The organism is Mesorhizobium sp. M7A.F.Ca.MR.148.00.0.0, from assembly GCF_003997735.1.
Taxonomy (GTDB): domain Bacteria; phylum Pseudomonadota; class Alphaproteobacteria; order Rhizobiales; family Rhizobiaceae; genus Mesorhizobium.
On the sequence record NZ_RZTB01000039.1, the window covers coordinates 1 to 47,435 of the forward strand.

Consider the following 47,435-nt stretch of genomic DNA (forward strand, 5'->3'; position numbering starts at 1 on the left):
GGCGACACCTTCTCCCACAAGGGGAGAAGGGAAGAAGCGCCCAGCCTCAATAAATATCGAAGTCGAAATACTTGGCCTGGATCTTCTTGTAGGTGCCGTCGGCAACGATCGCATCGATGGCCGCGTTGAGCTTGTCGCGCAGGGCCGTGTCTTCCAGGCGCACGGCAATGCCGGCTTGCGTTTCGGTGCCCTTGACGTCGCCGACCAGCTTGCAGCAGCCGTCGCTTGCCTTCTTCAGCCAATCCATCAGGACGAACTTGTCCGAGATCACAGCGTCAAGACGACCGTTGGTCAGGTCGGTGATCGCCTCTTCCTGGGTCGGATAGAGCTTTGCCTCCGCGCCTGCCTTGCCATACTCATTCTGGGCGTAGTCGGCCTGCGTGGTCGAAGCCTGGGCGCCGACCGTCTTGCCGGCAAGGGCCGCCGGTTCGGTCGAGGTGAGATCGCTGTCCTTCGGCGCCACCAAAGCCAGCGGTGTCGTATAATATTTGTTGGTGAAGGCGACCTGCTTCTTGCGCTCCTCGGTGATGCTCATCGAGGCGATGATGGCGTCGAATTTCTTCGCCTGCAAAGCGGGAATGATGCCGTCCCAGTCCTGGGTGACGATCTCGCACTCGACCTTCATCTGCGCGCATAGTGCATTGGCGATGTCGATGTCGAAGCCTTCGACCTTGCCGTCAGCCGTAATGGTGTTGAACGGCGGATAGGCGCCCTCCGTGCCGATCTTGATTTTCTCCTGCGCCTGCGAAAGCGAGCCGGCCGCCACCACCAGCATGGCAGCGCCTGCTGCCGATATGATCCATTTTGAAATCTGCATTTTCTTGGTTCCCCTTGAACGCCGGCATCTTGACGACCAGCAAGGCAGCCAAGCATGGCGAGCCAGCGCAGGCAAGTATTTTGCCTGACGGCGGCGCTCAGCGCGCGGCGCGGAAATGCTTGGACAGCTTCAGGCCCTGCGCCTGGTAGTTGGAGCCGAGATCGGTGCCATAGAGGGCCTGCGGCCGCTTCAGCATATGCTCGTAGACCAGCCGGCCGACGATCTGGCCATGGTCGAGAATGAACGGCACTTCATGGCTGCGCACTTCCAGCACCGCCCGGCTGCCCGTGCCGCCAGACGCGGAGTGGCCGAAGCCCGGATCGAAGAAGCCGGCATAATGGACGCGGAATTCGCCGACCAGCGGATCGAAGGGCGTCATCTCGGCGGCGTAGAGCGGCGGCACGTGCACCGCCTCCTGGCTGACGAGGATGTAGAACTCGTCGGGATCGAGCACCAGTTCGCCGGCGCCGCTCTTGTGGATCGGCTCCCAGAAGTCGACGACTTCCTGCGCGGCGCGCTTGTCGACATCGACGAGGCCGGTGTGATGCTTGCCGCGGTAGCCGACCAGGCCGTTTTGGTCGCCGTTGAGGTCAATCGACAGCGCGATGCCGCCGCCGGAAATGTTCGGCGGCTCGGTAGCGACCAGCATCTCGGCGCGATGCAGGGCGTGCAGCTCGGCTTCCGAGAGCAGCGCATTGCCGGTGCGGAAGCGGATCTGCGACAGGCGCGAGCCGGTGCGCACGACGATCGGGAAGGTGCGGGGGCTGACTTCCAGAAAGAGCGGGCCATGATAGCCGGCAGCGATCTTGTCGAACTCGTGGCCGCGATCGGTCATGACGCGGGTGAAGATGTCGAGCCGCCCGGTCGAGCTCTTCGGATTGGCCGAGGCCGAAATGTCCGCCGGCAGCGCCAGGCTTTCAAGCAAGGGCACGATGTAGACGCAGCCGGTCTCGAGCACCGCGCCCTCGGCAAGATTGATCTCGTGCAGCTGCAGCCGGTCGAGCTTTTCCGAGACCTTGTGGTTGGGGCCGGGCAGGAAGGAGGCCCGCACCCGCCAGGCCTTGTCGCCGAGCCTGAGATCGAGACTGGCCGGCTGGATCTGGTCGGCGTCGAGCGCACGCGCCGACTTCAGCGCGCCGGACTGGAACAGCGCCGATATGTCCTGATCGGGAAGAATGCCTGTCTGCCGCAAGGCTCCACTCCTAGGTCAGACGTTTTTCTTGTCGCAGGTTCTGGTCGCAAAACCGTGGAACACTTTTGCGGAACCTGCTTGGTACAAACCTCTTAATGAAGCCGGCAATTGACGCAAGCGCGGTGCGGGTCTAAAGGGTCGTTATCCCGTGGTGATTTGGCCGGTCGGCTTGCAGCCACGTTAAACAAGTCGCTAAAGGACCGTCGGGCCGCAAGGCCGTATGGACCGGTTGCGACTTTCGCGGCCGGTTTTTTTGTGTCTGGAAGAAAAGCGATGAGCACCAAGAAGCACAACTGGAAGCCTCAGACGGCACTCGTGCACAGCGGAACGCTGCGTTCCGGTTTCGGCGAAACGTCGGAAGCGATCTACCTCACCCAGGGCTATGTCTACGAAACGGCGCAGGCCGCCGAAGCCCGTTTCAAGGGTGAGGAACCGGGCTTCATCTATTCGCGCTACGCCAATCCGACCGTCGACATGTTCGAAAAACGCATGTGCGCCCTGGAAGGCGCCGAAGACGCGCGCGCCACCGCGTCGGGCATGGCGGCGGTGACGGCCGCCCTTCTGTGCAGCGCCAAGGCCGGCGACCATATCGTGGCGGCACGTGCGCTGTTCGGCTCCTGCCGCTGGGTGGTCGAGACGCTGGCGCCGAGATACGGCATCGAGGCGACGCTGGTCGACGGCACCGACATCGCCAACTGGGAAAAGGCGGTCAAGCCGAACACCAAGCTGTTCTTCCTGGAAAGCCCGACCAATCCGACGCTGGAAGTGGTCGATATCGCCGCTGTCGCTTCGCTTGCCAATTCGATCGGCGCAAGGCTGATCGTCGACAATGTCTTCGCCACGCCCCTGCAGCAGAAGCCCTTGCAGCTCGGCGCCCATATCGTCGTCTATTCGGCGACCAAGCACATAGACGGCCAGGGGCGCTGTCTCGGCGGCGTGATCCTGTCGGACAAGAAGTGGATCGACGAGAACCTGCACGACTATTTCCGCCATACCGGCCCAAGCCTTTCGCCGTTCAACGCCTGGACGTTGCTGAAGGGCCTGGAGACGCTGCCGCTGCGTGTGCGCCAGCAGACGGAAAGCGCGGGCAGGATCGCGGATTTCCTGGCCGAGCGGCCGGAGATCGCCCGCGTCATCTATCCCGGGCGCGCCGACCATCCGCAGGCCGATATCGTCAAGAAGCAGATGGCGGGCGGCTCGACGCTGATCTGCCTCGACGTCAAGGGCGGCAAGCAGGCGGCCTTCGCCTTGCAGAACGCGCTCGACATCGTCTTGATCTCCAACAATCTCGGCGACGCCAAGAGCCTGATCACCCACCCGGCGACGACGACGCACAAGAATTTGAGCGATGAGGCGCGCGCCGAGCTCGGCATCGGGCCGGGCACGCTCAGACTTTCGGTTGGGCTGGAGGACACCGACGATCTGCTCGAGGACATCGCGCAGGCGCTGAAGGCCAGGTAGGAGGCTTCAGGCGCCGGACGGCGTCTCTTCCAGCTCGGCCGTCTTGGTGCCGATGGTCATCGCATTGCCGCGCCAGTCGACGGCGCCGCCGAGCCAGCCGCGTCCCCACATCGCCGGCAGGATCAGGTCGCGCGCCATGATCGCGGCGACCATGCGTGGCGACAGGTACCAGCCCTTGGACCAGGCCAGGGCGCACTCCGGAAGGTAGAAGGCCGCCAGTACGGCAATGGCGGTTGCCCAGAGGCTGAAACCGGCACTGGCTGCGGCAATCAGCGCAAGCACCAGCGGCACCACGGCGCCGGTCAGGATTTCGGGTGCGAAGAACAGCGGGAAAGTGACGCGGCGCAGGCGCGCCCAGCGGGCCTGACGCGACCAGATCTCGTCAAACGAGCGCCGGCCAAGCGGCTGCTCGAAGGGGGCGGCGACGAGATTGACGCGCAAGCCGAGGCTGTTCACCAGCTTGGTCGCGGCGGCGTCCTCGGCGATCTCGGCGGCCAGCGCGCGGATGCCGCCATTGGCGTCGAGCATCGGCTTGTTCCAGAGCATGCTCTTGCCCTGGGCAAAGCCAAGGCCGAGCGCCTCGCCGGCATATTGCCAGCGCGCCTGCAGCGTGTTGAGGAAAGCGCATTCGACCTCGGCCCAGAAGCCGGCAGGCCGGGAGCCGATCGGCGTCGAGCAGACAAGGCCGGTGCCGGGCCGCCAGGCAGCCATCAGGTGCTGGACGTAGTCTCTCGGCATCAGCACGTTGGAATCGGCCAGGACGACCCAGTCGTGCCGCGCCGCTTCCCAGCCCTTGACGCAATTGTTGAGTTTCGGATTGGCGCTGATGCGGTCGTCGCCGATAAGCAGCCGGGCTGGCACTTTCGGAAACCGGACGATCGTCCTGTTTATCAATTTGACCACCGGATCGTCGGCATGGGCAACGCAGAAAATCAACTCGTAGCGCGGCCAATCGAGCGAGAAGGCGCGTTCCAGCGTCTCCTGCGTGAACGGCTCGACGCCGCGCGACGGCACGACGATCGACACCGGCCGCGGCTTGGCGGCCGGCGGCCCAATGGTGTGGCGCCGTTTCAGACGCGAAGCGGCGAGCACGATGCTGGCGAGATTCGAGAGGATGAGGACAGTTGAAAGCGTGGCGGCTATGAGAGTGAGTTCCATCGAAATCCGGTCACTCCAGGAAAACCGGTCCGCAAGATGGCCGGTTTCAACAGTTCAGCAGAGCGCCCGAGTCGCGCATCACCAGTCCGCGCACACCATCATTGTCATATGTCACTTAAATGACATTCTTTGTCGGCACCTGCCCGCGAGGTCGGCCAGAGGAGGCTTCGGTCGGTTGACCTAACCGCACAGAGCGCCGAAAGTTCCGCTGGAACCGTTTTTTGGAGCCGCTTATGTATAGCGCCGTCACGCGCAACATCGAAGTGCAGGTCAGGCCATTCTATCTGGAGGACCGTTCGGATCCCTCGGAGAACCGCTATGTCTGGGGCTATCAAATAACGATCGACAATCAGTCGGACGACTTCGTGCAGCTTCTGTCGCGCTATTGGCATATCACCGACGGCACTGGCCGGGTCGAGGAAGTGCGCGGCCCCGGCGTCGTCGGCGACCAGCCCGAACTCAATCCCGGCGACAGCTACCAATACACGTCCGGTTGCCCGCTCTCGACACCATCCGGCATCATGGTCGGGCACTACACGATGCGCAACAAGCGGGGCGAGACATTCGACATCGCCATTCCGGCGTTTTCGCTGGACCTGCCGGGGACGCGGCGGACGGTGAATTGATTTCGCCTCACCGGCCGCTCCGCGGCCGGTGAGGCGTGGTTTTCTCTCTACTGCGCCGCGAATTCCGCCGGGTCGAAGTCATATTGCTTCGAGCAGAATTCGCAGGCGACGTGGATGCCGCCGTCCTCTGTACTGTCCTTGATCTCCTGCGCGGAAAAACCCTCGAGGATGCCGTGGATCTTGTCCCTGGAGCACGAGCACTGGTCGGCGACCGGGACGCCGCCGAAGACGCGCACGCCATGCTCGTGGAACAGCCTGTAAAGCAGCCGCTCGGCACCGATTGTCGGGTCGATCAGTTCGGTCGGCTCGATCGTGCCGAGCAGCGCCAGCAACTCCTGCCAGGAATTGTCCACCGGGTCGTGGATCTCCTCGCGCGGATCGCCATCGCCACCCGGCAGGTCCGGGACGCGCATGCGCTCGGGCGACTGCGGCAGGAACTGCGCCAGGATACCACCGGCGCGCCACTGCTCGCGGGCGCCGCCGGGACCGGGCGTCAAAAGCTTGGCCACCGACAGCCTGAGATCGGTCGGGATCTGCTCCGACTGGCGGAAATAGGTGCGTGCCGCATCTTCCAGCGTCTCGCCATCGAGCTGGACGATGCCTTGATAGCGCTGCGTATGAGCGCCCTGGTCGATGGTCAGCGCCAGCACGCCGCTGCCGAGCAGGGTCTGCTGCGAGGTTTCGCCGGCCGCGACCAGCGCTTCCAGCCGGTCGGCATCGAAACGCGCATAGGCGCGCAATGCCGAGGGCGTGGAAAAATCCGCGACCAGCATGTCGACAGGCCCGTCGGTGCGGGTTTGCAGGATGAATTTGCCCTCGAACTTCAGCGAAGTGCCGAGCAGCACGGTCAGCACACAGGCCTCCGCCAGCAGGCGGGCGACCGGTTCGGGATAATCGTGGCGGCTGAGGATGGCGTCCAGCATCGGCCCGAGTTGGACCGTGCGGCCTCGCACATCGAGAGGGCCGACCTCGAACGGCACGACGTGATCGTCGCCGGCATAGCCGAATTCGCCGAGTTTGGGGTGATGTTCAGTCACTTGATAGGTTTCCAACATGACAAAGCTCCAGGGCGCGGCCATGCCGCCCTCCGGGGCGCATGCGTCGAAACGCGCTTGATTTGCGTGATGCGGCGCAAATAGGCATCACACCCCCGCAGATCAAGCTCCCGGGGATCAAGCGCCGAGACACTTCAAGCGCCGAGACACCAGGCAAGCACGGCCTTCTGGGCATGGAGCCGGTTCTCGGCCTCGTCGAAGACCACCGAATGCGGCCCGTCGATGACCTCGTCCGTCACTTCCTCGCCACGATGCGCCGGCAGGCAATGCATGAACAGCGCGTCCGGCTTGGCCTTGGCCATCAGCTTGGCGTTGACCTGATAGGGCGAGAACACGTTGTGGCCGCGGGCGCGATGCTCCTGACCCATCGAGACCCAACAATCCGTGACGATGCAGTCGGCCTGATCGACGGCTTCCTCGGGCGAGCGGGTGAAGTGCAGCTTGCCGCCATGTGCCCGCGACCAGTCGATATGCTTCTGCGCCGGTTCGCTGCCCTCGGGCACGGCGACGTTGAGGTTGAAGCGGAACCGGGCCGAGGCCTCAAGCAAGGAATGCAGCACATTGTTGCCGTCGCCGGTCCAGGCGATGGTCTTGCCGGCGACCGGACCGCGATGTTCCTCGAAGGTCATGATATCGGCCATCAGCTGGCAGGGATGGGTGTCGTCGGTCAATCCGTTGATCACCGGCACGGTGGCGTTCTCGGTCAATTCCAGCAGGCGCTCATGCGAGGTGGTGCGGATCATGATCGCATCGACATAGCGCGACAGCACCTTGGCGGTGTCGGCAATGGTCTCGGAGCGGCCGAGCTGCATCTCGGTGCCGGTCAGCATGATGGTCTCGCCGCCGAGCTGCCGCATGCCGACGTCGAAGGAGACGCGCGTGCGCGTCGACGGCTTGTCGAAGATCATTGCCAGCACCTTGCCTTCGAGCGGTTTGGTGCGTTCGCCGGCCTTGAGGCGCGCCTTTCGCACCACCGCATCGTCCAGCATCAAGCGCAGATCGCCTTCGGAAACGGTGGAAAGATCGGTGAAATGGCGAACTGACATCTGCAATGGTTCCGGGATTACTTCGCCGCGGCGGAAGCGATCGCCTCCGCCAGGCCCTTGGCGCCGGCGCGGATGCGGTTGAGCGCCTCATGGATCTCGGCGTCGGTGACGGTGAGCGGCGGCAACAGGCGAATGACGTTGTCGCCGGCCGGAACCGCCAGCAGGTGCTGGTCGCGCAAGGCCATGTTCACCTTGGTGTTGGGCATGGCGCATTTGAGGCCGAGCATCAGCCCGGCACCCCTGATGTCCTCGATGATTTCGGGAAATTCGTCGGCGACCGACGCCAGCCCCTGCTTCATTAGCAGCGCCTTGCGCTGGACATCTTCGAGGAAACCGTCTTCCAGCACGACATCGAGCACGGCGTTGCCGACGGCCATGGCAAGCGGATTGCCGCCGAACGTGGTGCCGTGCACGCCAGCGGTCATGCCGACGGCCGCTTCATCCGTGGCAAGGCAGGCGCCCATCGGGAAGCCGCCGCCAATACCCTTGGCGATCGCCATGATGTCTGGCGTAACACCTGACCATTCATGCGCGAACAGCTTGCCGGTGCGGCCGATGCCGCACTGGACCTCGTCGTAGATCAAGAGCAGGCCGTGCTGTTCGCACAATTGCCTGAGCCGCTTCAGCGACTGCGTCGGCACCGGGCGGATACCGCCCTCGCCCTGCACCGGCTCGATCAGGATCGCGGCCGTCTCCGGCGTGATCGCCTTTTCGGCGGCCTCGATATCGTCGAAGCCAACCTGATCGAAACCTTCGACCTTGGGGCCGAAGCCTTCGAGATATTTGTACTGGCCGCCAGCCGCGATGGTCGCCAGCGTGCGGCCATGGAAGGCGCCCTCAAAGGTGATGACGCGGAAGCGCTCGGGATGTCCTTTGACGAAATGGTAGCGCCGCGCCGTCTTGATCGCGCATTCCAGCGCCTCGGCGCCGGAATTGGTGAAGAACACCTTGTCGGCGAAGGTGGCGTCGGCCAGCCGCTCGCCAAGCCGGCTCTGCCCCGGAATCTCATAGAGGTTGGAAACATGCCAGAGCTTGGCGGCCTGCTCGGTGAGTGCGGCGACCAGATGCGGATGGCTGTGGCCCAGCGAATTGACGGCGATGCCGCCGGCGAAATCGAGATATCGCTCGCCCTTGTCGGTAATCAGCCATGTGCCTTCCCCGTGGTCGAAGGCCAGGGGTGCGCGAGCAAAGGTCTCGTAAAGCGCCGAACCGCTCATTATATGCGTCTCCGGTACCGGAAAATCAAAAAAGCCGCCAAAGCGGCGGCCTGTGCGGCTTATCCCGTTTTTCGGCCATGAAGTCAACGAAAACGTCGCGTAGTGGCGCGCGGCAAGCCCTCCGACGGGACGCCGGCTCATCAGCGACCGGGCAAGTTGGGGAAAACCGAAAAAACCGATTCGTGTTGCACTTGGGACTCTTGTCACCGAGTCAGCGCATAGAGTAGTTGTAGTTGAGAAATAACTAGATTTCGTGCGGCGGACCTAATCACCAGATATATGTGGTGTCTGCCCCGGCAAATGTTGCCGGGTCGGGAGAAGGATTCCGATTGCCGCACGCTTAGAGGAGCGCGGTCTCATGAACTGGACTGACGAGCGGGTAGAACTCTTGAGAAAACTGTGGTCGGAGGGTCTGAGCGCAAGCCAGATTGCTGCGCAGCTTGGAGGGGTCAGCCGCAACGCGGTCATCGGGAAGGTGCATCGGCTGAAACTGTCGGGCCGCGGACGCTCGACCGCCACACCGGCACGCCAGAAGAAGGCAGCGCAAGGATCGACCGTCCAGAAATCGGTATCACGCGCTGCAACCACGGCACGCCATGTCACGACATCGATCGGCGCGACCGCCTTGCAGACGCAGTTCGACGCCGAACCCGTGGCACGCCATTACATCCGTCCGGTTGAGAATGTCGTGCTGCCGATCTCGCGGCATCTGCAACTGGTCGAGCTGACCGAGCGAACCTGCAAATGGCCGAACGGTGACCCGCTTTCAGAGGACTTCCATTTCTGCGGCAACGAAGCCGCCGAAACCGGACCCTACTGCAAATATCACGCCCGCGTGGCGTTCCAGCCGGCATCGGAGCGGCGGCGGAGTCGCTGAGCGAATAGCGAATAGCGAATAGCGAATAGCGAATAGCGAATAGCGAATAGAAACGGCTTGCCTTCCGTCACAGGAAGCAAGCCGTTTTTGTGTTCGCTATTCGCTACTCCCTATTCGCTCTCTTCTCACAGCCAACCGTTCTTCCTGAACCGCCAGTAGAGAAACGTGCAGATCAGCGCGATCGCGGTCAGCACCACCGGGTAGCCGTACTCCATCTTCAGTTCCGGCATACTGTCGAAGTTCATGCCGTAGATGCCGGCGAGCGCCGTCGGCACCGCCAGGATGGCGGCCCATGAGGCGAGTTTCTTGGTGTTGGCCGTTTCCTGACTCTGGCCGACCAGGAGGCTGGCCTCGAAAGCGAACGCCAGCACTTCGCGCAGGCTGTCGATCTTCTCCTGGACGGTGCGGATGTGGTCGGTCACGTCGCGGAACAGCGGGTGCATGGCGGTATGTATCTGCGGCAGCTCGGCGCTGGTCAGCCGTCGGCAGACTTCGACCAGCGGAAGCGCGGCATTGCGCAGGCGCAGGAGATCGCGGCGCAGCATATAGAGCCGTTCGATGTCGGGAGCGGTCATCGGCTTCAGCAGAACCTTGTCCTCGATCGCCTCGACTTCGTCCTCGATCTGCTCGAGCACCGGCATGTAATTGTCGACGATGAAATCGAGAATGGCATAGAGGACGAAATCCTCACCCTTGGCCAGCGAGTGCGGGCAGCTTTCCCAGTGCTGACGAACGGCGGCATAGGACGTCGAGGGACCGTGCCTGACGCTGACGATGTAGCCTGAGCCGACAAACAAATGGGTCTCGCCGAAGGTGACCCGACCGTCGATCAACTGCGCGGTGCGGGCGACGATGAACAAGGCGTCGCCATATTGCTCGATCTTCGGCCGCTGGTGCGGGTGCTCGGCATCCTCGATCGCCAGCTCATGCAGGTGAAACTGCGCCTGGACGCGCAGCAACAGGTTACGGTCGGGCTCCAACAGGCCGATCCACACGACATGACCGGATTTCTTTGCCCATTCGCCGGCTTCCTCGATGGGAATGTCGGCGATGCGGCGCCCCGCCGTGTAGACGCCGCAAGCGATAATGCCGGATATCGGCCCAGGCGCCGGGGTCAGGTTCCGAACATTTTCCATCACGACCTCCCGGAGCAAATCCACGGACGAGGATAGAAGCAAAGCCCGGAAAGCTTAGCGTAAATCGGGTGACGGTTCGAGAGGCGCGTTCACTTCACCGGCTGCGTCTCGGAAAGACTGATTTTGTCGGTCTTGTCACCCTTGGGCCGCTCAGCCGGCAACTGATCGCCGGTGACGATGTAATAGATGGTCTCGGCGATGTTGGTGGCGTGATCACCGATACGCTCGATGTTCTTGGCACAAAACAGCAGATGCGTGCAGGGCGTGATGTTGCGCGGATCTTCCATCATGTAGGTCAGCAATTCGCGAAACAGCGATGTGTACATGGCGTCGATCTGGTCGTCACGATCGCGCACGAAGCCGATTTTCTCCACCGCGCGAGACGCGTAGACGTCGAGCACTTCCTTCAGCTGGGTCAACGCCAGGGTGGACAGAGCCTCGAGGCCGCGGAACAGGCTGGTCGGCTGGCGTCCATCGGTGACGGCGACCACCCGCTTGGCAACGTTCTTGGCGAGATCGCCAACCCGCTCGAGGTCGGCGGAGATGCGAATGGTCCCGACGATCTCGCGCAAATCCGCCGCCATCGGCTGACGCTTGGCAATGATGATGATGGCCTTGTCGTCGATTTCGCGCTGGCCCTCGTCCAGTACGGTATCGTCGCGGATGACCTTCTGGGCAAGGCCTGGGTCGGCATTGACGAGAGCGGTAACCGCCTGCTCGACCATGCGCTCGGCATGGCCTCCCATCGCGGCGATGCGCTTCGACAGATATTTCAACTCCTCGTCATAAGCGCTGACGATGTGCACGGACTGCATGGCAAAATGCCTTCCCACGGGGTGTTTTGATTTTGAGTCGTTTCCTCGAATCCCCGCTGATACGCTAGCCGGATGACAGAAAAAAGAAACAGTCCCTTTGAATTAGGGCGATATCAGTGAGTCGGCAAATGAACCGAGAATGCCGCGCCGTTGCCGACTTCGGACTTGATCGAAAGCCGGGCGTTGTGGCGCGTCAGTATATGCTTGACGATCGACAGGCCGAGGCCGGTACCCTTCTGGGTCCGGCTGGTCTCGACGTCGACGCGGTAGAAGCGCTCGGTAATGCGCGGAATGTGCTCCTCGGGAATGCCAGGGCCAAAGTCCCTGATCGTTACGTCGATGCCCGGCTCTGATCCGGCATCGCTATGCACTATGGATACAACCACGCGCCCACCCGACTGCCCGTATTTGCAGGCGTTTTCCAGGAGGTTCTCGAAAACCTGGAAAAGCTCATCGCGATCGCCAGGCACATGAAGCGGCCCATCGGCGTAGTGCCGCTCGATGGCAACGGCGTTTTCGCTGGCCAGCGGTCCGAGCGAGTCGATGACGCTGTCGACTGTCTGCCGCAGATCCACCTCGGTTCCCGGCTTCAGATAGGGTTTCATCTCGAGCCGCGACAGCGACAACAAATCGTCGATCAGACGCGCCATGCGACCGGTCTGGCTCTGCATGATCTGCAGAAACTGGTCGCGCGCCGCCGCGTCGTTGCGGGCTGGCCCGCGCAGCGTTTCGATAAAGCCGGCGATTGAGGCGAGCGGCGTGCGCAGTTCATGGCTGGCATTGGCAATGAAATCGGCGCGCATGCGGTCGATCCGGCGTGCTTCGCTCTGGTCCTTGAACACCAGCACATAGAGATCGGTGGCGTGACCGACCGAGGACACACTCACCCGGTAGGCCCGTTCGACCGGCAGCTTCTCCATGTAGTCGACGACATCGGAGGCGATATCGCCCGACAGTACGCCATCCAGCAGGGTCTGCATCTCCGGCGCCCGGAATTTCAGCGACAGCGACATGCCTGGCGCGATGCCACCGAAGGCGGCGAAGGCGGCGGCGTTGGCATGGACGATGGTGGCGGTCCGGTCGAAGATGATCAGCGGATCGGCGACGGCGGCGGCCAGATATTCACCAGAGAGCCGCTGCAGGCCGATGGCCTCGATGGCAACGCCGCTGCCGGTGGATTGGCGCGCGCCGGTGGCCGGCAGTATTGCCGCTGCAAGCAGCAACAGCAGCGCCGCGAGGACGACATAGGCTGAAATCCCGGCCAAGGCATAGACGGCGACGACTGCGGTGACGCCGGCCGCAAGCTGCCAGCGGCTATGCCACAGCCGTGCCGCCATGGTTTGCGTGATGCCTCTCTGCTCTGTATCCAGGTCAGCCATTCGCTCGTGGACCTGCCCCCATGTCTTCGCACCCGGTCGCACGGTGGCGGAAAACTTCCACTAGACCGCTTGCCGCATGACCCCGAAAATCGGGAATCGATTTTCGGAAAGGATCATGCGCAAATTAAAAGTGCTACAGCGTCCTTTGCGCATCCAAACGGACGCGCGGCGCTGTAGTGGCTCCCCATAGCATGAGTCCGGAAGCTGGAAAGGGTTCGTCTCGATGAAAAAAGCCAAGGAAAGTCCCGCCGCGCCAACTTCGGGGCCGCTGAAGATCAGGATCGGCGGCAAGGAGAGGGAGTTCGACATCGAAAATCCCGTGCTTCCCGACTGGGTCGAGGACAACAAGCTGATCGCTGGCGGCTATCCCTACGACAAGAAGATGAAAAGCGACGAGTATGACGAGATGCTCGAGAAGCTGAAGATCGAGCTGGTCAAGGCGCAGGCCTGGCTGCAGTCGACCGGCAAACGGGTGATGGCGCTGTTCGAGGGTCGCGATGCTGCAGGCAAGGGCGGCACGATCTTCGTGGTGCGCCAGTACCTCAATCCGCGCACGGCACGCAACGTGGCGCTGACCAAGCCGACCCCGACCGAGCTTGGGCAATGGTACTACCAGCGCTATGTCGACCACTTCCCGACTTCAGGCGAATTCGTCACCTTCGACCGCTCCTGGTACAACCGCGCCGGTGTCGAGCCGGTGATGGGTTTCTGCACCCCGCAGCAGCACGAGCAGTTTCTTGAGGAGACGCCGCATTTCGAGCGGATGATCTCCAACGAGGGCATCCACTTCTTCAAATTCTGGCTGAACATCGGCCGGGAAACGCAGCTCGAGCGCTTCCATGACCGTCGCTACAGCCCGCTGAAGAGCTGGAAGTTTTCGCCCATCGACGTTGCAGGCATCACCAAGTGGGACGACTACACCAAGGTGCGCGACACCATGTTCGAGCGCACCCACAAGGAATTCGCGCCGTGGATCATCGTACGGGCCAATGACAAGCGGCGCGCGCGGCTGGCGATCATGCGGCGCATCCTGTCGTCTCTGCCCTATGAGGGGCGCGATCTCGAAATCATCGGCAAGGAAGACAAGAAGATCATCGGCGAAGGGCCGTCATTCCTCGGCAAGCAGGATTGACGCTTCCGCGCCGCGCGGCCTTGGCCGCGCGGCGCGTTCCTTGAGGCTTTCGCTCAGGCCGCGAGCCGGGCGATGCGTTGCAATCGCCGCAGCGTGGTGTCGTCCTGCAGCGCCTGCTGGAAAAGCGAAATCTCCTGATCGATGCGGTCGCAGAGGGCCTCGGTGTTCCCTTTCAGCAGGCCGCGCGTCTGCAGCAGGGCTGCGACCGGCTTCTTGACAAGCTGTCTCGCCCGGCCGAGCGCCGCTTCCTCGACGGTGCCGCCCGGCACGATCTCGGCGACGAGGCCGAGCGCCCTGGCGTCCTCGGCGCGAAGCGTGTCGCCGAGGCAGAAGAAGCGGAAGGCACCGGCATAGCCGAGCTTCTGCGGCGCCAGGATGCTGGTCGCCGCGTCCGGCACCAGGCCGAAATCGACGAACGGCACCCTGAACGTGCTCTCATCGGACGCGATCACCATGTCGCAATGGAACAGGATGGTGCAGCCGACACCGACAGCATCGCCGTCAACGCAGGCAAGGATGGGCTTGGGAAACGTCGCCAGCGTGCGGAACAGGTCGGTGACGGCGGCAATCAGTTTCTGGTGCTTGGTGGCGTCGAGGAATTCGGAGAAGTCGCCGCCCAGACAGAAACAGCCTGCCAGGCCGCGCAGCACGACGACGCGAACCTCCTCATTGTCGGCGGCTTCATGGAAGGTCCTTGCCAGGCTTTCGTAGGCTCTCCTGTCCAGCACCGGCCGGCCGTCGCTCGACGACACGGTGACGACCAGCGTGTGGTTGCGAAGTTCAGGTTGCGGGTGTGTGCTCATGGCTGTCTCCGATCTCATGACGCACGCCTTTGCCCGAGCATGTCGGGATATCCCCTGGCCAGCACGGGAGCAAAATGATTGCGGCGCGACCGCACCACATCGAGGGTGTGTTCGTTGAAGGTCAGCAAGGTGGCGACGACCTGCTGGTTGCCATAGGTGCGCTGATAGCCCAGCGGGGTCGCCAGGAAATGCAGTTGCAAGGCGCGCAGCACCCACATCGGCTCGAACTCGATGATCACCTTGTCGACGCCGCGCTTCAGCCCCCACTCGACGAAACCGGCAATCAGTTCGGTGCCGACGGTCGAAACGCCACGACGGCCATCACGAAAACCGGGAGCCACCGCGTAGCGGGTCAATTCCCAGATGTTTGGACCCGATGGCGGCGTTCCTTCGGAAAGATCGGTCAAGACCTCGGTCAGCAGATGTGGCCGCGTCGTCGGCAACATCCTCTGATAACCCGCCACTTCACCGCCCCTGATGACGATCTGATGGACCGCCTCGTCGTGATCGAACTGGTCAAGTTCGAGCCCGTCGGGACGCCTGAGGTCATCCCACCCCATCTCTTCGACGAATATCTTGTAGCGCAACCGATGGACGGCCTCCCAAAGGTCGGGACGTTCCATCAATTCCTGGGTTGTAAGGGAAAAAAGCATTCCGCCGTCTCCTGCGTTCAGAGGAAGATACGGCCGTGCTTTGATGAGAAAATTGCGTGATCGCGTAGGCAAAAATTCCAGGTCGGCACGGCCGACCTAACTAATGTAGCCGCGCCGTATCGCTTCCGCGACGGCCTGCACCCTGTTGACGGCACCTAGTTTGCTTTTGGCGTTAAGAAGATGTTTCTCCGAGGTGTGTTCGGAAATGCCGAGGATTTGCGAAATCTCCCATTCGGACTTGCCGACGGCGGCCCATTGCAGGCATTCGCGCTCGCGCGGCGTCAGCACGATATGATCGATGGTGTTGCTCGCCATGGTGTGGAGTTGCATGGCGCGGCCAACCGCATAGGTCGAGACCAGCGACACCTGGCCAAATTCGGCGGCGGACAATTCCACAGCCTCGCCGCCGAGCGACACCATGACGATCTGGCCGTCAAGCGTGATCAACGGAAAGGCCAATCCATCACGCAGTTTGAAGGCGCCGGCATCGCCCATCACCTCGCCGCTGCTCTTGTCTATGCGGATGCCCTGCGACGCCTCGTGCCACTGGAAGGGCGCCTGCAACTGTTTCATATGGCTGACGACCGGGTCATGATCGACATAGTTGCGCGCGACATAGCGCTCCAGCCATTCGCCCGGCCAATCGCAGAGAAGCACATGCTGCTTTTGCTGGCCGGCCGGCGTGCCTGGCTGCGGTACGGTTCCCGCCATCAGCGCGGTGAGGCCGAAATCCGATGTTATGCCCAGCAGCCTTTCACAGACCGCCGCCGCCGTTGCGGCGTGCTGCAGTTGGTCTATGTATTCCAGCGTGCGATCGAACTGACCCATCGCAACATCAACCCCATGTTGCCTCGTGCATTGCGGCCAATGATGCGTGCCTGATTTACACTTCGCCACCGACCACGGATTGCAAATCGCATACTTATTTTGTGGCTTCCCTCACCGAGGCGGCCGAAGCTGATTTGCAAACCGGCTAAATCATATCCTGAAATCGGCGGGTTGAAATCAAAAACCATTGTGCCTGTACCATTTTCGTACCAAAACCGGTGCGAGCACGACTGTGGCGGAGTTTTATCTTGGCGTTCCGGTGGAGGTCCTTCGCCCTTGCGATGCTGATCGGCTTGCTGTCGTTCGCCGACGGCGCGCGCGCCGCGGCGCCTCAGGTTCCGGTGCTGTGGGATGCCAAGGAGCGGCTGCCCAAGCCAGACCTTTCGACGCTGCCCCGGCTGAGGTTCCTGACCACCACGGACTTCCCGCCCTTCAACTTCCTCGACGGTGCGGGAAAGCTGTCCGGCTTCCATATCGATCTGGCACGCGCCATCTGCGCCGAGCTTGGCATTGTTGAAAAATGCCAGATCCAGGCCCTGCCCTGGGCCGAGCTGGAAGGCGCACTGCGGAAAGGCGAAGGCGAGGCGATCATCGCCGGCATCGCCGCAACACCGGAATCGCGCGCGACCTACGCCTTCTCACGCTCCTATCTGCAGTTTCCGGCGCGCTTCATCATGCCGAAAGGCAAGGCGCTGACCGAGCCCATCTTTGACAAATTGCACGGCAAGCGTGTCGGCGTAATATCAGGCTCGGCGCATGAACGCATGCTGCGCGACTATTTCAACACGGTTCAGGTCGTCCCTTTCGACAGGCCGGAGGACCTCTATGCCGATCTCAAGGCCGGCAAGGTCGACGCCGCCTTCGGCGACGGCATGCGCCTGGCCTTCTGGCTGGGCGGCTCGGACGCGGCGGGCTGCTGCCGCTTTGCCGGCGGGCCCTATCTGGCGCCCGAATATCTGGGATCGGGCATGGCCATCGCCACCAAAGCGGACAATCCGGCGCTGGCCGCCGCGATCGATTACGCGCTGCAGGAGATTTCGATGAAAGGCACGTTCGCCGAATTTTATCTGCGCTATTTCCCGGTCAGCTTTTTCTGATCCGGTTCCGGTCGGCTTTGCCGGCCTGACCTGAACCTCAACAGCGCCCGGCCAAGAACTCAGGTCAGCGTGCGCAGCCGCGCCTTGGCCGCGCGGCCGATGGCAGCAACCGTCAGCGTGTCGAGATCGAGCTGACGCCGGATCAGCTGCAGCACCCGCACCTCTTCCATGCGCATTTCGAGGTCGACGGCGGCAACCTCGAAGGCGGCGGCATAGGCGGTGTCGCGCAGCCGCTCAGGCAAGACCTCGGCGACTTCAGCCAGCACGCCTTCCAGCCCATCCTTTTCGTGCAGGCGCTTCTGGCAGTCCTGGGCAACGCCGACCAGCCTGTCGTGGTTGAAGTCCTCGAACACCGGCCAGGAGCGGACGACCTCGCCGATCCGCGCCAGTTCGACATCGGTCATGTCGCGGTCGGAGGCCGAGGTGATGACCATCAGATAGATCAGGGCTTCATGAGGTGTCGGCAATTTTTTCTCCTTGAACCGGGCCTCGAAGTTAGGAACGCCCATTCTGCACCGCAAGGAAAAAGCGCCGCACGCGTTGACGCTCCGGCGCTGCACGCCTAGAGACCGGTTGAAAACCTTGCCGCGGCCCGCCTTCGGGCCGGCAAATGATTTGGAAACTGTGACATGGCGGGATCAAACATCATCGATCTCAACCCCGAACTGTTGGCGGCCGCGACCGAAAGCAAGGCGTGGCCCTTCGAAGAGGCCAAAAAGATCATCGAGCGCTACAAAGGCGCCGACTTCCCGCAAACAATCCTGTTCGAGACCGGCTACGGGCCGTCCGGCCTGCCGCATATCGGCACGTTCGGCGAGGTGGCGCGCACGTCGATGGTGCGCCATGCTTTCCGCGTCCTGACGCAGGACAAGGTCGCGACCAAGCTTCTGTGCTTTTCCGACGATATGGACGGCATGCGCAAGATACCCGACAGCGTGCCGGACCGCGCCGCACTCGAGCCTCATCTGCACAAGCCGCTGTCGTCGGTCCCCAACCCCTTCGGCGGCGACTATGCGAGCTTCGCCGACCACAACAACGCGATGCTTTGCCGCTTCCTCGATACGTTCGGCTTCGACTACGAGTTCGCCAGCGCGACGCAATACTACAAGTCCGGCCGTTTCGATGCGATGCTCAAGCGCGCCGCCGAACGCTATGAGCAGATCATGGCGGTGATGCTGCCGACGCTCGGACCCGAGCGGCAGGCGACCTACAGCCCGTTCCTGCCGATCTCGCCGAAGAGCGGCCGCGTGCTTTACGTGCCGATGAAGCATGTCGACGCCAAGGCCGGCACCATCACCTTCGACGACGAGGGCACCGAGACCACGCTTTCGATCACCGGCGGCCGCGTGAAGCTGCAGTGGAAGCCGGATTTCGGCATGCGCTGGGCAGCGCTTGGCGTCGATTTCGAAATGTTCGGCAAGGACCACCAGACCAATGCGGTGGTCTACGACCGCATCTGCAACATTCTGGGCGGACGGGCGCCGGAGCATTTCGTCTACGAACTGTTCCTCGATGAGAACGGCCAGAAGATTTCGAAGTCGAAAGGCAACGGGCTGACCATCGACGAGTGGCTGACCTATGCGCCGACCGAAAGCCTGGGGCTCTACATGTACCAGCGGCCGCGGCAGGCCAAGAAGCTGTATTTCGACGTCATCCCGCGGGCCGTGGACGAATACTATACGTTCCTCGCCGCCTATCCCCGGCAGGACTGGAAGGAACGGCTGGGCAACCCGGTCTGGCATATGCATGACGGCAACCCGCCCGCGATCGACATGCCGGTGCCGTTCTCGCTGCTGCTCAATCTGGTCAGCGCCTCCAACGCGCAGAACAAGGATGTGCTGTGGGGGTTCATTTCACGTCATACGCAAGGCGTGACGCCAACGACGCATCCCGAGCTCGACCGGCTGGTCGGCCATGCGATCCGCTATTTCGACGATTTCGTGAAGCCGACGAAAACGTTCCGGCCCGCCGACGAGATCGAGCGCGAGGCGCTGGCAGCCCTCGACACGGCGCTTGGCGCGCTGCCGGCCGACGCCAATGGCGAAGCGATCCAGAACGCCTCGCTCAACGTCGCGCGCAGGATCGAACGCTACCAGGATCATTCCAAGCAGAGCCCGGAGGGTGGCCCCGGCGTATCGGGCGCCTTCTTCCAGATGATCTATCAAGTGCTGATCGGCCAGGAGCGCGGCCCGCGCTTCGGCTCGTTCGCAGCGCTCTACGGCGTTGCCGAGACACGTGCGCTCATTGAGCGGGCGCTGGCTGGTCAGCTGGCTTGAGCACGCCGTCGTCCTCTCCCAGGATCGAACCCGGCGCCTGAGGGGCCGGGCGTGGCGCGGCCGGCATTGCCGGCATGCCGGACAGATCGGGCGCCGATCCGAAAATGCCCTTCTTCGCCGTGCGTGCCTTGTCGCCGGCCTCGATATAGGGGCCGCCCCTGGCGGCGCGCGCCCAGCCGTTGTCGACCAGCCATTGGCCGACATCCTGCTTGCCGATCCGGCATTCGGCGGCGATCAGGTCGCGGCCGCCCTCGGGCGGCACCGTGCAGACCACCGCGCGACCGCGCAGGAAGGCGCGGAACGCCGTCCGCGCACGGACGCCGCATGGCCAGGTTTTGCCGTCCTCGCTGCAGGTCTCGTCCTGCCTGACGATGTCGATGCCGGAAACCGCGACCGAGTAGCCCTTAGCCTCGATCAGGCCGGCGGCCGGGGCAATCGGCTGGAACAGCTTGGTGCCGTTCCAATCGTCGGGCATTTTCGGCTTGGGCGGCACGGCCAGCGCGAGCTTGCTCAACGGCTCGCGCGGCTCGACCCGTTCAAGCCCCTCGGCGGGCAGTTCCGGGGGCGCGACGATTTCGGGATCGATCGCCCTCGAATGCGGCGCCGGCTTTGGCGGCTGCGGGGCTGCTATGGCCGATGTGGCCGGCTCCTGCGGCACCGTCCCGGCAGCCTGCTGCGCCATCGTATCGGCGCCCGGATCAAGCTGGTCCACCGTGATGACGCTTTCACTCCCTTTCAACGTGCGACCGCCAGTGACGACCATGGCCGCCATCACAGGGACCATCAGAACCGCCAGCGCATGATGGAGAAGCCGCACCAGCCGGACCTATTGGCTTGCCCAGACAATCCGCGCCACCCACTCGACATCGCGCATGGGAATGTCGCGGTCGGGATGATCGGGATTGAGCGAGACCAGCGCAATCGACTTGACGGTCTGGCGCTCGAGCACCTTGGCCATCACCTCGCCTGATGTGGTCTTGACGACGACGCGATCGCCCTTGCGGGTGACGGCGCCCGGTTCGACGATGAGGACGTCGCCATTGCGGTAGAGCGGCAGCATGGAATCGCCTTGCACCTGCAGCGCGTAGGAACTCTCGGTCGATTGCGCCGGCAGTTCGATCAGATCCCAACCCTGCCCGACTGGAAAGCCGGCATCGTCGAAGAAGCCGCCGGCGCCGGCTTGGGCAAAGCCGAGCAACGGCACGGAGCTTCTGCGGGCGACCGAAGCGGCATGGCTGGTCGAAGCACCATTGCTGATCCCGGGCCGGCCTTCGATCAGACCGGTGAATTCGTCGAGTGAGGCGCCCGTCGCCTCGATGATCTTGGCCAGCGATTCGGTCGAGGGCCAGCGTGGTCGGCCATCCGACGACAAACGCTTCGACTTGTTGAAGGCAGTGGAATCGAGCCCCGCACGCTTGGCCAAACCCGAGGCCGATAGCGAATAACGCTTGGCAAGAGCATCGATGGCAGCCCAGACTCGGTCGTGCGAGAGCATGCTCGCTCTCCTTCGGTGCAGGAAAAAATACCTTTCCCTTCTAGTCTTGGAATGTCGTTTTGTCCACCGGTCGTGGAGTGGTTGCAAACGTTTCCGTCGATCACGGAAAGTCCGACTACCGGGATCGACCGACACCCTTGGCCAAGCTGCGCAGACCCTGGTGTGATGTCATGAAAATCCGCTCCGTTTGCGTCGGTGGCCGCGGGTTCACGGCACGACCAAGTGCCGCAACGACCTCGCCAATCTCAAGAAAGTTGCGAGCCTTGCGATCGTAGACGCCGGCTGTCGTCAGGATCAACGCGGCCGTCTCGCCATTGTCGAGGACGAAGCGGTGCTTGCCTACAACTTGGGTGCCTTCCCAGGTCTCGATCGAGGACACCACTTCGAAGCGGCGCCACAGCCTGATCTCGCGTGCATAGACCGCTTGCAGTCCGCCCATCATCGGCGCCCAGCCATTCTTCCTTGCCAGCGTGATGAGGCCTGCACGAACAAACAGGTCGATGCGGCCGAGATCGGCCAGCATCATGTAGCGCGCATTGTTGAGATGGATGTTGAAATCGATGTCGGTCGGCAGGCAGCGGAAAGCCAGCCGGCCTTCGCCGCCCATCAGATAGGGGCCACGGCTGTGTGCCGTGGCCATCATGCGCACCATGCGCGCCCAGACATACATTACAGCGCCCCATGTCCTCTTGGACGCGCAAAGGTCGCTGCAAGACGCTTGATTTTGCCCATGCGTCAGGCTGCCTGCTTCACGTCGCCTTTCGCATAGGGATCGAAGCGCTGGTAGAAGGTCTCGCCTTTCTCGGCCATGTCGAGCAGCAGCTTGGGTGCCTTGAACTCGGCGCCGTATTTCTTCTGCAGGTTCTTGGCGATCTTGACGAACGCCTTGGCGCCGATGCCGTCGATGTAGGACAGCGCACCGCCGGTGTAGGGTGCGAAGCCGAAAGCGAGGATCGAGCCGACATCGGCCTCGCGCGGGTCGGTGACGATGCCTTCTTCCATCACCCGCGCCGCTTCCAGCGCGATGGTGACCAGCAGCCGCTGCTGCAGTTCCCCATAATCGACCTTCTCGGGTGCAAGCTGCGGATAGAGCTCCCTAAGGCCCGGCCACAGCTTCTTCTTGGCGGGCTTTGCCGGGTAATCGTAAAAACCCTTGCCGTTCTTGCGGCCGAAGCGGCCGTGATCGTCGACCATGGCGTTGATCAGCGCCATCTGCTTCGGATCGACCGCCTTGTCGCCCAGATCCCTGATGGTCTGCTTCATGATCTTCTGGGCAAGGTCGATGGCCGTCTCGTCGGTCAGCGCCAGGGGGCCGACCGGCATGCCGGCCGCCTTCGCTGCATTCTCGATCATCGGCGCGGGAACGCCCTCGATAAGCATCTTGTAGGCTTCCGACATGTAGCGCAGCACGCAGCGATTGACGTAGAAGCCGCGCGTGTCGTTGACGACGATCGGCGTCTTCTTGATGGCGCGAACGAAGTCGATGGCGGTGGCCAGCGCCTTGTCTCCGGTCTTCTTGCCCAAAATGATCTCGACCAGCATCATCTTGTCGACCGGCGAGAAGAAATGGATGCCGATGAAATTCTTCGGCCGCGCAGAATTCTTCGCCAGGCCGGTGATCGGAATGGTCGAGGTGTTCGACGCGAAGATCGCCGATGGCTTCAGCACGGCTTCCGCCTGTTCGGTGGCGCTCTTCTTCACGCTCGAATCCTCGAAAACGGCCTCGACCACCAGATCGCAGCCGGCAAGGTCGGCATAGTCCGCCGTCGGTGTGATCAGCGACAGCAGTTTGTCCTTGTCCTCCGGCTTGGCGCGGCCCTTCTTGACCTGATCCGAGATCAGGCTGTCGGAATGCGCCTTGCCCTTGGCAGCCGACTCCAAATCACGGTCGAGCAGCACCACCGGGATGCCGGCCTTGGCAGTGACATAGGCGATGCCCGCGCCCATGAAGCCGGCGCCGAGAATGCCGATCTTCTTGAACTTGGTTTCGGGCACGCCGGCCGGGCGGCGGGCGCCCTTGTTCAGTTCCTGCAGCGACACAAACAACGAGCGGATCATCGCGGCCGCTTCCCTGGTCTGCATGATCTCGGTGAAATAGCGCTGCTCGATGCGCAAACCGGTGTCGAACGGCACCAGCAGGCCTTCATAGACGCATTTGAGGATCGCGGCGGCGGCCGGATAGTTGCCGTAAGTCTCGCGACGCAGGATGGCGATGGCCGGCGGCCACAGATTGAAGCCGGCGGGCGAATAGATCTGGCCGCCGGGCAGCTTGAAACCTTTCTCGTCCCAAGGAGCGACCGGCTTCAGGCCATTCCTGATCATCGCCTTGGCGGTCTCGACGAGCCTGGCCGGCTCGGCGATCTCATGGATCAGGCCCATAGACTTGGCCTTCTGCGGCGACAGTGTCTGGCCCGAGGTCAGCATCTGCAGCGCCTGCTGCTGATCGGTCAGCCGCGGCACGCGCTGGGTGCCGCCGGCGCCCGGGAAGATGCCGATCTTCACCTCGGGAAGCGCCATCTTCACCTTGTCGCTATCGGCGGCGACACGGCCGTGGCAGGCGAGCGACAATTCGAAGGCGCCGCCCATGCAGGTGCCGTTGATCGCCGACACCCACGGCTTTCCGCAAGTTTCCAGCTTGCGGAACAGGCCGGTCATCATGCCGGCATTGTCGAACAGCGCCTTGGTCGCCCTTTCGGCGTCCTTGCCCTTTTCCGCGGCGAAGGTCGTCAGCATCTTCTGCAGCAGGGTGATGTCGGCACCGCCGGAGAAGGTGTCCTTGCCGGAGGTGATCACTGCGCCCTTGATGGCGGCGTCACCAGCCACCTTGTCGACAATGGCGTTCAATTCTCGCATCGCCTCTTCGGTGAAAACGTTCATCGAGCGGCCAGGCATGTCCCAGGTGACCAGCGCAATGCCGTCGGCGTCGATGTCGAGGGTGAAATTGGTGTAGCTCATCGTTTCTCTCCCCGTCAGACGCGTTCGATGATGGTTGCGGTTCCCATGCCGGCGCCGATGCACAGCGTCACCAGAGCGGTGTTGAGATCGCGGCGCTCGAGTTCGTCCAGCACCGTGCCGAAGATCATCGCGCCGGTGGCGCCGAGCGGATGACCCATGGCGATAGCGCCGCCATTGACGTTGATCCTGTGGTGATCGATGTCGAACGCCTGCATGTAGCGCAGCACCACCGAAGCGAAGGCTTCGTTGAGCTCGAACAGGTCGATGTCCGAGAGCTTCATCTTGGCGCGCTTCAACAGCTTCTCGGTGACGTCGACCGGGCCGGTCAGCATCAGCACCGGATCGGAGCCGATGTTGGCGAAGGTACGAATGCGCGCGCGCGGCTTCAGCCCCATCGCCTTGCCGGCTCTCTTCGAACCGAGCAGCACGGCGGCGGCGCCGTCGACGATGCCGGACGAATTGCCGGCATGATGGACGTGATTGACCTCTTCCACCTCGGGATGCTTCTGCACGGCGACGGCATCGAAGCCGCCCATTTCGCCTGGCATGACGAAGGACGGGTTGAGCGAGGCCAGCGACTGCATGTCGGTCGACGGACGCATATGTTCGTCATGGTCGAGGATGGTCAGGCCGTTCTGGTCCTTGATCGGGATGACGGAATTCTTGAAGCGGCCATCGGCCCAGGATTTGGCGGCGCGCTTCTGGCTCTCGACCGCATAGGCGTCGACGTCGTCTCTGCTGAAGCCGTATTTGGTGGCGATCAGGTCGGCCGAGATGCCTTGCGGCACGAACCAGCCGGGCAGGCCTACGGACGGATCCATGAACCAGGCACCGCCGGAGGCGCCCATGCCGACACGCGACATCGATTCGACGCCGCCGGCAATGACGATCTCATCGGCGCCCTGCGCGATCTTGGCGGCGCCGAAATTGATGGCGTCGAGCCCGGAAGCGCAGAAGCGTGAGATTTGCATGCCGGGCGCCTTGGTGTCGTAGCCGGCCTCGAAGGCAGCGGCGCGCGGAATGACCGAGCCGGCTTCGCCGACCGGATCGACGCAGCCGAAGATGATGTCATCGACAGTGCCGGTGTCCAGCCCATTGCGGTCGCGCAGCGCTTCACGCGTCTTGGCGGCAAGCCGCACCGCCGGCACCTCGTGCAGCGAGCCATCCTTCTTGCCCTTGCCGCGCGGTGTGCGCACAGCGTCATAGACATAAGCTTCAGCCATTTGCTTGCTCCTTGGGTTTGCCTGATGTCGCTCTCAGAGAGAGCGGCCGATCAGCAATTTCATGATCTCGTTGGTGCCGCCGTAGATGCGCTGGACGCGGGCGTCGCGGAACATGCGGGCGATCGGGTATTCATTCATGTAGCCATAGCCGCCATGCAGTTGAAGGCATTCGTCGACGACTTTTCCCTGCAGGTCGCTGAGCCAGTACTTGGCCATCGACGCGGTCACAGGATCGAGGCCGCCGGCGATGTGGCGGGTGACGCAATCATTGTAGAAGACGCGGCCGACGGTGGCCTCGGTCTTGAGTTCGGCCAGCTTGAACTGGGTGTTCTGGAAATCGATGATCGCCTTGCCGAACGCCTTGCGTTCCTTGACATAATCAATGGTGAGCGCCAGCGCCCGCTCGATCATGGCAATGGCGCCGGTGCCGATCTGCAGCCGCTCCTGCGGCAATTGCTGCATCAGTTGGACGAAGCCCTGCCCTTCCTCATGGCCGAGCAGGTTGGAGGTCGGCACGCGCATGTCGTTGAAGAACAGCTCCGACGTGTCGTTGGCCTTGAGCCCGATCTTGTCGAGGTTACGGCCGCGCTGAAAACCTTCGACCTCGTCGGTCTCGACGACGATCAGCGAGGTGCCCTTGGCACCCTTCTCCGGATCGGTCTTGGTGACGACGATGATGAAGTTCGCAAGCTGGCCGTTGGTGATGAAGGTCTTGGAACCATTGATCTTGTATTGGTTGCCATCCTTCTGCGCCCGCGTCTTGACGCCCTGCAGGTCGGACCCGGCGCCAGGCTCGGTCATGGCGATGGCGCCGATCAGCTCGCCGGTCGCCAGCTTCGGCAGCCATTTCTTCTTCTGCTCCTCGGAGCCATAGTGGAGGATGTAAGGGGCGACGATCGAATTGTGCAGGCCGATGCCGAACCCGTCGACGCCGACATGGCCGATGGCCTCGATGATGGCGCTCTCATGCGCGAAGGTGCCGCCGGAGCCGCCATATTCCTCCGGCATAGAGGCGCAGAGCAGGCCGGCGGAGCCTGCCTTCAGCCAGCTCTCGCGATCGACCATCTCGTTCTTTTCGAACTCGTCGTAGCGCGGCGCGATCTCCTCCGACATGAAGCGATGCGCCATGTCGTAGAGCATGCCGACCTCGTCCGCCGCCCAAGCGGGCTTCGGAAGCCCAAGGATTTCAGCTGGGTTGGTCATGCTGGTATGATACTCCTCCCGACATGCATCATCGAAACTGAGGCCGGCGCACTGCCGCAGCGACCCCTCCCGACCCTTCGGGCCACCCTCCCCTCAAGGGGGAGGAGGACGCCGATCATCTTTAGAACGCTTCCGCCGGCAGTGCCATCAATGTGTCGGCGCCGCTCGAAATGCGGGCGAGATGCGCCGACGTCTCCGGCATGATCCGCTCCATGAAGAAGCGCCCCGTCACGACCTTGTTGTCGTAAAAAGATTGCGCGCCATTGGCGTCCGTCTTGCCAAGTGCCACCTTGGCCATCTGCGCCCACATATAGCCCAGAGCGACCAGGCCGAAGAGATGCATGTAGTCGGTCGAGGCGGCACCGGCATTGTCGGGCTTGGCCATGCCGTTCTGCACCAGCCACATGGTGGCGGCCTGCAAATCGTTGAGACCTTTCTTCAGCGCCTTGGTGAATGGCGCCATCTTCTCGTCGGAGCGGTTCTCCTCGCAGAACTCACCGACTTCCTTGAAGAAGGCCTGCACGGCGCGGCCGCCATTCAGGCCGAGTTTGCGGCCGACGAGGTCGAGCGCCTGGATGCCGTTGGCGCCTTCATAGATCATGGCGATGCGGGCATCGCGCACGAACTGGCTCATGCCATGCTCTTCGATATAGCCGTGACCGCCGAACACCTGCTGCGCCATGACGGCGTGGTCGAAGCCCTTGTCCGTGAGAACGCCCTTGACCACCGGCGTCATCAGGCCGGTGTAGTCGTCGGCGGCCTGGCGGTCCTTGTCGTCGCCGGAACGGTGGGCAATATCGGACTTGATCGCCGTCCACAGCGCCAGCGCGCGGCCGGCCTCGTTGAAGGCTTTCATGGTCATCAGGCTGCGGCGGATGTCGGGATGGACGATGATCGGGTCGGCCTTCTTGTCCGGCGCCTTCGGCCCCGACAATGAGCGGCCCTGCAAACGGTCCTTGGCGTAGGACACGGCGTTCTGGTAAGCGATCTCCGACAGCGAAAGCCCCTGCAGGCCCACACCAAGGCGCGCCTCGTTCATCATCGTGAACATCGCCTTCAGGCCGCCATTGGCCTCGCCGAGCAGCGTGCCCTCAGCCTCGTCATAGTTCATGACGCAGGTCGAATTGCCATGGATGCCCATCTTCTCCTCGATCGAGCCGCAGGAGACGGTGTTCCTGGTGCCCGGATTGCCCGATGCGTCGAGCTTGAGCTTCGGCACGATGAACAGAGAGATGCCCTTGACGCCTTCCGGCGCACCCTCGATGCGGGCCAGTACCAGATGGACGATGTTGTCCGACATGTCGTGTTCGCCGGCCGAGATGAAGATCTTCTGGCCTGAAATTTTATAAGTGCCATCGCCGTTCGGCACCGCCTTGGTCCGCAACAGGCCCAGATCCGTGCCGCAATGCGGCTCGGTCAGGTTCATGGTGCCGGTCCAGGCACCCTCGATCATCCTCGGCAACCATGTTGACTTCTGCTCGTCGGTGCCGTGGGTGATGATCGCGGCGATCGCGCCTTGCGTCAGGCCCGGATACATCATCAAGGACATATTGGCCGAGACCATATATTCGGCGACGGCGGTATGCACGGCATAGGGCAGGCCCTGGCCGCCGAACTCGACTGGTGCGGCCAACCCCATCCAGCCGCCTTCGCGATACTGGTCGAACGCCTCCTTGAAGCCTTTCGGCGTGGTCACCGAGCCATCGTCGTGACGCACACAGCCTTCCATGTCGCCGACACGGTTCAGCGGATGCATGACGTTTTCGGCGAGCTTGGCGCCTTCGGCCAGGATCGCCTCGAGCACATCGGGCGTGGCGTCGGCAAATCCGGGAAGGTTCGAATAACGCTGATAACCCAGAACCTCGTTGAGCACGAACAGCGTATCCTGGACCGGAGCCCTGTATGTCGGCATGTTTTTTCTCCACCCTGCAAACCCGGTCCGAACGCCCCGAAGACAAGCCAGGGGCGGCATGCGGACCCATATTTGGGAGCGGGATAGCAAAAATTGACGTTTGCGTAAACGTCAATTTTTTCGATGCGACAAGATTCCCCGCCCGCTGGAGCTATGAGCGTAGCGGCGCGACGTTGCGCAAGCCAGCGCCGAAAGGCCATGAGAGTGGGCCAGGACAACGAAAAGCCGCGTGGCAGGCCACGCGGCTCGACAGAACTCAGACAATCAGCAGACGACTTGGTCTGCCGCAAATCCGAACGGATTTGTTTTAGCTGGCGGCGCTCGCCTGCGGCGCCGAACGCTCGCTCAGCATCTGGCGCACCGCCGACATCGAGCCGCTCAGCTCGCTGATGGCGTCGTCGATCAGCGCCCTTTGCTTCTGCAGGCGGGCAAGCTGCTTTTCTGACTTGTCCAGCGCGAGCTTGAGCTGCTTGGTGTTTGAACCGGTCGGATCGTAGAGATCCATCATCTGCTTGACGTCACGCAGCGAGAACCCGACCTTGCGGCCAAGCAGGATCAGCTTGAGGCGGGCCTTGTCGCGACGCGTGTAGAGACGGGTCGACCCGTCACGCTGCGGGTTGAGCAGGCCTTTGTCTTCGTAGAAACGCAGCGTGCGCAGCGTCACTCCATATTTCTTCGCCATCTCGCCGATGCGGACGAGGTCCTCGCCGGCTTCGGCAGATATATTGGTATTGGCCGCGGTCTCGCCGGCCGAGATAAGCTTCATGGTCACTGGCTTTCCCCGTCTGGTGGCGTCGCGGTCTCGGACCGTGCGTCGCCTGACTGGAAGCGGGGGCCTGCTTCCAGTCGTGGTTTCAACAAACAAATCGCAAACATGCGCTCAATGCGCCTTTTACGTTTACGTCAATTCTATACCGATTGCCGCATGATGACGCAAGGGCGTTCTGCGCGCCGCCCTTTATGCCGCACCGTCAGGCCGGCAGCCGGCATCCTTTCAATTTCTTAAGTTTGGTTAACGCGTTGTTTACCACGTTGGGGGAAATGTGGGCGCGTCGGCTACCCGTGTTTATCCTGTATCGAATTTTTCACGGTTTTTCGGAGCGCGGGCGAGAGCCCGGGAAGCTCGTCTTCCGCCGCGGCATCGCCGCCGGTCGCCTTCGTTCCGATAGGGACCTGGGGGAACTGGCCGCGAGCCAGCCATTCTGAAAGACGGACGCACCGATGAACAGCAAGCGGTCCTATCTCGACACACTCAATGCCGGCAGGCAGCGCAGGCCGCAGACCACGCTCGAGCAGTTGAACCAGTCGCTGGAGACACTGGAGCAGCGGCTGGAGCGGACGCGCGAGGATCCGGTGGCACGTCCCGAACTCCGCCAACCCGATCCACGCCAATATGGTGCCGATGCGCGCTATCCCGCGGCCCGGCCCGCTGGCCAGCAGCGCTGGTACGAGGATCCGCAGCCCGCGTCGCGACCGAAAAGCCCGATTCAGGGAGCCGCCGCTTTCGAGCAGAACTATCAGGCCATTGCCCGCGACATCGATCGCGTGCGCGGCCAGGAGGACGGCGTTGCCATGGTCGGCAAGATCGCCGGCGAATTGCGCGGCATGCGCGAGGAATTGCGCCACCAGATGACCGCAGGCCTGCAGCGGGAATTCGAAGCGCTGCGCAAGGACATCGAGCGGGCTTTCCAGTCAGGGGCAAGGCCCGGTGCTTCGGCCAAGGGCAGTGCTGAACTCGGCCTTGAGTTCGAGCGGCTTTCGGGCGCCATCCAGACACTGGCCGAGAAGAGCGACGACAGAAGCGTCAACATGCTGCGGCTCGAACTCGAACAGGTCAAAGCCGCACTCGAAACGCTGGCACGCGAAGAGAGCGTGCAGAAGGTCGACCGCCGCTGGGACGATTTCGATCGCCGGTGGACGGCGTTCGAAGACCGCGTCGACGCCGACCAGCGCAAGCGCTCGGACGACCCGGGCCTGTCTGCTCTGACCGCCCGGCTAGAACAGATCAGCAATGCCGTCAACAATTTGCCGGAATCGTTGTCGCTGCGCTCGTTGGAGGAGAAGGTGCGCACGCTTGCCGGTGCCGTCGACCATTTCGCCAGCCAGCAGGACAATCGCGGCAGCGACACGCTTGGCATGATCGACGAGCGGCTGGACGAGATTTCCCGCGCCATCGTCGCATCCACGGTCGCCGCGCAAGCCAATTCATTCGACCACGAGGCTTTCGAGCGCATCGAGAGGCGGATCGACTCACTTGCCAGCCAGATCGAGGAAGTGGCGCAGGATCGTCCAGGCAACGCGGTCATGGACCGGTTGAGCACGCTGTCGGGCCGGGTTGACGAACTCGCCGGCCGCGCCAATCTGCCGGAGCAGGCGATGGAGCGCCTGGCCAAGCAGATTGCACTCATCGCTGACAAGATCGACCAGGCACCAGCCATGCCTGACGCCGACTACATCTTCCATGGGCTGGAGCAGCGCTTCGACGTGCTGTCGAGCATGATGGAACGCCGCCAGGGTGACGCCATCGAACAGGGCAACATGCTGTTCCGCGATCTCGAACGCAGGCTGGATGAGGTTGCCGACAGGCTGGACCAGCGCATGCCGCAGATCGACAGCGCCGGCATCATGGACGCCATCGATGCCCGCTTTACGGCGCTCGCCAAGCGTATGGAAACGCGTGTACCCGATCCCGCGGGCGAAGCCGCAATCCGCGGCCTGGAGAGCCGGCTCGAAGACATTTCAAGCCGGCTGGATGCGTCGGCCGCGCAGGTGGCCGGCATCGATCCGGCGCTGATCCGCAGCCTGGAAGCACAGGTTGCTGGCCTGTCCGCCCATCTTTCCAGGCCCAGCACCCCGCTGCCGGAATTCGAGGACATCAGCCCGCGTCTCAACGAAATCGAAAAGTCGCTCGCAGGAACCCGCGATTCCATCCTTGGCGCAGCGCGCGAAGCCGCCGAGAACGCGGTGCAATCACTTGCCGGTTCGAGCGCCAATACGACCGCTGTTTCCGGCCTCGCCCAGGATTTGAAGACGCTTGAAACGCTGACGCGGCGCTCCGACGAGCGCAATTCGAGAACGTTCGAGGCCATCCACGACACGTTGCTCAAGATCGTCGACCGGCTGGGTTCGCTCGAACCCGGCGAGCCGGTCGAGGCGATGAGCGAATTGCTGGACGCGGCACCGGTCGAGCCGAGCAACTGGCGCGGCGCGCGGCGACCCAAGATGGCCGTGGACGCGCCATCGATGGATATCGATCAGCCCCTGCCATTGACTGGGGACTTGACCGATCTCGATGGCCGCGCCGCCGCCATCCTGCGCAATGAGCCGGGTGCACGTGGCGACCTGGGCGGCCTTGGTATGGGAACGCGCACGCCGGCCGAAGCCGCGGCGGCTGCGGCCATGGCTGCTCTCGGCTCCGACACAATTGTCGAGAAGAACGAACAGGCGGGCGGCCGCAGGTCGATGTTCGGCGGACTGGCCCGCGCCTTCAAGGGCAAGAAGGAGGCGGACATCCCGCCACTGGCCGGCTCGGCGCCGAGTGCCCCGATCCCGAGCGTCGATCTCGACGAACCGCTCGATCCGAAAATGGCCAACCGGCCGCTGGAGCCCGGTTCCGGCGCACCTGACCTCAACGCCATCATGAAGCGCGTGCGCGACGAGCGCGGCCAGCCGGCCAAGCCCAGCGACACCGACGCCGCGAAGTCGGATTTCATCGCCGCTGCCCGGCGCGCGGCCCAGGCCGCGGCCGCCGAGGCCGATGCGCTGAAGCGCCAGTCGACGGTGACCGGACCGGTGAAGGCACTGCGGATCGGCGACCTGCTCAAGGCACGGCGCAAGCCGATCCTGATGGGAACAACCGCGATCCTGCTGGCGCTGGGCGCCCTGCAACTGGGCAAGGCCTTCTTCGCCGATCCCGCCCAGGTGGCGAGCAACGATGTTGCGCCGATCGTCGCCTCGCAGCCGGTGCAGACCGCCTCGCTCGATGCCGCCGGCCAACCTAAGATGGACGCGCAGCCCGCGGCAGTGGAAAGTGCGCCTGACCACACCGTCAGGCAGGCCGAGCCGTCCGCACCGGCAACCAAAGACGACATGGCCGCGCAAAGCATGATTGCCACGCCGCCAGGCGCCGAGCCGCCGATGGATGCCGCGCCGACCGCAGAGCCGGTTCCCGCGCCCGTCGCCTCGGTTACATCGGCCGATGCGAACCAAGCGGTGTCCGGGGAGACAGCCTCGGCTGCGCCGGCCTCGACCGTTCCGGTCGCCGCGGAAGCCGCCGACACCGACGCCCAGCCTATGGCGACTGAGCCGACCGCCGCCAAGGACACCACGGGCGCGGTCCCCCCAGCGGACGCCTCGCCGGCGATGACGACGAAGTTCGACATTCCCGCTGACGCCGGCCCGGCCGCCTTGCGCGATGCCGCCGCCAGCGGCGACGCCAAGGCGCTGTTCGAAATCGGCTCGCGCTATGCTGAGTCACGCGGCGGCAAGGAAGACATGGCGGCAGCCGCCAAATGGTACGAGAAATCGGCGGAACTCGGCTTCGCGCCGGCCGAATACCGCATCGGAAACTTCTACGAAAAGGGCATCGGCGTCGCGCGCGACATCAAGAAGGCGAAGACCTGGTACCAGCTTTCCGCAGCACAGGGCAACGCCAGCGGCATGCACAATCTGGCCGTCCTGTTCGCCATGGCGGCAGACGGCGTGACCGACAATGAATCGGCCGCGCACTGGTTCCAGGCAGCGGCCGATGTCGGCGTCAAGGACAGCCAGTTCAATCTCGGCATCCTCGCCGCCAAGGGCGTCGGCATGAAGCAGAACCTCGAGGAATCCTACAAATGGTTCGCGCTCGTCGCCAAGACCGGCGACAAGGATGCCGCTGCCAAGCGTGACGAGATCGCCAATGCGCTGCGGCCCGAGCAGCTCGAACGCGCCCGCGCCGCGACTGAGCTGTGGAAGGCCAAGCCGCTGGATGCAGCGGCCAATTCGGCCGACATTCCCGAGTCCTGGCAGGACGGCGCGCCGCAGACGACAGCCAGCATCGACATGAAGAAGGCCGTCCAGAACATCCAGCGCATTCTCAACAAGAACGGCTATGACGCCGGCGGCGCCGACGGCAAGATGGGCCAGAAGACGAAGACCGCGATCATGGCTTTCCAGACCGACAACAAGATGCCGGCGACCGGCGAAGTCGATGAAAAACTGGTCAAGGCACTGCTGGCGCGCAAATAACGGCAGAGGCGTCGTTTCCACGACGCCCTTGCCACACATTCGCCTGTTAACTGATTGAGATGTTTTTTGTTTCGGCGGCGTAGCGCGGTTTGACTTCGCAGCACCTCCGGGGCAAGAACGAATTGGCTTGTCGGGTCAAGATGCCCGCAACGGTTGCATTCGCCGACAGGCAGAACTGATCGAGACTGACGGGTGGGCATCTATCTCCCGATCGCGGAAATTTCCGTCAATATCTTCGTCCTGCTGGCCATGGGCGCGGCGGTGGGTTTCCTGTCGGGCATGTTCGGCGTCGGCGGCGGCTTCCTCATCACGCCGCTGCTGATCTTCTACAACATACCCCCGGCGATCGCGGTCGCCACGGGCGCCAACCAGGTCATCGCCTCCTCCGTCTCCGGCGTCCTTTCGCACATGAAGCGAGGGACGCTCGACTTCAAGCTCGGCGGGGTGTTGCTGGCCGGCGGCATTGTCGGTTCCACCGGCGGCATCTTCGTCTTCGCCTTCCTGCGCCGCCTCGGCCAGCTCGACCTGTTCATCTCGCTGCTCTACGTCGTGCTGCTCGGCACCGTCGGCGGGCTGATGCTGGTCGAAAGCGTCAATGCGCTGCGCGCCACGCGCAGCGGTGCGGCACCGGTGCTGAAGAAATCCGGCCAGCACAACTGGATCCACCGCTTGCCGCTGAAGATGCGGTTCAGGGCCTCAAAACTGTTCGTCAGCGTCATCCCCGTCCTTGGCCTTGGCGCCGGCATCGGCTTCCTGTCGTCGATCATGGGCGTCGGCGGCGGCTTCATCATGGTGCCGGCACTGATCTATCTGCTGAAAGTGCCGACCAACGTCGTCATCGGCACCTCGCTGTTCCAGATCATCTTCACCTCCGCCTATACGACGCTGGTCCACGCCACCACCAACCAGACGGTCGACGTCGTGCTGGCCTTCCTGCTGATGGCGGGCGGCGTCGCCGGTGCGCAGTACGGCGCCAAGGCAGGCCAGCGGCTGCGCGGCGAGCAACTCAGGGCCTTGCTGGCGCTGCTGGTGCTGGCGGTGGCGATACGATTGGCGATCGATCTTTTCGTCACCCCGCCCAACCTCTATTCGCTGTCTGCCGCGGGCCTCAACTGATGAAGGCTCGCAACACATTCGCAACCGCCATTGTCCTGTCGCTGCTTGCGGCCGCCGTGCCGGCGAAGGCACAGGTCCCGCTGACCGAAGGCATCCAGATCGGTCTCTCCACCGACAACGTCTCGATCACCGCCGGCTTTTCCGGGGCCGACCTGACCATCTTCGGTTCGCTGGAAAACCCGGATCCACTTGTCGCGCGCCAAGGCCGCTACGACGTTATCGTCGTGCTCGAAGGCCCGCCCAAACCGGTGGTGGTGCGCCGCAAGGACCGGGTGCTCGGCGTCTGGGTCAACCTGGACTCCGAGACCTTCGAAAACGTGCCGGTCTCCTATTCGGTGGCGACGACGCGGCCGCTCCAGGACATCACCGAACCCAACAGCTACAAGCAGCTGTCGCTCGGCGCCTCCAACCTCTACATGCAGCCCGCCGATGCCGGCGACAGCCCGGCGACGATCGAGGAATTCACGGCCGCACTGCGGGAGCGCAAGTCGGCGACCGGCCTCTACAGCGAGAATGTCGGCGGCGTGCAATTCCTGTCGCAGAACCTGTTCCGCGCCACAGTGAGGCTGGCGCCAAATGTGCCAGTTGGAACCCATAAAGCCCGCGCGTTCCTGTTCAAGAGCGGCCTGTTCATCAAGGAAAGCTCGGCCCAGCTCGAAATCCGCAAATCCGGTTTCGAACAGTCGATCTTCCGTGTCGCCCACAATTATTCCTTCCTCTACGGCGTCTTCGCGATATCGCTGGCCATGCTGACAGGCTGGCTCGGAAGGCTGATCTTCCGGCGGGATTAATGCATGTCGCCCAAAAGTGGCCCCGGGTTTGGGAGAAAGACATGCATCGAATCAAGAGCTGAAGTGCGTCGCGTGAATCCGTTCAAACGCGACGCACTTCAGAACTTTCCCCGAAAAGTGGTTTCCCTTTGCCGGGGCATGCGGTAGACCGCGCTCCCCAGCCAAATGGCAGACACAAACAATTCGGTTCGGCAGAGCAGCCCGTCCCCGGGCAGCGCGCGATTTCTCGGCGCCTGTCGGCTCGCCGACGACAAATACAGGAACTTGTCATGCGACCAGCCTTCGGCGGCATCGACTTCGGCACTTCGAACTCCACTGTTGGCGTGGTCCGCAACGCGCAGCCGCGCCTCGTCGCCCTGGAGGACGGCCAGGTGACACTGCCCAGTGCCGTGTTCTTCAACTTCGAGGACAACCGCACCTGCTTTGGCCGTCACGCCATCGCCAACTACACCGACAGCATCGAAGGCCGGCTGATGCGTTCGCTGAAGAGCGTGCTCGGTAGTTCGCTGGCCCATGAAAAGACCCGCATCAAATCGCGGTCGATCGGCTTCATGGACATCGTCGGCATGTTCCTCGGACATCTCAAGATGAGGCTGGAAGCAGATGCCGGCGATACGGTCGAGACCGTCGTTCTTGGCCGGCCGGTGCAATTCGTCGACGACGATGCCGAGGCCGACGCGAAGGCGCAAAGCGAACTCGAGAACGCCGCCCGTGGCCAGGGCTTCAAGCACATCGCTTTCCAGTTCGAGCCGATCGCGGCGGCGCTCGACTACGAACAAAAGGTGACATGCGAGGAACTGGCGCTGATCATCGATATGGGCGGCGGCACGTCGGACTTCTCGATCGTGCGCGTCTCGCCGCAGCGCTCCCGCTCGCTCGACCGCAAGGACGACATCCTGGCCAGCCGAGGCGTCCATATCGGCGGTACGGATTTCGACCGGCTGCTGAGCATCGCCCATGTCATGCCGCAACTCGGCTATTTGACGCCGACCAAGGACGGCAAGCGCAATCTGCCGGCAAGTTACTTCATCGATCTCGCGACATGGCAGCGCATCAACCTTGTCTACACCGCCAAGGCGATGACGCATCTGCGCCAGATCCGCTACGAGGCCGAGCGCGCCGACCTGGTCGACCGTTTCATCCACATCGTCGAACACCGCTATGGACACGCGCTGGCCGCACTTGTCGAAAAAGCCAAGATAGAGCTGACCGACAGGTCATCCGCGGAGGTCGTGGTGAAGCTGCCGGGTGCGGAGTTCGCCGCCGAAATCACGCGCAACGGGCTGGATGCCACGATTGCCAGGGACATCGAGCGGGTCACAGCGACGGTGGCGCAGACCATCCGGGACGCTGAGGTGAAGCCATCCGACATCACCGCGGTATTCCTGACCGGCGGATCGACCGCGATCCCGCTGGCAAGGCGAGAAATCCTGTCGCTGGTGCCGCAGGCATCCGTCATCGAAGGCGACATGTTCGGCTCGGTCGGACTTGGCCTGGCGCTGGATGCGCAGCGAAAGTTCGGTTGATTCCCTCCATACTGATAGAACCCTTCTGGAGCCGATTGTCCCTTGGCGTGCACATGGGCGCAGCTAAGAATGGGTTTCTTGATGCAAGAGATGATAACTTGTACTTCTGCCGCCCGCCTGATCTTTGGCGAGAACGCCCATGTCGATTAGTTGGGTGATGTCGCGTAACGCCGTGTCTGGCGAGCATTTTTCGATGATCGCCCATTTCGAGGAAGTGAGTTTTCCGTCGAAACCATCCAGAAGGCGATTGATTATGTCACGCTGACGATCATTGAACGATTGGCCGGCATGCTGCTTCCAGAACTCGGCCTTAAAGAGCACATCCGATAGTGTTTGCTCCGCACCCTCGATGGCTCGGCCAAGGCATTGCAGGAACCACTCCAGCCACGGCGTGACATCAAGGTCTGGGCTCTTCTGCGTCCTCTCCAGTACGTCATAGTAGCCATTACGGTCGAGACGGATTTGCGCCGACATGCTGTAGAAGCGCTGTGAGCTGTCCTCGGACCGGGCCAGCGCCATATCGGCGATAGCACGGGCAATTCGGCCGTTGCCATCATCAAAGGGGTGGATCGTCACAAACCAGAGATGAGCAAGGCCTGCCTTGAGGACGGGATCAAGGTCAACGCTGTTGCCGAACCAATCCAGGAACGCCCTCATTTCATTGTCGAGGCGGTCGGCAGCCGGCGCTTCGTAGTGAACACGCTCTTTGCCGAACGGGCCAGAGATAACTTGCATCGGACCTGTCTTGTCGTTGCGCCAGGCGCCGACAATAATTCTCGTTATGCTGCTGCGACCGGTCGGAAAGAGCGCGGCGTGCCAGCCGAATAGGCGCTCATCAGTCAAGGGTTCGCTAAATTTCTGTGTGGCGTCCAGCATCATCTCGACAACACCTTCGACGCTGCGGTCTGCTTGCAACAGCGCACCGGTCTCTATGCCTAGACGGCGCGCGATGGACGACCTTACCTGCTCGCGATCGAGGATTTCGCCCTCGATCTCGCTGGATTTGACAACGTCCTCGGTCAACGTTGTGAGGATAGCTTCTTGCCGCAACCGGAAGCCCAGTGTCTGCATTTGGCCGAAGAGCTGACCTTGCCTGTGCCGCACGGCCGAGAGCCGGCGGGCGAGTTTCTCCGGCTTCCAATTGAACTTCGGCCATTCGAGTAACTGGTGAATGTACTTTGCCATTATTCTCCGCGTCTCCTGCAGAGATTGTACGCCTTATTCATCGCATGAACAACTGTAATTGCTGCAAAAGATGCGGAGATCGCATGGGCTATTCTCCGCATTAGAAAGTTTGGCCGGCCTTGAACCGACGACCACAAACCCATCGCTGAATAAGTTGGTGCCCAGAACGAGACCCCACGGAAACCACATTAAAACCGGGTGAAGACCTAAGCCGGACAGATTCTGAAGTGGCACTACACCAGACCGCTTCCAGCGGTTTCGTCGCCCAGATGCGCCTTGAGCGCCATCTGGGCCAAGCTTGCCTGGCGATCGCGATGGGCGATCATGGCGAAGTCGCGTTTCGGCAGTTGGAGCGGCACCGACCTCAGACTGCCTTCGGCCACGGCGCGTGCCACGACAAGCTCGGAAATGATGGTGGCGCCGGCCCCCGCCTCGACGGCTTGGCGAATAGCTTCATTGCTCGGCAGCACCAGGAATATCTGGAGGTCGGCGAGCGAAATCCCTTCGTGGCGCGCCAGATCGTCCAGCACCTCGCGCGTGCCCGAACCACCCTCACGGATGATCCAGCGCAGGCCCTTGATGTCAGGGCGGCCGGGCGCGACTTCGGGGATCTCCGGATGCGCGCTGGCAACCACCAGGATCAGCCTGTCGACGTCGACCTTGGTGCGGCGCAATATGTCGGACTCGGTGCGCCCCTCCACCAGGCCGAGATCCGCCGCGCCATCGAGGACATTGGCCTCGACCTGCCTGGTGTTGCCGATGGAGACGCTCAGCCTGACGGCCGGATAGGCTTCGTGGAAGGAAGCCAGCCGGCGCGGCAGCCAGTAGCTGGCGATAGTCTGGCTGGCGGCGATCGAGAGGCTGCCGGTGACGGTCTGCGAGACATGCTCCAGCACATTGCGGGCGGCGGCGGCCCGCTCGAGCACGGCCTTGGCCTCCGGCAGGAACCGGTGGCCGGTCTGGGCAAGCTCGATGTTGCGGCCGACGCGGTTGAACAGGTGGACGCCGTGCTGTTCTTCAAGCGCCCGGATGGCGGCCGATGCGGCCGACTGCGAAATGCCCAGCAATTCCGCCGCCTTGGTCATATGGCCGCGCTCGGCGACGGCGACGAAAATGCGCAACTGGTCCAGGGTCATGTCTGTATTAAGAACCAATATCGATCGAATTTACAAGAACAACTGATTAGACGGATCGATAGCTTTATTCTAAGTTTCCTCGTGAAGTTAGAAAAAATTCGCCGAGAGATCGCAGAGAGCAGAATGATCGGGCGGTTCAGATCCCTGCTTGCGCATTGGACCCGCGGCATAAGACGGCGGCTGGCCGGTGATCGCTACCACCCGGAAGAGCATTACATGCGCGGCCCCGGACCGAAGACGCGGGCCAAATCCATGGGCCGTACAGGCGCCACCGGATCATGATGCAGGGACCGCCGCGCGGCGCGAATTCGGCACCATCGCAACGCCCGCTTGCCGACACGCGGGCGCCTGACGAAGGCGACGGCGTCGACACCTCGCCTGATGTTTCCGACAGCATCGCCAAGACGACCTGCTACATGTGCGCCTGCCGCTGCGGCATCGACGTGCACATCAAGGATGGCAAGGTCCGCTACATCAACGGCAACAAGGACCATCCGGTCAATCGCGGCGTGATCTGCGGCAAGGGCAGCTCCGGCATCATGCAGCACTACAGTCCGGCAAGGCTGAAGAAGCCCTTGCTGCGCAGCGGGCCGCGCGGCTCCGGCGAGTTCCGCGAGATCGAGTGGGAAGAGGCGTTTTCGATCGCGACGGAACGGCTCTCGGCCATCCACCGGACCGACCCCAGGAAGCTGGCCTTCTTCACCGGCCGCGATCAATCCCAATCCTTGACCGGCTGGTGGGCGAGCCAGTTCGGCACGCCGAACTTTGCCGCCCATGGCGGCTTCTGTTCGGTCAACATGGCGGCCGGTGGTCTCTATACGATCGGCGGTTCGTTCTGGGAGTTCGGTGAGCCCGACTGGGACAACACCCGGTATTTCATGCTGTTCGGGGTCGCCGAGGATCACGATTCCAACCCGATCAAGATCGGCCTCGGCAAACTCAAGGCGCGCGGCGCCAAGGTCGTCTCGATCAACCCGTGCCGCACCGGCTACAATGCCATTGCAGACGACTGGATCGGCATTCGGCCCGGCACCGATGGGCTGTTCGTGTTCGCCCTCATCCACGAATTGCTCAAGGCGGGCCGCGTCGATCTCGACTATCTGCTGCGCTACACCAATGCCCATGTTCTCGTCGTGCAGGAGCCGGGTGCCGCCGATGACGGGCTGTTCGTGCGCGACGCCGACGGAAATCCGCTGGCCTGGGACAGGGTGGCGAAGACACCGGTCAGCGCCACCGATGCCAGTGCGAAGCCGGCACTGACGGGCAGCTTCACGGTCGGCGGGCGCCGCTGCGTCCCGGTGTTCCAGCTCATCGCCGACCGCTACCTCGATGAGAGCTATGCGCCGGACGCGGTCGCCGAGCGCTGCGGCATTGCCGCCGATACGATCCGCAGGATCGCCGCCGAACTTGCGCATGTCGCCTTCGAACAGACGATCGAACTGCCGATCGCCTGGACCGACTGGGCCGGGCGCCGGCACGAGACCATCAAAGGGCGCCCTGTCTCGATGCACGCCATGCGCGGCATCTCGGCCCATTCGAACGGCTTCCACACCTGCCGCGCCATCCATCTCCTCCAGGTGTTGCTGGGCACGGTGGATGTTCCCGGCGGTTTCCGTTTCAAGCCGCCCTACCCCCGCTCCGCTCCGCCCGGTCCCAAGCCGGCCGGCAAGACCGTCAAGCCGATGACGCCGCTTGACGGCATGCCACTCGGTTTCGTCTGTGGGCCGGACGATTTGCTGGTCGATGAGGCCGGCACGCCGCTTCGCATCGACAAGGCCTATTCCTGGGACGCACCGCTGGCGGCGCATGGCCTGATGCACACCGTCATCCGCAATGCCTGGGCCGGCGACCCGTACCCGATCGATACACTGATGATGTATATGTCGAACATGGCGTGGAATTCCTCGATGAACACCGTCGAGACCATTGCCATGCTGACCGACCATGACGATGCGGGCAACTACAAGATCCCCTTCATCATCTATTCCGATGCCTATTATTCCGAGACCGTGCCGTTCGCCGACCTCGTGCTGCCCGACACCACCTATCTTGAGCGGCATGACTGCATCAGCCTGCTCGACCGGCCGATCAGCCATGCCGACGGACCGGGCGACGCCATCCGCCATCCCGTCGTCGAACCTGATCGCGACGTCCGGCCGTTCCAGTCGGTGCTGATCGAACTCGGCGCGCGGCTCGGCCTGCCCGGTTTCATCAACGGCGATGGCTCGGCCAAGTATGCCGACTACGCCGACTACATCGTCAACCATGAGCGCACATCAGGCATCGGCCCGCTCGCCGGCTGGCGCGGCAAGGACGGGACCTCGACCGGCAGGGGCGAGGCCAACCCGGACCAGCTGCAGCGCTACATCGACAATGGCGGCTTCTGGCACCACGATTTCGCGGACGACCAGCGCTACTACAAGATGGCCAACCGCTCCTATCTCGATTTCGCGGTGCAGATGGGTTTTATTCCCAAGGCTGAGCCGATCGTCTTCCAGCTCTACTCCGAGCCGCTGCAGCGCTTCCGCCTTGCCGCGCGTGGGCATGGCCCTGTCTTGCCACCGGCGGGCGATCGCCAGCGCATCGAGACCTACATGGACCCGCTGCCCTTCTGGCATATGCCCTTCGAGGAAGCGGTCGTCGACCTTGGAAAATATCCGCTGCATGCGCTGACGCAGCGGCCGATGCATATGTACCATTCCTGGGGATCGCAGAATGCGTGGCTGCGGCAGATCACCAGCCAGAATCGGCTGTTCGTGCATCACCGGACGGCAGCTGGCCTCGGCCTGGTCGATGACGACTGGGTGTGGATCGAGAGCATCAACGGCAAAGTGAAGGGGCAGATCAAGCTGATCGACGGGGTGAACGAAAGCACGGTCTGGACCTGGAACGCCATCGGCAAAAGGCGCGGCAGCTGGGGGCTGAAGGACGATGCGGCGGAATCCAACCGCGGCTTCCTGCTCAACCATATCATGGGCGACCAGACCTCGGCTGACGCTCAGGGCAAACGCTATTCGAACTCCGATCCTGTGACCGGCCAGGCGGCATGGTTCGATTTACGCGTGCGCATCGTCAAATGCGCAGTGGAAGAAGCCGGCTTCACCGAGCCGCAGTTCGAACGTTTCCAACAGCCGCCGCATTTCGAACCCTCACCCGACAGACTGACTTTCGGCGCTGAATTCCGCCGGGCAAGAGAGGCGACCGAATGACCTGCCTGCCAAGCCAAAGCGGCAAGAAACTCGGCCTTGTGATCGACCTCGATACGTGCGTCGGCTGCCAGGCCTGTGTCACCGCCTGCAAGGAATGGAACACCGGCGGCCACATGGCGCCGCTGACCGACATCGACCCCTATGGCGGCCATGTCGACGGCGTCTGGTTCAACCGCGTGCACGCTTACGAGCACACCACCGAGATGGGCGGACGGACGGTGAACTTCCCGCGCTCCTGCCTGCATTGCGAGACGCCGGCCTGCGTCACCGTCTGCCCGACCGGCGCCTCCTACAAGCGGGCTTCGGACGGCATCGTGCTGATCGACGAGGACAAGTGCATCGGCTGCAAATTGTGCAGCTGGGCCTGCCCTTACGGTGCACGCGAATTCGACACCGATGTCGGGGTGATGAAGAAGTGCACGCTGTGCGTCGACCGCATCTACAATGACAATCTGGCCGAGGAAGACCGCGTGCCGGCCTGCGTCGCCGCTTGCCCGACCAGCGCCCGGCATTTCGGCGACCTAGGCGATCCCCTGTCGGCTGTTTCGCAACTGGTGGCGGAGCGTGGCGGCGTCGACCTGATGCCTGAGCTCGGCTATCGCCCAACCAACAAATATCTGCCGCCGCGCGCCCACAGCAAGCGCGCCGCATCGGTGGCCGCGCCGGCATTGGAACCGGTGCGGGCCGAAGGCGGTTTCCTCGGCTGGGTCGACCGCATGCTTTCGAACTGACCCATGCATCCAGCCTTCTCCGTCGTCTTCTTCACCACCGCCACCGGCGCCGGCTACGGCCTGCTGGCGCTGCTGGGCATGTTCGGAGGCTTCCAGATCATCCCGCCTGATTTCTGGCTGGGCCTTGTCGGCATGGGCCTGGCACTCGGTCTCATCGTGGCCGGGTTGTTGTCTTCAACGGGTCACCTCGGCCGTCCCGAACGCGCCTGGCGGGCGTTCTCGCAATGGCGCAGTTCATGGCTGTCGCGTGAAGGCGTCGCCTCGGTCATCACCTTCATTCCGGCGGGGCTGTTCGGCATCGGCTGGGTGTTTCTCGGCCGCATCGATGGCTGGGTCGGCATCGCCGGATTTCTGGCTGCCATCGGCGCGGTCGTCACCGTCTGCACCACCGGCATGATCTATGCGTCGCTGAAGCCGATCGCCCAATGGCACAGCCACTTCACCCTGCCCGGCTACCTCATCTTCTCGACGATGACCGGCAGCGTGCTGCTGAACGCGCTGCTGCAGGGCTTTGCGCTGGGTTCGAAGGTGCAGCTGGCGGCTTGCCTGCTGCTGACCTTGTTCGGCTGGAGCTGGAAAGTGGCGACCTGGCGCTACAATGACAGGCTGGAAATCTCGACAACCGCCAACACCGCGACCGGGCTGGCGGGGGGCACGGTGCGGTCGCTGGAATGGCCGCATACCGAGGAGAATTATCTGCTCAAGGAAATGGGCTTTCGCATCGCGCGCAAGCACGGCGCGCGGCTGCGCCAGATCACGCAGCTTCTGGCCTTCGCGTTGCCCTTGGGGCTGCTCGCCATTGTGTTCGCACTGCCATGGCCGCTGGCAGCGTTGCTGTCGGTACTTGCTGCTGCAATCCAGTTCGCCGGCATGCTGGTCGAACGTTGGCTGTTCTTCGCCGAGGCAAAGCACACGGTTACGCTCTACTATGGCAGGTAAGGCTGTTTAACCCGGCCGCAGCATCGAGCCGGAAATGGCAAAGATGCGTTGGGCGCCCAGCATATAAGCCATCAGCGTGTCCAGCCGGAACAGCCCGGCATAGGCGCGGTCGAGGACGTTGAGCGAACCGGTATAGGCGCCGAAGGCCGGCATGATCATGCGGCCGCCGTCGCCGGCGAAGCAGCGCCGCCTCACCGAGCGTCCCTGCTGGACTATGCGGGCGCAGGGATGCAGATGGCCCGCTATTTCGCCTTCGACACGCTGCTTCGACGGCTCATGCCGGAACAGCAGCGAGCCTATAGCAAGTTCACGCACCGTTTCGCCGGGCAGATCGGCTGGCGCTTCCGGGTCATGGTTGCCGGCGACCCAGAACCAGTCTCGGCCTGATATCAGCGCTTCCAGCCGTTCGCGGAAGCTTGCATGCATACGCTGGGCGCCGCCGCCATCGTGAAAGCTGTCGCCCAGGCTGATGACGATCGACGGCTGGTAGTCTGATATCACGGCCTGAAGCCGCAACAAGGTCGCGCCGGTGTCGTAGGGCGGGATCAGCGTGCCGCGGCGTGCCAGCGACGAACCCTTTTCCAGATGCAGGTCGGACACGGCCAGAAGCCGCAGATCCGGAAAATAAAGCACGCCGCGCGGGTCGCAGACGGCGCGCTCGCCGGCGATGCCGACAAGGTCGGCCTCGGCAATCAGCGATGTGCGCGCCAGCGAAAAATTCATTCCTCAGCCATTTCCGGCCCCATGGCCTCCTCGACCAAAGTCGCCGCATCCATCAAAAGCGTTTCATCGGCTTCGCCATGAACCGGCATTTTGCCGATCTCGAGCATGATCGGCACGGCGAGCGGCGATATCTGTTCTAGTGCCTTATGCACGATTCGACCCTGGATGCGCGAGAGCATGTCGGCAAGTCTGCTGACATCGAGCAGGCCGGTCGCTGCGTCGGCGCGTGTGGCCTGAAGCAGGATGTGGTCCGGTTCATGGCTGCGCAGCACGTCATAGATCAGGTCGGTCGAGACCGTGACCTGGCGACCACTCTTTTCCTGGCCCGGATGGAGTTTCTCGATCAACCCCGAAATCAGCGCGCAATTGCGGAAGGTGCGTTTGAGAAGCCAGCTGTCGGCCAGCCAGGCTTCGAGGTCATCGCCCAGCATATCCTGGTCGAAAAGAGCGCCAAGCGAAGGCTTCCTGGCTTTGAACATCGCGCCCATATCGCCCAATGACCATATCGCCAGCGCATAGTCGGTGGCGACAAAGCCGAGCGGCCTAGCTCCTGCCCTGTCGAGACGGCGGGTGAGCAGCATGCCGAGCGTCTGGTGCGCCAGCCTGCCCTCGAACGGATAAGCCACCAGGTAATGGCGGTTGCCTCGTGGAAAGGTCTCGATCAGCAGGTCATCGCGTTTGGGCAGCACCGATTTGTCGGCCTGGAATCGCAGCCAGTCGGCGACCTGCTCGGGCAGCTTCTTCCATCGCTGCGGGTCGTCCAGCATGATGCGGACCTGTTCGGCGAGATAGGTCGAAAGCGGGAACTTGCCGCCACCATAGTAAGGCACCTTGGCATCGCTGCCGGGCGCGTTCGAGACGAAGCATTCATTCTCGCGGATGCCTTCGAAGCGCAGCACCTTGCCGGCGAACATGAAGGTGTCGCCATGCGTTAGCGTTTCGAGGAAGGCCTCCTCGATCTTGCCGAGAACCCTGCCGCCGCGCGACGCCGCGCCCTTGCTGCCCGCTTGCACATAGCGCACGTTAAGCGCCGGCACCTCGATGATGGTGCCGACATTCAGCCGGTATTGCTGGGCAATACGAGAATTGGACACCCGCCAGAACCCATCCTTGTTCAGGCGTATGCGGGCATAGCGCTCGTAATTCTTGAGCGCATAGCCGCCGGTGGCGACGAAATCGATGACGCGGTCGAATGTCGTCCGGTCGAGGCTGACATAGGGCGCAGCCGTTCGCACTTCCTCGAACAGGTCATCGGCACGGAATGGCGCGCCGCAGGCGCAGCCGAGCACATGCTGGGCCAGCACATCGAGCCCGCCATCGATCAAGGGAGGCGTGTCCTGCGCGCCGAGATAGTTGGCGTCGAGGGCGGCCCGGCATTCCAGCACCTCGAAGCGATTGGCCGGGATGAGGATCGCCTTGGATGGCTCGTCCATGCGGTGGTTGGCGCGGCCGATGCGCTGCGCCAGCCGGCTCGCCCCCTTTGGCGCCCCGACATGCACGACCAGATCGACATCGCCCCAGTCGATGCCGAGGTCGAGCGTCGAGGTGGCGACGATGGCACGCAACGCGTTTTCCCCCATCGCCTTTTCGACGCGCCGGCGCTGGGCGACGTCGAGCGAGCCGTGATGCAGCGCGATCGGCAACGTATCCTCGTTGACCCGCCACAATTCCTGGAACAGCAGCTCCGCCTGGCTGCGCGTGTTGACGAACAGCAGGGTCGTCTTGTGGCGCTTGATCTCTCGATAGATTTCCGGCGTGGCGTAGCGCGCCGAATGCCCGGCCCAAGGCACGCGCTCTTCGGAATCGAGGATGGAAATCTCCGGTTTCGCTCCCCCGGTGACGACGATCAGTTCGGCCATGCTACGGCCGGTCGAACCCTTGGGCGGATTCTGGCTGACCAGCCAGCGCCGCAACTCGTCCGGTTCGGCCACCGTCGCTGACAGGCCGATCGTCTGCAGGCCGGGGACAAAGCTGCGCAGCCGCGCCAGGCCGAGCGCCAGCAGATGCCCGCGTTTCGACGTCACCAGCGAGTGCAACTCGTCGAGCACGACGTAGCGCAGATCCTCGAAGAAGCGTCTTGCATCGCCGGCCGCAATCAGCAGCGCCAGTTGCTCGGGCGTGGTCAGCAGGATGTCGGGCGGCACCAGCTTCTGGCGCTGGCGCTTGTGGGCAGGAGTGTCGCCGGTGCGCGTCTCGATGGTGACGGGCAGGCCGATTTCCTCCACCGGCTTGCCGAGATTGCGCTCGATATCGACGGCCAGCGCCTTCAGCGGCGAGATGTAGAGCGTGTGGATACCGCGACGCGCCTGGCCCGGCTTTCTCTTGGGCCGGTTGGCCAGTTCGGTCAGCGAAGGCAGGAATCCGGCCAGCGTCTTGCCGGCACCGGTCGGCGCAATCAGCAGGACCGACTGACCGGCCTGAGCTTTAGAAAGAAGTTCAATCTGATGGGCGCGCGGCGACCAGCCTTTCTCGCCAAACCATCTGAGGAATGGTT

General features: G+C 63.0%; 38 protein-coding genes and 1 riboswitch. Of the genes, 13 read left to right on the forward strand and 25 right to left on the reverse strand.

What is annotated here, in order from left to right:
- Window positions 1-46: 46 nt before the first annotated feature.
- Entirely contained in the window at window positions 47-817 is a 771-nt protein-coding gene (locus EOB49_RS16570; RefSeq protein WP_127381593.1) for an ABC transporter substrate-binding protein, read from the reverse strand.
- 97 nt (window positions 818-914) lie between these two features.
- Window positions 915-2,009 carry a 2'-deoxycytidine 5'-triphosphate deaminase gene (locus tag EOB49_RS16575; protein ID WP_127381594.1) on the reverse strand — a complete coding sequence of 365 codons (1,095 nt, stop codon included), beginning with the start codon at window positions 2,007-2,009 and terminating at the stop codon, window positions 915-917.
- A gap of 138 nt (window positions 2,010-2,147) precedes the next feature.
- A riboswitch (SAM riboswitch) is annotated at window positions 2,148-2,225 on the forward strand.
- 57 nt (window positions 2,226-2,282) lie between these two features.
- Between EOB49_RS16575 and EOB49_RS16580 the strand changes: the two genes are divergently transcribed.
- Complete coding sequence (locus tag EOB49_RS16580; protein ID WP_027039511.1) at window positions 2,283-3,470, forward strand: O-succinylhomoserine sulfhydrylase; 1,188 nt, start codon at window positions 2,283-2,285, stop codon at window positions 3,468-3,470.
- A gap of 6 nt (window positions 3,471-3,476) precedes the next feature.
- Here the strand turns inward: EOB49_RS16580 and EOB49_RS16585 are convergent, their stop codons facing one another.
- Complete coding sequence (locus EOB49_RS16585; RefSeq protein ID WP_127319326.1) at window positions 3,477-4,628, reverse strand: ceramide glucosyltransferase; 1,152 nt, start codon at window positions 4,626-4,628, stop codon at window positions 3,477-3,479.
- A 233-nt stretch (window positions 4,629-4,861) separates the two neighbouring features.
- Between EOB49_RS16585 and apaG the strand changes: the two genes are divergently transcribed.
- Window positions 4,862-5,254, forward strand: a complete 393-nt coding sequence (apaG, locus tag EOB49_RS16590) for a Co2+/Mg2+ efflux protein ApaG (protein ID WP_013533640.1) — start codon at window positions 4,862-4,864, stop codon at window positions 5,252-5,254.
- Between the two features lie 47 nt (window positions 5,255-5,301).
- Here apaG and EOB49_RS16595 read toward each other — a convergent pair whose 3' ends face one another.
- The 3 genes from EOB49_RS16595 to EOB49_RS16605 form a co-directional block, all read right to left on the reverse strand.
- Window positions 5,302-6,333, reverse strand: coding sequence for an Hsp33 family molecular chaperone (locus EOB49_RS16595; protein ID WP_127381595.1), 1,032 nt, complete (start codon window positions 6,331-6,333; stop codon window positions 5,302-5,304).
- 110 nt (window positions 6,334-6,443) lie between these two features.
- Window positions 6,444-7,355: an ornithine carbamoyltransferase gene (argF, locus tag EOB49_RS16600; RefSeq protein WP_127267144.1), complete on the reverse strand. Its 912-nt coding sequence runs from the start codon at window positions 7,353-7,355 to the stop codon at window positions 6,444-6,446.
- Between the two features lie 17 nt (window positions 7,356-7,372).
- A complete protein-coding gene (locus EOB49_RS16605; protein ID WP_127381596.1) occupies window positions 7,373-8,572 on the reverse strand; it encodes an aspartate aminotransferase family protein in 1,200 nt (399 codons plus the stop codon).
- Between the two features lie 358 nt (window positions 8,573-8,930).
- Here EOB49_RS16605 and EOB49_RS16610 point away from each other — a divergent pair, with 358 nt between their 5' ends.
- The gene (locus EOB49_RS16610; RefSeq protein ID WP_127267146.1) at window positions 8,931-9,449 is read left to right on the forward strand and encodes a GcrA family cell cycle regulator; all 519 of its coding nucleotides are present in this window, start codon (window positions 8,931-8,933) and stop codon (window positions 9,447-9,449) included.
- A gap of 125 nt (window positions 9,450-9,574) precedes the next feature.
- Here EOB49_RS16610 and EOB49_RS16615 read toward each other — a convergent pair whose 3' ends face one another.
- The 3 genes from EOB49_RS16615 to EOB49_RS16625 all read right to left on the reverse strand — a co-directional run bounded on the left by EOB49_RS16615 (window position 9,575) and on the right by EOB49_RS16625 (window position 12,779).
- Window positions 9,575-10,585, reverse strand: coding sequence for a magnesium and cobalt transport protein CorA (locus tag EOB49_RS16615; protein ID WP_127381597.1), 1,011 nt, complete (start codon window positions 10,583-10,585; stop codon window positions 9,575-9,577).
- Between the two features lie 89 nt (window positions 10,586-10,674).
- Window positions 10,675-11,400 carry a phosphate signaling complex protein PhoU gene (gene phoU, locus EOB49_RS16620; RefSeq protein WP_127319336.1) on the reverse strand — a complete coding sequence of 242 codons (726 nt, stop codon included), beginning with the start codon at window positions 11,398-11,400 and terminating at the stop codon, window positions 10,675-10,677.
- Window positions 11,401-11,513: 113 nt separating this feature from the next.
- A complete protein-coding gene (locus EOB49_RS16625; RefSeq protein WP_127381598.1) occupies window positions 11,514-12,779 on the reverse strand; it encodes an ATP-binding protein in 1,266 nt (421 codons plus the stop codon).
- 223 nt (window positions 12,780-13,002) lie between these two features.
- On the opposite strand from EOB49_RS16625, the gene ppk2 reads away from it, so the two are divergent.
- A complete protein-coding gene (ppk2, locus tag EOB49_RS16630) occupies window positions 13,003-13,911 on the forward strand; it encodes a polyphosphate kinase 2 (protein ID WP_127381599.1) in 909 nt (302 codons plus the stop codon).
- Window positions 13,912-13,964: 53 nt separating this feature from the next.
- On the opposite strand, the gene EOB49_RS16635 is transcribed toward ppk2, so the two are convergent.
- The 3 genes from EOB49_RS16635 to EOB49_RS16645 all read right to left on the reverse strand — a co-directional run bounded on the left by EOB49_RS16635 (window position 13,965) and on the right by EOB49_RS16645 (window position 16,195).
- Complete coding sequence (locus EOB49_RS16635) at window positions 13,965-14,714, reverse strand: enoyl-CoA hydratase-related protein (RefSeq protein WP_013533649.1); 750 nt, start codon at window positions 14,712-14,714, stop codon at window positions 13,965-13,967.
- A 14-nt stretch (window positions 14,715-14,728) separates the two neighbouring features.
- Window positions 14,729-15,367, reverse strand: a complete 639-nt coding sequence (locus tag EOB49_RS16640; RefSeq protein ID WP_013533650.1) for an acyl-homoserine-lactone synthase — start codon at window positions 15,365-15,367, stop codon at window positions 14,729-14,731.
- A gap of 96 nt (window positions 15,368-15,463) precedes the next feature.
- The gene (locus EOB49_RS16645; protein WP_127267150.1) at window positions 15,464-16,195 is read right to left on the reverse strand and encodes a LuxR family transcriptional regulator; all 732 of its coding nucleotides are present in this window, start codon (window positions 16,193-16,195) and stop codon (window positions 15,464-15,466) included.
- A gap of 248 nt (window positions 16,196-16,443) precedes the next feature.
- Here EOB49_RS16645 and EOB49_RS16650 point away from each other — a divergent pair, with 248 nt between their 5' ends.
- A complete protein-coding gene (locus EOB49_RS16650; protein WP_127267151.1) occupies window positions 16,444-17,292 on the forward strand; it encodes a transporter substrate-binding domain-containing protein in 849 nt (282 codons plus the stop codon).
- A 59-nt stretch (window positions 17,293-17,351) separates the two neighbouring features.
- Here EOB49_RS16650 and EOB49_RS16655 read toward each other — a convergent pair whose 3' ends face one another.
- Complete coding sequence (locus tag EOB49_RS16655) at window positions 17,352-17,759, reverse strand: tellurite resistance TerB family protein (RefSeq protein ID WP_013533653.1); 408 nt, start codon at window positions 17,757-17,759, stop codon at window positions 17,352-17,354.
- 162 nt (window positions 17,760-17,921) lie between these two features.
- Here EOB49_RS16655 and EOB49_RS16660 point away from each other — a divergent pair, with 162 nt between their 5' ends.
- Window positions 17,922-19,568 (forward strand): lysine--tRNA ligase, encoded by a 1,647-nt coding sequence (locus tag EOB49_RS16660; protein WP_127381600.1) that lies wholly within the window; start codon window positions 17,922-17,924, stop codon window positions 19,566-19,568.
- Here the strand turns inward: EOB49_RS16660 and EOB49_RS16665 are convergent.
- The 8 genes from EOB49_RS16665 to EOB49_RS16700 all read right to left on the reverse strand — a co-directional run bounded on the left by EOB49_RS16665 (window position 19,534) and on the right by EOB49_RS16700 (window position 29,122).
- Window positions 19,534-20,385 (reverse strand): thermonuclease family protein, encoded by an 852-nt coding sequence (locus EOB49_RS16665; protein WP_348630275.1) that lies wholly within the window; start codon window positions 20,383-20,385, stop codon window positions 19,534-19,536. The genes EOB49_RS16660 and EOB49_RS16665 overlap by 35 nt on opposite strands.
- A gap of 9 nt (window positions 20,386-20,394) precedes the next feature.
- The gene (locus EOB49_RS16670; protein WP_127268614.1) at window positions 20,395-21,063 is read right to left on the reverse strand and encodes a helix-turn-helix transcriptional regulator; all 669 of its coding nucleotides are present in this window, start codon (window positions 21,061-21,063) and stop codon (window positions 20,395-20,397) included.
- A gap of 115 nt (window positions 21,064-21,178) precedes the next feature.
- Window positions 21,179-21,733 (reverse strand): thioesterase family protein, encoded by a 555-nt coding sequence (locus tag EOB49_RS16675; RefSeq protein WP_127381601.1) that lies wholly within the window; start codon window positions 21,731-21,733, stop codon window positions 21,179-21,181.
- A 65-nt stretch (window positions 21,734-21,798) separates the two neighbouring features.
- A complete protein-coding gene (locus EOB49_RS16680) occupies window positions 21,799-24,018 on the reverse strand; it encodes a 3-hydroxyacyl-CoA dehydrogenase NAD-binding domain-containing protein (RefSeq protein WP_127381602.1) in 2,220 nt (739 codons plus the stop codon).
- Window positions 24,019-24,032: 14 nt separating this feature from the next.
- Window positions 24,033-25,241 (reverse strand): acetyl-CoA C-acetyltransferase, encoded by a 1,209-nt coding sequence (locus EOB49_RS16685; protein ID WP_127381603.1) that lies wholly within the window; start codon window positions 25,239-25,241, stop codon window positions 24,033-24,035.
- 33 nt (window positions 25,242-25,274) lie between these two features.
- Window positions 25,275-26,444, reverse strand: coding sequence for an acyl-CoA dehydrogenase family protein (locus tag EOB49_RS16690; protein ID WP_127270389.1), 1,170 nt, complete (start codon window positions 26,442-26,444; stop codon window positions 25,275-25,277).
- Between the two features lie 121 nt (window positions 26,445-26,565).
- A complete protein-coding gene (locus tag EOB49_RS16695; RefSeq protein ID WP_127327677.1) occupies window positions 26,566-28,356 on the reverse strand; it encodes an acyl-CoA dehydrogenase in 1,791 nt (596 codons plus the stop codon).
- A gap of 307 nt (window positions 28,357-28,663) precedes the next feature.
- On the reverse strand, window positions 28,664-29,122 hold the full coding sequence (locus EOB49_RS16700; protein WP_127327783.1) for a MerR family DNA-binding transcriptional regulator: 459 nt from the start codon (window positions 29,120-29,122) through the stop codon (window positions 28,664-28,666).
- 455 nt (window positions 29,123-29,577) lie between these two features.
- On the opposite strand from EOB49_RS16700, the gene EOB49_RS16705 reads away from it, so the two are divergent.
- From EOB49_RS16705 to EOB49_RS16720, 4 genes are all read left to right on the forward strand, one after another.
- On the forward strand, window positions 29,578-33,585 hold the full coding sequence (locus tag EOB49_RS16705) for a peptidoglycan-binding protein (RefSeq protein WP_127381604.1): 4,008 nt from the start codon (window positions 29,578-29,580) through the stop codon (window positions 33,583-33,585).
- A gap of 192 nt (window positions 33,586-33,777) precedes the next feature.
- Window positions 33,778-34,701, forward strand: coding sequence for a sulfite exporter TauE/SafE family protein (locus EOB49_RS16710; protein ID WP_027039532.1), 924 nt, complete (start codon window positions 33,778-33,780; stop codon window positions 34,699-34,701).
- Entirely contained in the window at window positions 34,701-35,492 is a 792-nt protein-coding gene (locus EOB49_RS16715; protein ID WP_127327679.1) for a TIGR02186 family protein, read from the forward strand. The genes EOB49_RS16710 and EOB49_RS16715 overlap by 1 nt, the downstream gene beginning before the upstream one ends.
- A gap of 269 nt (window positions 35,493-35,761) precedes the next feature.
- The gene (locus EOB49_RS16720; protein WP_127381605.1) at window positions 35,762-37,018 is read left to right on the forward strand and encodes an Hsp70 family protein; all 1,257 of its coding nucleotides are present in this window, start codon (window positions 35,762-35,764) and stop codon (window positions 37,016-37,018) included.
- Between the two features lie 63 nt (window positions 37,019-37,081).
- Here the strand turns inward: EOB49_RS16720 and EOB49_RS16725 are convergent, their stop codons facing one another.
- Both EOB49_RS16725 and EOB49_RS16730 read right to left on the reverse strand, forming a co-directional pair.
- Window positions 37,082-38,203, reverse strand: coding sequence for a Fic family protein (locus tag EOB49_RS16725; protein ID WP_127381606.1), 1,122 nt, complete (start codon window positions 38,201-38,203; stop codon window positions 37,082-37,084).
- Window positions 38,204-38,436: 233 nt separating this feature from the next.
- Window positions 38,437-39,339 carry a LysR family transcriptional regulator gene (locus EOB49_RS16730; RefSeq protein ID WP_127381607.1) on the reverse strand — a complete coding sequence of 301 codons (903 nt, stop codon included), beginning with the start codon at window positions 39,337-39,339 and terminating at the stop codon, window positions 38,437-38,439.
- A gap of 278 nt (window positions 39,340-39,617) precedes the next feature.
- Here EOB49_RS16730 and EOB49_RS16735 point away from each other — a divergent pair, with 278 nt between their 5' ends.
- Genes EOB49_RS16735 through EOB49_RS16745 form a run of 3 tightly spaced genes read left to right on the forward strand, consistent with a single transcriptional unit; the run spans window position 39,618 to window position 44,218 of the window.
- Window positions 39,618-42,548, forward strand: coding sequence for a molybdopterin oxidoreductase family protein (locus tag EOB49_RS16735; protein WP_164781705.1), 2,931 nt, complete (start codon window positions 39,618-39,620; stop codon window positions 42,546-42,548).
- The gene (locus EOB49_RS16740) at window positions 42,545-43,279 is read left to right on the forward strand and encodes a 4Fe-4S dicluster domain-containing protein (RefSeq protein WP_127320861.1); all 735 of its coding nucleotides are present in this window, start codon (window positions 42,545-42,547) and stop codon (window positions 43,277-43,279) included. Before EOB49_RS16735 ends, EOB49_RS16740 begins: the two co-directional genes overlap by 4 nt.
- 3 nt (window positions 43,280-43,282) lie before the next feature.
- Window positions 43,283-44,218: a dimethyl sulfoxide reductase anchor subunit family protein gene (locus EOB49_RS16745; protein WP_127320860.1), complete on the forward strand. Its 936-nt coding sequence runs from the start codon at window positions 43,283-43,285 to the stop codon at window positions 44,216-44,218.
- Window positions 44,219-44,224: 6 nt separating this feature from the next.
- Here EOB49_RS16745 and pdeM read toward each other — a convergent pair whose 3' ends face one another.
- Window positions 44,225-44,941, reverse strand: a complete 717-nt coding sequence (gene pdeM / locus EOB49_RS16750) for a ligase-associated DNA damage response endonuclease PdeM (protein WP_127320859.1) — start codon at window positions 44,939-44,941, stop codon at window positions 44,225-44,227.
- A partial coding sequence (locus tag EOB49_RS16755; RefSeq protein WP_127381608.1) for a ligase-associated DNA damage response DEXH box helicase occupies window positions 44,938-47,435 on the reverse strand: 2,498 nt, incomplete at its 5' end. The genes EOB49_RS16755 and pdeM, both read right to left, overlap by 4 nt.

Coding starts and splice junctions, on each gene's coding strand:
- EOB49_RS16675 (WP_127381601.1), bottom strand. CDS start 21,733: ATGTATGTCTGGGCGCGCATGGTGCGCATGATGGCCACGGCACACAGC.
- EOB49_RS16585 (WP_127319326.1), bottom strand. CDS start 4,628: ATGGAACTCACTCTCATAGCCGCCACGCTTTCAACTGTCCTCATCCTC.
- EOB49_RS16725 (WP_127381606.1), bottom strand. CDS start 38,203: ATGGCAAAGTACATTCACCAGTTACTCGAATGGCCGAAGTTCAATTGG.
- EOB49_RS16730 (WP_127381607.1), bottom strand. CDS start 39,339: ATGACCCTGGACCAGTTGCGCATTTTCGTCGCCGTCGCCGAGCGCGGC.
- EOB49_RS16715 (WP_127327679.1), top strand. CDS start 34,701: ATGAAGGCTCGCAACACATTCGCAACCGCCATTGTCCTGTCGCTGCTT.
- pdeM (WP_127320859.1), bottom strand. CDS start 44,941: ATGAATTTTTCGCTGGCGCGCACATCGCTGATTGCCGAGGCCGACCTT.
- EOB49_RS16705 (WP_127381604.1), top strand. CDS start 29,578: ATGAACAGCAAGCGGTCCTATCTCGACACACTCAATGCCGGCAGGCAG.
- EOB49_RS16660 (WP_127381600.1), top strand. CDS start 17,922: ATGGCGGGATCAAACATCATCGATCTCAACCCCGAACTGTTGGCGGCC.
- EOB49_RS16735 (WP_164781705.1), top strand. CDS start 39,618: ATGATGCAGGGACCGCCGCGCGGCGCGAATTCGGCACCATCGCAACGC.
- EOB49_RS16740 (WP_127320861.1), top strand. CDS start 42,545: ATGACCTGCCTGCCAAGCCAAAGCGGCAAGAAACTCGGCCTTGTGATC.
- EOB49_RS16720 (WP_127381605.1), top strand. CDS start 35,762: ATGCGACCAGCCTTCGGCGGCATCGACTTCGGCACTTCGAACTCCACT.
- ppk2 (WP_127381599.1), top strand. CDS start 13,003: ATGAAAAAAGCCAAGGAAAGTCCCGCCGCGCCAACTTCGGGGCCGCTG.
- apaG (WP_013533640.1), top strand. CDS start 4,862: ATGTATAGCGCCGTCACGCGCAACATCGAAGTGCAGGTCAGGCCATTC.
- EOB49_RS16690 (WP_127270389.1), bottom strand. CDS start 26,444: ATGACCAACCCAGCTGAAATCCTTGGGCTTCCGAAGCCCGCTTGGGCG.
- EOB49_RS16615 (WP_127381597.1), bottom strand. CDS start 10,585: ATGGAAAATGTTCGGAACCTGACCCCGGCGCCTGGGCCGATATCCGGC.
- EOB49_RS16645 (WP_127267150.1), bottom strand. CDS start 16,195: ATGGGTCAGTTCGATCGCACGCTGGAATACATAGACCAACTGCAGCAC.
- EOB49_RS16635 (WP_013533649.1), bottom strand. CDS start 14,714: ATGAGCACACACCCGCAACCTGAACTTCGCAACCACACGCTGGTCGTC.
- argF (WP_127267144.1), bottom strand. CDS start 7,355: ATGTCAGTTCGCCATTTCACCGATCTTTCCACCGTTTCCGAAGGCGAT.
- phoU (WP_127319336.1), bottom strand. CDS start 11,400: ATGCAGTCCGTGCACATCGTCAGCGCTTATGACGAGGAGTTGAAATAT.
- EOB49_RS16570 (WP_127381593.1), bottom strand. CDS start 817: ATGCAGATTTCAAAATGGATCATATCGGCAGCAGGCGCTGCCATGCTG.
- EOB49_RS16605 (WP_127381596.1), bottom strand. CDS start 8,572: ATGAGCGGTTCGGCGCTTTACGAGACCTTTGCTCGCGCACCCCTGGCC.
- EOB49_RS16680 (WP_127381602.1), bottom strand. CDS start 24,018: ATGAGCTACACCAATTTCACCCTCGACATCGACGCCGACGGCATTGCG.
- EOB49_RS16695 (WP_127327677.1), bottom strand. CDS start 28,356: ATGCCGACATACAGGGCTCCGGTCCAGGATACGCTGTTCGTGCTCAAC.
- EOB49_RS16685 (WP_127381603.1), bottom strand. CDS start 25,241: ATGGCTGAAGCTTATGTCTATGACGCTGTGCGCACACCGCGCGGCAAG.
- EOB49_RS16595 (WP_127381595.1), bottom strand. CDS start 6,333: ATGGCCGCGCCCTGGAGCTTTGTCATGTTGGAAACCTATCAAGTGACT.
- EOB49_RS16640 (WP_013533650.1), bottom strand. CDS start 15,367: ATGCTTTTTTCCCTTACAACCCAGGAATTGATGGAACGTCCCGACCTT.
- EOB49_RS16610 (WP_127267146.1), top strand. CDS start 8,931: ATGAACTGGACTGACGAGCGGGTAGAACTCTTGAGAAAACTGTGGTCG.
- EOB49_RS16580 (WP_027039511.1), top strand. CDS start 2,283: ATGAGCACCAAGAAGCACAACTGGAAGCCTCAGACGGCACTCGTGCAC.
- EOB49_RS16625 (WP_127381598.1), bottom strand. CDS start 12,779: ATGGCTGACCTGGATACAGAGCAGAGAGGCATCACGCAAACCATGGCG.
- EOB49_RS16670 (WP_127268614.1), bottom strand. CDS start 21,063: ATGCTCTCGCACGACCGAGTCTGGGCTGCCATCGATGCTCTTGCCAAG.
- EOB49_RS16700 (WP_127327783.1), bottom strand. CDS start 29,122: ATGAAGCTTATCTCGGCCGGCGAGACCGCGGCCAATACCAATATATCT.
- EOB49_RS16745 (WP_127320860.1), top strand. CDS start 43,283: ATGCATCCAGCCTTCTCCGTCGTCTTCTTCACCACCGCCACCGGCGCC.